The 56,646-nt window shown below is 69.2% G+C and carries 49 protein-coding genes (1 of these 49 running past the window's edge); 23 read left to right on the forward strand and 26 right to left on the reverse strand.

Annotated elements, in window-relative coordinates; translation table 11 throughout:
• Window positions 1-338: 338 nt before the first annotated feature.
• From BMZ45_RS11430 to purB, 3 genes are read right to left on the reverse strand one after another with little or no spacing between them, the layout of a single operon-like run.
• Complete coding sequence (locus BMZ45_RS11430) at window positions 339-749, reverse strand: VOC family protein (protein WP_254776615.1); 411 nt, start codon at window positions 747-749, stop codon at window positions 339-341.
• Between the two features lie 48 nt (window positions 750-797).
• On the reverse strand, window positions 798-1,226 hold the full coding sequence (locus BMZ45_RS11435) for a DUF695 domain-containing protein (protein ID WP_091636503.1): 429 nt from the start codon (window positions 1,224-1,226) through the stop codon (window positions 798-800).
• A 17-nt stretch (window positions 1,227-1,243) separates the two neighbouring features.
• Window positions 1,244-2,620: an adenylosuccinate lyase gene (gene purB / locus BMZ45_RS11440; protein WP_091636505.1), complete on the reverse strand. Its 1,377-nt coding sequence runs from the start codon at window positions 2,618-2,620 to the stop codon at window positions 1,244-1,246.
• A 276-nt stretch (window positions 2,621-2,896) separates the two neighbouring features.
• Between purB and BMZ45_RS11445 the strand changes: the two genes are divergently transcribed.
• Window positions 2,897-4,378: a class II fumarate hydratase gene (locus tag BMZ45_RS11445; protein WP_091636508.1), complete on the forward strand. Its 1,482-nt coding sequence runs from the start codon at window positions 2,897-2,899 to the stop codon at window positions 4,376-4,378.
• 12 nt (window positions 4,379-4,390) lie between these two features.
• On the opposite strand, the gene BMZ45_RS11450 is transcribed toward BMZ45_RS11445, so the two are convergent.
• The 7 genes from BMZ45_RS11450 to BMZ45_RS11480 all read right to left on the reverse strand — a co-directional run bounded on the left by BMZ45_RS11450 (window position 4,391) and on the right by BMZ45_RS11480 (window position 9,975).
• Window positions 4,391-5,641 (reverse strand): serine hydrolase domain-containing protein, encoded by a 1,251-nt coding sequence (locus tag BMZ45_RS11450; protein ID WP_091636511.1) that lies wholly within the window; start codon window positions 5,639-5,641, stop codon window positions 4,391-4,393.
• 119 nt (window positions 5,642-5,760) lie between these two features.
• The gene (locus tag BMZ45_RS11455; RefSeq protein ID WP_091636514.1) at window positions 5,761-6,291 is read right to left on the reverse strand and encodes a hypothetical protein; all 531 of its coding nucleotides are present in this window, start codon (window positions 6,289-6,291) and stop codon (window positions 5,761-5,763) included.
• Window positions 6,292-6,328: 37 nt separating this feature from the next.
• Window positions 6,329-7,093: a GIN domain-containing protein gene (locus BMZ45_RS21675; protein ID WP_091636516.1), complete on the reverse strand. Its 765-nt coding sequence runs from the start codon at window positions 7,091-7,093 to the stop codon at window positions 6,329-6,331.
• A gap of 151 nt (window positions 7,094-7,244) precedes the next feature.
• Window positions 7,245-8,312 carry a hypothetical protein gene (locus BMZ45_RS11465; protein ID WP_254776616.1) on the reverse strand — a complete coding sequence of 356 codons (1,068 nt, stop codon included), beginning with the start codon at window positions 8,310-8,312 and terminating at the stop codon, window positions 7,245-7,247.
• The gene (locus tag BMZ45_RS11470; RefSeq protein ID WP_091636519.1) at window positions 8,309-9,193 is read right to left on the reverse strand and encodes an ABC transporter ATP-binding protein; all 885 of its coding nucleotides are present in this window, start codon (window positions 9,191-9,193) and stop codon (window positions 8,309-8,311) included. Before BMZ45_RS11470 ends, BMZ45_RS11465 begins: the two co-directional genes overlap by 4 nt.
• Window positions 9,190-9,561 carry a GntR family transcriptional regulator gene (locus tag BMZ45_RS11475; protein ID WP_091636521.1) on the reverse strand — a complete coding sequence of 124 codons (372 nt, stop codon included), beginning with the start codon at window positions 9,559-9,561 and terminating at the stop codon, window positions 9,190-9,192. The genes BMZ45_RS11470 and BMZ45_RS11475 overlap by 4 nt, the downstream gene beginning before the upstream one ends.
• 3 nt (window positions 9,562-9,564) lie before the next feature.
• Window positions 9,565-9,975 (reverse strand): hypothetical protein, encoded by a 411-nt coding sequence (locus BMZ45_RS11480; protein ID WP_091636524.1) that lies wholly within the window; start codon window positions 9,973-9,975, stop codon window positions 9,565-9,567.
• 136 nt (window positions 9,976-10,111) lie between these two features.
• On the opposite strand from BMZ45_RS11480, the gene BMZ45_RS11485 reads away from it, so the two are divergent.
• The 7 genes from BMZ45_RS11485 to BMZ45_RS11515 all read left to right on the forward strand — a co-directional run bounded on the left by BMZ45_RS11485 (window position 10,112) and on the right by BMZ45_RS11515 (window position 17,399).
• Complete coding sequence (locus BMZ45_RS11485; protein ID WP_091636527.1) at window positions 10,112-10,699, forward strand: glutathione peroxidase; 588 nt, start codon at window positions 10,112-10,114, stop codon at window positions 10,697-10,699.
• A gap of 153 nt (window positions 10,700-10,852) precedes the next feature.
• Window positions 10,853-11,809 carry an FKBP-type peptidyl-prolyl cis-trans isomerase gene (locus tag BMZ45_RS11490; protein ID WP_091636529.1) on the forward strand — a complete coding sequence of 319 codons (957 nt, stop codon included), beginning with the start codon at window positions 10,853-10,855 and terminating at the stop codon, window positions 11,807-11,809.
• A gap of 118 nt (window positions 11,810-11,927) precedes the next feature.
• Entirely contained in the window at window positions 11,928-12,758 is an 831-nt protein-coding gene (locus BMZ45_RS11495; RefSeq protein ID WP_217643192.1) for an FKBP-type peptidyl-prolyl cis-trans isomerase, read from the forward strand.
• A 78-nt stretch (window positions 12,759-12,836) separates the two neighbouring features.
• Complete coding sequence (locus tag BMZ45_RS11500; protein WP_091636532.1) at window positions 12,837-14,183, forward strand: UDP-glucose dehydrogenase family protein; 1,347 nt, start codon at window positions 12,837-12,839, stop codon at window positions 14,181-14,183.
• Window positions 14,180-14,428 carry a SlyX family protein gene (locus tag BMZ45_RS11505; protein WP_091636535.1) on the forward strand — a complete coding sequence of 83 codons (249 nt, stop codon included), beginning with the start codon at window positions 14,180-14,182 and terminating at the stop codon, window positions 14,426-14,428. Before BMZ45_RS11500 ends, BMZ45_RS11505 begins: the two co-directional genes overlap by 4 nt.
• Before the next feature lie 81 nt (window positions 14,429-14,509).
• On the forward strand, window positions 14,510-15,211 hold the full coding sequence (locus BMZ45_RS11510; protein WP_091636537.1) for a DUF2058 domain-containing protein: 702 nt from the start codon (window positions 14,510-14,512) through the stop codon (window positions 15,209-15,211).
• A gap of 67 nt (window positions 15,212-15,278) precedes the next feature.
• A complete protein-coding gene (locus BMZ45_RS11515; protein WP_091636540.1) occupies window positions 15,279-17,399 on the forward strand; it encodes an acyltransferase family protein in 2,121 nt (706 codons plus the stop codon).
• Between the two features lie 15 nt (window positions 17,400-17,414).
• Here BMZ45_RS11515 and BMZ45_RS11520 read toward each other — a convergent pair whose 3' ends face one another.
• The gene (locus BMZ45_RS11520; RefSeq protein WP_091636543.1) at window positions 17,415-18,272 is read right to left on the reverse strand and encodes an alpha/beta fold hydrolase; all 858 of its coding nucleotides are present in this window, start codon (window positions 18,270-18,272) and stop codon (window positions 17,415-17,417) included.
• A 309-nt stretch (window positions 18,273-18,581) separates the two neighbouring features.
• Here BMZ45_RS11520 and BMZ45_RS11525 point away from each other — a divergent pair, with 309 nt between their 5' ends.
• Window positions 18,582-19,403 carry a right-handed parallel beta-helix repeat-containing protein gene (locus tag BMZ45_RS11525; protein ID WP_091636545.1) on the forward strand — a complete coding sequence of 274 codons (822 nt, stop codon included), beginning with the start codon at window positions 18,582-18,584 and terminating at the stop codon, window positions 19,401-19,403.
• 228 nt (window positions 19,404-19,631) lie between these two features.
• On the opposite strand, the gene BMZ45_RS11530 is transcribed toward BMZ45_RS11525, so the two are convergent.
• The 4 genes from BMZ45_RS11530 to BMZ45_RS11545 form a co-directional block, all read right to left on the reverse strand.
• Window positions 19,632-20,333: a hypothetical protein gene (locus BMZ45_RS11530; RefSeq protein WP_091636548.1), complete on the reverse strand. Its 702-nt coding sequence runs from the start codon at window positions 20,331-20,333 to the stop codon at window positions 19,632-19,634.
• A 56-nt stretch (window positions 20,334-20,389) separates the two neighbouring features.
• On the reverse strand, window positions 20,390-23,077 hold the full coding sequence (gene metH, locus BMZ45_RS11535; protein ID WP_091636550.1) for a methionine synthase: 2,688 nt from the start codon (window positions 23,075-23,077) through the stop codon (window positions 20,390-20,392).
• A 142-nt stretch (window positions 23,078-23,219) separates the two neighbouring features.
• A complete protein-coding gene (locus BMZ45_RS11540) occupies window positions 23,220-24,329 on the reverse strand; it encodes a homocysteine S-methyltransferase family protein (protein ID WP_091636553.1) in 1,110 nt (369 codons plus the stop codon).
• Window positions 24,330-24,331: 2 nt separating this feature from the next.
• Complete coding sequence (locus tag BMZ45_RS11545) at window positions 24,332-25,300, reverse strand: ArsR/SmtB family transcription factor (protein WP_091636556.1); 969 nt, start codon at window positions 25,298-25,300, stop codon at window positions 24,332-24,334.
• 294 nt (window positions 25,301-25,594) lie between these two features.
• Here BMZ45_RS11545 and BMZ45_RS11550 point away from each other — a divergent pair, with 294 nt between their 5' ends.
• From BMZ45_RS11550 to BMZ45_RS11565, 4 genes are all read left to right on the forward strand, one after another.
• Window positions 25,595-26,815, forward strand: a complete 1,221-nt coding sequence (locus BMZ45_RS11550; RefSeq protein WP_343124209.1) for an acyl-CoA dehydrogenase family protein — start codon at window positions 25,595-25,597, stop codon at window positions 26,813-26,815.
• Between the two features lie 215 nt (window positions 26,816-27,030).
• On the forward strand, window positions 27,031-32,058 hold the full coding sequence (locus BMZ45_RS11555; RefSeq protein WP_091636561.1) for an NAD-glutamate dehydrogenase: 5,028 nt from the start codon (window positions 27,031-27,033) through the stop codon (window positions 32,056-32,058).
• Between the two features lie 144 nt (window positions 32,059-32,202).
• Window positions 32,203-32,973: an NAD kinase gene (locus BMZ45_RS11560; RefSeq protein WP_091636564.1), complete on the forward strand. Its 771-nt coding sequence runs from the start codon at window positions 32,203-32,205 to the stop codon at window positions 32,971-32,973.
• 209 nt (window positions 32,974-33,182) lie between these two features.
• On the forward strand, window positions 33,183-34,088 hold the full coding sequence (locus BMZ45_RS11565; protein ID WP_091636566.1) for a 5'-nucleotidase: 906 nt from the start codon (window positions 33,183-33,185) through the stop codon (window positions 34,086-34,088).
• A 13-nt stretch (window positions 34,089-34,101) separates the two neighbouring features.
• Here BMZ45_RS11565 and BMZ45_RS11570 read toward each other — a convergent pair whose 3' ends face one another.
• Window positions 34,102-34,662 carry a DUF2939 domain-containing protein gene (locus tag BMZ45_RS11570; RefSeq protein WP_091636569.1) on the reverse strand — a complete coding sequence of 187 codons (561 nt, stop codon included), beginning with the start codon at window positions 34,660-34,662 and terminating at the stop codon, window positions 34,102-34,104.
• A gap of 186 nt (window positions 34,663-34,848) precedes the next feature.
• Here BMZ45_RS11570 and BMZ45_RS11575 point away from each other — a divergent pair, with 186 nt between their 5' ends.
• Window positions 34,849-35,070 carry a hypothetical protein gene (locus BMZ45_RS11575; protein WP_139215474.1) on the forward strand — a complete coding sequence of 74 codons (222 nt, stop codon included), beginning with the start codon at window positions 34,849-34,851 and terminating at the stop codon, window positions 35,068-35,070.
• Between the two features lie 75 nt (window positions 35,071-35,145).
• Here the strand turns inward: BMZ45_RS11575 and BMZ45_RS11580 are convergent, their stop codons facing one another.
• From BMZ45_RS11580 to BMZ45_RS11625, 10 genes are all read right to left on the reverse strand, one after another.
• On the reverse strand, window positions 35,146-35,832 hold the full coding sequence (locus tag BMZ45_RS11580; RefSeq protein WP_091636574.1) for a DUF2461 domain-containing protein: 687 nt from the start codon (window positions 35,830-35,832) through the stop codon (window positions 35,146-35,148).
• 161 nt (window positions 35,833-35,993) lie between these two features.
• On the reverse strand, window positions 35,994-37,436 hold the full coding sequence (gene sbcB, locus BMZ45_RS11585; protein ID WP_091636576.1) for an exodeoxyribonuclease I: 1,443 nt from the start codon (window positions 37,434-37,436) through the stop codon (window positions 35,994-35,996).
• 4 nt (window positions 37,437-37,440) lie between these two features.
• Window positions 37,441-38,811 (reverse strand): FAD-dependent oxidoreductase, encoded by a 1,371-nt coding sequence (locus BMZ45_RS11590; protein ID WP_254776617.1) that lies wholly within the window; start codon window positions 38,809-38,811, stop codon window positions 37,441-37,443.
• A gap of 91 nt (window positions 38,812-38,902) precedes the next feature.
• Window positions 38,903-40,189, reverse strand: a complete 1,287-nt coding sequence (gene kynU, locus BMZ45_RS11595) for a kynureninase (protein ID WP_091636579.1) — start codon at window positions 40,187-40,189, stop codon at window positions 38,903-38,905.
• A 4-nt stretch (window positions 40,190-40,193) separates the two neighbouring features.
• Window positions 40,194-40,562: a 5-carboxymethyl-2-hydroxymuconate Delta-isomerase gene (locus BMZ45_RS11600; RefSeq protein WP_091636582.1), complete on the reverse strand. Its 369-nt coding sequence runs from the start codon at window positions 40,560-40,562 to the stop codon at window positions 40,194-40,196.
• A gap of 9 nt (window positions 40,563-40,571) precedes the next feature.
• A complete protein-coding gene (locus tag BMZ45_RS11605) occupies window positions 40,572-41,582 on the reverse strand; it encodes an amidohydrolase family protein (RefSeq protein WP_091636585.1) in 1,011 nt (336 codons plus the stop codon).
• 6 nt (window positions 41,583-41,588) lie between these two features.
• Window positions 41,589-42,119 (reverse strand): 3-hydroxyanthranilate 3,4-dioxygenase, encoded by a 531-nt coding sequence (locus tag BMZ45_RS11610; RefSeq protein WP_091636588.1) that lies wholly within the window; start codon window positions 42,117-42,119, stop codon window positions 41,589-41,591.
• Between the two features lie 3 nt (window positions 42,120-42,122).
• Window positions 42,123-42,566 (reverse strand): RidA family protein, encoded by a 444-nt coding sequence (locus BMZ45_RS11615; protein WP_091636590.1) that lies wholly within the window; start codon window positions 42,564-42,566, stop codon window positions 42,123-42,125.
• Window positions 42,563-43,228, reverse strand: a complete 666-nt coding sequence (gene can, locus BMZ45_RS11620) for a carbonate dehydratase (RefSeq protein WP_091636593.1) — start codon at window positions 43,226-43,228, stop codon at window positions 42,563-42,565. The genes BMZ45_RS11615 and can overlap by 4 nt, the downstream gene beginning before the upstream one ends.
• Before the next feature lie 3 nt (window positions 43,229-43,231).
• Window positions 43,232-44,659 (reverse strand): aldehyde dehydrogenase, encoded by a 1,428-nt coding sequence (locus BMZ45_RS11625; RefSeq protein WP_091636596.1) that lies wholly within the window; start codon window positions 44,657-44,659, stop codon window positions 43,232-43,234.
• 273 nt (window positions 44,660-44,932) lie between these two features.
• On the opposite strand from BMZ45_RS11625, the gene BMZ45_RS11630 reads away from it, so the two are divergent.
• The 9 genes from BMZ45_RS11630 to BMZ45_RS11670 form a co-directional block, all read left to right on the forward strand.
• A complete protein-coding gene (locus tag BMZ45_RS11630; protein WP_175489048.1) occupies window positions 44,933-46,561 on the forward strand; it encodes a TldD/PmbA family protein in 1,629 nt (542 codons plus the stop codon).
• 21 nt (window positions 46,562-46,582) lie between these two features.
• Window positions 46,583-47,917, forward strand: a complete 1,335-nt coding sequence (locus tag BMZ45_RS11635) for a TldD/PmbA family protein (RefSeq protein ID WP_091636599.1) — start codon at window positions 46,583-46,585, stop codon at window positions 47,915-47,917.
• 96 nt (window positions 47,918-48,013) lie between these two features.
• Entirely contained in the window at window positions 48,014-49,639 is a 1,626-nt protein-coding gene (locus BMZ45_RS11640) for a TldD/PmbA family protein (RefSeq protein ID WP_175489049.1), read from the forward strand.
• A gap of 62 nt (window positions 49,640-49,701) precedes the next feature.
• Entirely contained in the window at window positions 49,702-50,406 is a 705-nt protein-coding gene (locus BMZ45_RS11645; RefSeq protein WP_091636601.1) for a DUF4159 domain-containing protein, read from the forward strand.
• A 22-nt stretch (window positions 50,407-50,428) separates the two neighbouring features.
• The gene (locus BMZ45_RS11650) at window positions 50,429-51,427 is read left to right on the forward strand and encodes an AAA family ATPase (protein WP_091636604.1); all 999 of its coding nucleotides are present in this window, start codon (window positions 50,429-50,431) and stop codon (window positions 51,425-51,427) included.
• Between the two features lie 25 nt (window positions 51,428-51,452).
• On the forward strand, window positions 51,453-52,349 hold the full coding sequence (locus tag BMZ45_RS11655) for a DUF58 domain-containing protein (RefSeq protein ID WP_091636607.1): 897 nt from the start codon (window positions 51,453-51,455) through the stop codon (window positions 52,347-52,349).
• Window positions 52,346-53,500 (forward strand): BatA domain-containing protein, encoded by a 1,155-nt coding sequence (locus BMZ45_RS11660; RefSeq protein ID WP_091636610.1) that lies wholly within the window; start codon window positions 52,346-52,348, stop codon window positions 53,498-53,500. The genes BMZ45_RS11655 and BMZ45_RS11660 overlap by 4 nt, the downstream gene beginning before the upstream one ends.
• Window positions 53,497-55,671 carry a hypothetical protein gene (locus BMZ45_RS11665; protein ID WP_091636612.1) on the forward strand — a complete coding sequence of 725 codons (2,175 nt, stop codon included), beginning with the start codon at window positions 53,497-53,499 and terminating at the stop codon, window positions 55,669-55,671. Before BMZ45_RS11660 ends, BMZ45_RS11665 begins: the two co-directional genes overlap by 4 nt.
• A protein-coding gene (locus BMZ45_RS11670) for a carboxypeptidase regulatory-like domain-containing protein (RefSeq protein ID WP_217643193.1) crosses the window boundary here: on the forward strand, window positions 55,668-56,646 show its 5' portion. The gene runs 875 nt beyond the window's last position; the window shows 979 of its 1,854 coding nt (coding positions 1-979); it begins with the start codon at window positions 55,668-55,670; its stop codon lies beyond the right edge, outside the window. Before BMZ45_RS11665 ends, BMZ45_RS11670 begins: the two co-directional genes overlap by 4 nt.

Consider the following 56,646-nt stretch of genomic DNA (forward strand, 5'->3'; position numbering starts at 1 on the left):
GGGGCGCCCGCCCCCTTTTGCAAAGGGGGCGATGGAGTGAGAGCGGCTGGGGCTCACCACCGAATGCCTGCTGGGCTGCGACAGCCACAGTCATCGTAGCGCCGAGTAGCGCCCGCCCATCCGTTCCCCCCTTTGAAAAAGGGGGGCTAGGGGGGATTTGCTTTTGCTTGCGCACAGCCAAAGCAAATCCCCTGCCGCGAGTGAAGAATCCACATCGATTCGCAAGGGGCGCCCGCCCCCTTTTGCAAAGGGGGCGACGGAGAGGGATCGATGGAGAGGGGGCGATGGAGAGGGGGCGATGGAGAGGGATCGATGGAGAAGCCGGCGACAAGGCGTCGTCAGCTTGCGATCTCGTCGTAGCCGCGTCCCAGGAATTGCAGCAGGCACCAACCGTGCCCGAACGGGTCGGCCAGTTGCACGATGCGGCCCCAGTTGGCCTCGCGCACCGCGCCTTCCTGGATCGCGCCGGCGGCGAGCGCGCGCGTCAGGGCCGCGTCCAGGTCCTCGACCACGACATCCACGTGCGCGGGCGTCCAGTGGCGCGCATAGTCGCGCACCGAGCCGCCGGCGACGACGCTACCCGCGGGCTTTTGCAGCAGATAGATCGGCACCTGCGCGCCGTCCAGTTCGAGCACGCTGTCGCCGAGCCGGCGCGCGGGGCGAAGGCCGAAGGCGGCGATGTAGAAGGTTTCCGCCGCCCCCAGATCGGGGACGTCGAGATTGAGCAGCAAACGCATCGTCGTTGTCATGGCGTGGCCTCACTCGGCGTGAGCGGCCGGCTACGAGGCGAGCCCGCTTCAGCGCAGCCCTATCGCGGCCGCGAAGGAACGATAGAACTCGCCATCCGGATCGCTCTCGCGATCGATCTCGATCGGGTAGGGCGTGGCTTCCTGCGGCATCGCATTGAGCACGCCGATGAAGGCTTCGACGTCGCGGGTGTGGAACACGTACTCGCGGTGATCGGGCTCGGTGAACACGATCGCCAGCAGGCTGTGGCCGGCCGCTTCGATGCGCTCGCATACGCGGTCCTCGAAGCGCTGCATGGCTTCGAGTTCGTCCGGCGAGGCGGTATCGACGCTGCGGTCGTCCTGGTAGGCCCAGATCAGGTTCAGGCGTTCCGGGTAGGCGCGGAAATCGAAACCGCGCTCGAAACGCTTGAGCCGCATCAGCGACAGGCCGTCGTCGGCGCGGTGTTCGGCCAGGGTCCAGCCGCGATTGTCTTCCATGGCGCGTGCCCTCGCTGTCAGATCTCGCGCGCCAGGCGCTCGGCCAGGCCGCTGTAGCTGCCCGGCGTCATCGCCAGCAGGCGCTGCTTGTCGGCCGGCGGCAGTTCCAGACCGGCGATGAACTCGCGCATCGAGGCCTCGTTGATGCCGTGGCCGCGGGTCAGCGCCTTGAGTTGTTCGTAGGGATTGGGCAGGCCGTGGCGGCGCATCACCGTCTGCACGGCTTCGGCCAGCACTTCCCAGGCCGCATCCAGATCGGCGGCCAGGCGCTCGGGGTTCACGCTGAGCTTGCCCAGGCCGCGCAGCAGAGCGTCGTAGCCGATCAGGGCGTGGCCGAAGGCGGTGCCCAGGGCGCGCAGCACGGTGGAGTCGGTGAGGTCGCGCTGCCAGCGGCTGATCGGCAGCTTGGCGGCGAAATGCTCGAACAGCGCGTTGGCGATGCCGAAGTTGCCCTCGGCGTTCTCGAAGTCGATCGGGTTGACCTTGTGCGGCATGGTCGAGCTGCCGACTTCGCCGGCCTTGACCGCCTGCTTGAAGTAACCCAGCGAGATATAGCCCCAGATGTCCCGGCACAGGTCCACGCAGATGGTGTCGATGCGGCGCTGGGCGTCGCAGATCTCGGCGATGCCGTCGTGCGGTTCGATCTGGGTGGTGTAGGGCTGCCAGTCCAGGCCCAGCGAGCTGACGAAGCGCTGCGAGAACGCCGGCCAGTCGATGTCCGGGTAGGCGGCGACGTGGGCGTTGTAGTTGCCGACCGCGCCGTTGATCTTGCCCGGCATCGGCGCCGCGGCCAGGGTCTCGCCCTGGCGCAGCAGGCGCGCGACCACGTTGGCGATTTCCTTGCCGACCGTGGTCGGCGAGGCGGTCTGGCCGTGGGTGCGCGACAGCATCGGCAGCGCGGCGTGCTCGTGGGCCATCGCGCGCAGGACCTGGATCAGCTGGTCCAGTCGCGGCAGCAGCACGTGCTGGCGCGCTTCGTTGAGCATCAGCGCGTAGCTGAGGTTGTTGATGTCCTCGCTGGTGCAGGCGAAGTGCACGAACTCCAGCGCGGGGCCCAGCTCGGCGTCGTCCTTGAGGCGTTCCTTGATCAGGTACTCGACCGCCTTGACGTCGTGGTTGGTGGTGCGCTCGATCTCCTTGACCCGGGCCGCGTCGGCCACCGACAGCCCGTCGGCGAGCGCGCGCAGGCGCGCGGCGGCGGCGGGCGAGAACGGCGCCAGTTCGGCGATGCCGGGCTCCTCGGCCAGCGCCAGCAGCCATTCCACCTCGACCTTGACCCGGGCCTTGATCAGGCCGAATTCGGAGAAGATCGGGCGCAGCGCGTCGACCTTGGCGGCGTAGCGGCCGTCGAGCGGGGAAAGGGCGAGCAGCTGGGCGTTGGGGTCGGCGGACATGGGCAGAGGCGGCGGGAAACAGTCGAACATTCTAACAGCCCGCCGGTTTTTCCCGTCCGGACCCCGCGGTACGGCGCCGGCCGCGGCGGCCCGCACTCGACGCCCCGCGCCGCGGCGGCCATCATGACGGTCGCCAGCGCTGTCCGATGCCAGCCTGCCGCGCCGCCCTTGCAAGCGGGCGCGGCGCCCCCGACCTCATCGACGTGGCCCGCACGCGCGCCCGCCCGGCGCGCGCGCCGCCACGCTCTCAAACCCCACGACGCAATGGAGTTGGCAATGGCGACCCGACGCAAGACCCCGGCCCAGGCCGCGAACAGCAAGCCTGCGAAGTACGTGCCCGGCCAGGGCCGGACCCCGGCCGCGGCGTTCCGCCTCGAACACGACAGCATGGGCGAACTGCGGGTGCCTGCGGCCGCGCTGTGGGGCGCGCAGACCCAGCGGGCGGTGCAGAACTTCCCGATTTCCGGCCGGCCCATGCCGCGCGAATTCATCCGCGCCCTGGCCTACGTGAAGGCCGCGGCGGCCGAGGTCAACGGCGATCTGGAATTGCTGGACGAGGGCCAGTGGTTGGCGATCCGCGACGCCGCGCTGGCGGTGGCCGATGGCCGCCACGATGACCAGTTCCCGATCGACGTGTTCCAGACCGGCTCGGGCACCTCCAGCAACATGAACGCCAACGAGGTCATCGCGACCCTGGCCACTCGCGCTAGCAAGCTCGCCATCCATCCCAACGATCACGTCAACCTGGGCCAGAGCTCCAACGACGTGATCCCGACCGCGATCCGGGTCTCGGCCAAGCTGGCCGCGACCGAATCGCTGCTGCCCGCACTCAAGCACCTGCGCAAGACCATCGAGCGCCGCGCCAAGTCGCTGGCCAAGGTCACCAAGACCGGCCGCACTCATCTGATGGACGCCATGCCGCTGACCTTCGGCCAGGAGTTCGGGGCCTGGGCCTCGCAGCTGGGCTCGGCGCAGGAACGTATCGAGGACAGTCTCAAGCGCGTGCGCCGCCTGCCGATCGGCGGCACCGCGATCGGCACCGGCATCAACGCCGATCCGCGCTTCGGCAAGGCCATGGCGCGCGCCCTGTCGACGCTGGCCGGAACCAAATTCGAATCGGCCACCGACAAGTTCGAAGGCCTGGCCGCGCAGGACGACGCGGTCGAGCTGTCGGGCCAGTTGCTGACCCTGGCGGTGGCGCTGAGCAAGATCGCCAACGACCTGCGTTGGATGAATTCCGGCCCGCTCGCCGGCCTGGGCGAGATCGAACTGCCGGCGCTGCAGCCGGGCAGCTCGATCATGCCGGGCAAGGTCAATCCGGTGATCCCCGAGGCCGTGGCCATGGTCTGCGCCCAGGTCATCGGCCACCACGGCGCGATCACCGTGGCCGGCCAGAGCGGCAATTTCCAGCTCAATGTGATGCTGCCGCTGATCGCCTACGACCTGCTGGATTCGATCCGCTTGCTCGCCAACGTCATGCGCCTGCTCGCCGACAGCGCGATCGCCGGGCTCAAGGTGCGCGAGGACCGCGTGCGCGAAGCGCTGGACCGCAACCCGATCCTGGTCACCGCGCTCAATCCCATCATCGGCTACGAAAAGGCCGCGGCGATCGCCAAGCGCGCCTACAAGGAAGGCCGGCCGGTATTGGAGATCGCGATCGCCGAAACCGGCATGGCCGAGAAAGAGCTGCGCCGGTTGCTGGATCCGACTGCGCTGACCCGCGGCGGCATCCATGCCGGCGGCGGTGGCGGCGGCTGATTCCGCGCGCGGCTAGGGCCGCGGCAAGGGCGCGCAGGCCGGATGCGGCTGCGCGCGCGCGGCCGGTTCGCGCCACTCCGGGTGGTCGTAGGGGATGTAGCCGTTCCAGAACCAGGGCAGGCAGGTCGGCCCCAGGGTGGCGTCGGCGAGGTATTTGAACAGGCCTTCGGCGTTGGAGCTGTTGCTCAGGATCACCATGCAGCGGCGGCCGTCGGCCACGCACAGGGCGAGGTTGTTGGTGCCGTCGTCGTGGCCGCCCTTGGCCCAGGCCTGGCCCTGCGGCTCGCGATAGGTGAGCCAGCCCAGGGCGGCGGACAACGCGATGCCGCGGTTGTCCTGGGTCGCATCCGTCAACAAGGTCGGGAACTGCTGCACCGAATCGATCGCGATCTGCGGGCGCAGCAGTTCGGCCTTGCTGGCCGCGCTCAGCCCCTCGCCACGGGCCAGCCCGGCCAGGAAGGCGGCCTGGTCGGCGATGCTGGTGTCCATCGATCCGGCTGCGCGCACGGCGCCGCGTTTCTTATGGCCCAGCGGTTTGTTCTGCGGGTCGTAGCCGATCGCCAGATTGGCTGCGAAATCCTCGCGCCACACCAGGCTGGTGCGTGTCATGCCGAAGCGGTCGTAGACCTGGCGCTGCATCAGTTCGGCGACGTCGATGCCCAGGCCGACCTCGATCACGAACTGCATCAGGTTGATGCCTTCGCCGGAGTAGGCGTAGCGCGTGCCCGGTTCGAAGTGGAACCGCAGCTTGCCGTTGGGGTCGTAACCGCCTTCCGGGGTGAAGAAGCGGAAATTCGCGAAGCCCGGGGTATGCGACAGCAGCATGCGCGGGGTCAGCTTGCGCCAACGCTCGTCGCCGGCCAGGTCGGCGTACTTCTCGTATTCGGGCAGCGGCTTGGGCAGGTACTGCGCGATCGGGCGGTCCAGATCGAGCCGGCCCGACTCGACCAGCGACATCACCGCGTAGGCGAACTGGCCTTTGGTGATCGAGGCGCCGTACATGACGGTGTCGGTGGTCAGCGGCAGCCGCTGCTCGAGATCGCGCGCACCGTAGGCCTTCAGATGCACGACGCGGCCGTCTTCGATCACCGCCAGCGCCAGGCCGGGCACATGCGCGGCCTGCATCAGGCGTTCGACTTCGCGGTCCAGCGCCGCGCCGCGCAGGGGCGCGGGCTCGCGCACGGCCTGACCGGCGCAGCCGGCGAGCAGCAGGATCGCGAAACAAGCGGGCAGCAAGCGGGCGAACGGGCGACGTGCGGGCATGACGAGTCCTCCGATGGAGATTCGGACGGCGACCCGCGTGGCGGGCGTCAGGTGGGGTTTACATCAGGTCGAGCAGGTGCCCGTCGCAGCACCGGAGAAGCGACGGGCACCGCACTCGGTTAAGCGTTGCAGTCGGTCACGCTGCCCTGGTCGAGGGTGGCGAAGGGCTTGAACGCGGGCAGGCTTTCGACCAGCGCGTCCTGGGCGGCGCGCATTTCGACCACGCGCTTGCACAGGCGCTGCGCCTGCTGGGCGATGTTGTTGGCTTCGGCGTCCATCTTGTCGCCGACCGCGCCGGGGTCGCCCTTGACCATGCCCTCGATGGTTTCGCTGACGGCCTTGCCGGCGATCGCGGCGCCGGCCTTGCCGATCGCGATGCCGTCGTCGCGCACGCCCACCGCGTTGGTGTACAGGCGCTGGGCCTGGCTGCGCTGGGCCGGATTCAAGGCCACGGCCTTGCCGTCGATGCTCAGATCGCCTTGCTTGGTGATGACCGCGACTTCGCGTCCGCCGTGCAGGCTGATGCGGTCGTCGCCGAGTTCGATGTGCTTGAGGACGCTGTTGCCGACCGTCACCCGGTCGTGGCTGCCGCAGCCGACCAGGGCGACGGCGAGCAGGGTGCTGGCGAAAGCGGCGGTGGCGAGTTTCATGGCGGAGTCCTGAGGACGTAAGAGGTGGGGGACGCGATCATTCGTCGTCGCGCGGCACGGCGACCGTGCCGGCGACGTCGCGGTGGTCGACCGAGCCGCTGCCGACCGAGCGCACGTGCAGGTTGCCGCGCACGCCGATGACGTCGATATCGCCGGAGCCGATCTCGTCGACGTCGACGTTGCCGCCGACCTCGCGCAACTCGACGTCGCCCGAACCGATATCGCCGACTTTGACGTTCTGGGCGATACGGCGCGCCGTGAGGTCGCCGGAACCGACCGAGACCACGTGCAGCGAGCCGATGTTGTCCAGCTCGATGTCGCCGGAGCCGACATCGGCGGTGACCTGGCCGCGCACGTTCTGGGCGCGCACGTCGCCGGAACCGACATCGGCGCTGAGCGCGGCCACGCCGTTGGCGCGCACGTCGCCGGAACCGACGTTGAGCTGGACCATCAGGTCGGCTGGCACCGTCGCCTCCAGGCGCAGATAGGCGTACTGGTTGCCGAGGCTGAGCCAGTTGCGTTGGTCGCGGCGGGCCACCACCACCAGCTTGTCGCCGACGCGGTGCTGGCTGAGGGTGAGTTCGGGGAGGTACTTGGCGTCGGAGGCGCAGGCGCGGCCGTGGACGGCGTGGTCGGTACCGGTGACCACGTTCAGATCGTGCTGGCCGATATCGAAGACCACCGCCTTGGCGCCGGCCAGGTCCAGCTTCAGATCGCGGGCCTGGGAATGCTGGCAGTGCGGCTCCTGCGCCATCGCCGCCAGCGGCAGCAGGGTTAGGGCGGCGAGCATGGACTTGCGCATCACGTACTCCTGTCGGGTCTGACCCGCCGCAGCGGCGGGCGTCGCGTACTCGGATGCAGTGGGGGCGATCAGGGTTGCAATCGGGTGTCGCCGAGGTGTCGCTTGGGGTGCGCCGGGCGGTGCCGCTGTGCGGTCCGCCCGGCGCCGTGGATCAACCCTCGTCGCGCCAGCGGCGCAGACGGACCGAGGCGAAGATCATGGCTGCGCCGGCCGCCGCACCGATCCACAGCTGGGCGCTGCCCAGGACCGAGTACATGGTGCGCAGGTTGATCACTTCGTGGATCACCGAGGGGCCGTCGCCGTGGATTTCGCCGATGTTGGCCGCGTCGATCCAGCCGCCGGGGAACACGCTGACCAGCGAGCGGGCCACCACGTTCTTCCAGAACCAGCCGCTTTCCAGGTTGAACAGCTGCATCAGGTCGAACCAGGAGACGAAGATGCCGGCGAACAGCGGGATCATGATCGCCCACAGGAAGGGCTTGCTACGGGCCCAGGACGAGCAGAGCATCAGCCAGCCGACGGTCGGCAGCGCCCACAGTGCGTAGATCGGGATGCCCGCCAGCATGTTCAGCGCGACCTTGAGCGGGCTGCCCGGACCCCACAGCAGGGTGATCGGATTGCCGCCGTGGATCAGCACCACCACGCTCAGGATCACCAGGAAGCCGAGCATGGTCGCCAGCGAGGCGGCCACCGCCAGGATCGGCGCGGTCAGGGTGGCGCTGGCGACCTTGGACAGCACGGTCTGACCGTCGGACACCGGCAGCGATTTCCAGAACAGCACGCTGCGGTCCTTGCGCTCGTCGTACAGGCTGCCCAGGCAGTAGAAGAACACCACGAAGGCCAACACGATCAGGGGCCAACTGCCGGCCATGAACAGCAGGCCGTCGACCGCGCCGCCGAGTTCGCGCACGTCTTCGCTGCTCAACTTCTCGGTCAGCTTGGACAGGTCCAGGCCGTTGAGCCGGAAGTTGCCGCCATCGGTGCTGATCATGGCGTTGTTGTTGGAGTCCATGACCCGGCGTGCGGCCAGTTCGCCGACGCCGATGCCCATGGTCGCCAGCAGCAGGAAGATCGCGCCGGCCAGCAGCGGGGCCCACAGGAAACCGCCGCGGTGTTCCCAGAACTCGCGCCGCAGCAACAGCCGGAAGGTGTGGGTGGGATGGACCGCGGCAACGGCGCGCGGGGCGGGGCGGTCGGCGTTGAGGTCGAGCGCGTTCATGCGTAGGTCCCCTTCATGGTGGCGACGAACAGATCGGCCAGGCCCGGCGTGCGGGTTTCGCCGAGCTCCGCCAGGCGTTCGTGCGGCGCGCCGTCGAACAGCATCACGGTCTTGCCGAACGGCAGTGCGCGTTCGTCCAGCGGCTTCAGGCTGCGCGCCTGTTCGAGCTTGTCGGCGTTGACCAGCACTTCGACGAAACGCTCGCCCAGTACTTCCATATCGCTGTTGAGCACGACCTTGCCGTCGCGGATGAACATCACGTCGGTGAGGATGTGTTCGATCTCCTCGACCTGGTGGGTGGTGACGATGATGGTCTTGTCCTCGTCGAAGTAGTCCTCCAGCAGGCGCTGGTAGAACTGCTTGCGGTAGAGGATGTCCAGGCCCAGGGTGGGCTCGTCCAGCACCAGCAGGCGGGCGTCGATCGCCATCACCAGGGCCAGGTGCAGCTGCACGATCATGCCCTTGGACAGTTCGCGCACGCGCAGGTTGGGCTTGAGCTGGGTGCCGGCCAGGAAGCGTTCGCACTTGGCGCGGTCGAAGCGCGGGTGCACGCCGGCGACGAACTCGATCGCCTCCTTGACCCGGATCCAGCGCGGCAGCACCGCCACGTCGGCGATGAAGCACACGTCGCGCATCAGCTCGTCGCGTTGGGTGCGCGGGTCGCGGCCCAGCACCTTGAGCTCGCCTTCGAACGGGATCAGGCCGAGGATGGCCTTGAGCGCGGTGGTCTTGCCGGCGCCGTTGGGGCCGATCAGGCCGACGATGCGTCCGGCCGGGATCTCGAAAGCGGTGTTGTCCAGCGCGACCTTGTTCTTATAGGCCTTGCGCAGACTGCGCGCGCTTACGACGTTGGCGACGCTGGCGAGGGAGTCGGCGTTCATTGAGCACCTGCCTTGTTGCCCGCGGACAGCAGCTCTTCCGTGCTCAGGCCCAACCGCAGGATGCGCTCCAGCACCAGCGGCCACTCCTCGCGCAGGAACCGCTCGCGCTCGTTCAGCAGCAGTTTTTTGGCGGCCTCTTCGGTGACGTACATGCCCAGTCCTCGGCGTTTTTCGACTAGTGCCTCGTCCGCCAGTTCTTGGTAGGCGCGCGAGACGGTGATGGGGTTGAGCTGATACTCGGCCGCCACCTGCCGCACGGAGGGCAGGGCGTCGCCGGGCTTGAGCACGCCGTCGAGCATCATGGCGACGACGCGTTCCTTCAGCTGGCGATAGATGGGAGCGCCGTCGCTCCATTGGATAGCGGTCATGGTTCAGCCCCGCGGTGCGAATGAGAAGTAAGGCATGACTAAGGCCTGGCGATTGCGCCGCGTGGCCTTCCGGGCCTTGCGGTGCGGTACTGCGTCGTCGGCCGGCTCCGCGGCAGAGGCGTTTTCGAGCGCGTTCGCCAGAGCGACCGCGGTGGCGACCTCGGCGGTCAGGGCGGCGACGTCGGCCAGGTTCTCGACCTGCTGGGCGCGGGCCTCGATGCGCTGGGCCTGGGCCTCGGCGCGACGCACGATGGCGGCGGCGTCCAAGGGCAGGGGGGCGACGACGGCCGCGACCCGGGGCGGGGCGACGGAGGAGGCATCCGGCAGGGCCGGATTCGCCGCAACCAGGGCCAGCACCAAAGTGGCGCCGCTGACCAGGAGGGCTGAAATCGAATTATGGAGCTTGCTGTTCATGGCGAACGTCCTGCTCGTTGGTAGACCGGTGTTGTATGCAACTATAACACCAAAACACGCCCGGTCAAGTCCGGCGTACCCAACTGAAGTCATACTTGGCTCACCGGCCCTCCGGCCCCCCGTTCAGAGCCTCGCCATGCCTGCCACCGCCTCCCGCCTCCGCCGTACGGCCGCCACGGCCGCCGTTTCCCTGCTCCTGGTCGCCGGCCTGGCCTCGGCCGCCGGCGGCCTGCTGGACCGCAGCTTCCGCCCGCTGGCGGGCAAGCAGGCGGTCAACCTGCGCAGCCAGTACGGCGGCGAGGTGCTGCTGGTGGTCAATACCGCGAGCAAATGCGGCTTCACCCCGCAATTCGAGGCTCTGGAAGGCCTGCACACCAAGTACAAGGGCAAGGGTTTCGCCGTGCTCGGCTTCCCCTCGGGCGACTTCAAGGCCCAGGAATTCGAGGACGAGAAGCAGATCCAGGAGTTCTGCACGCTCACCTACGGGGTCAAGTTCCCGATGTTCGAGAAGGTGCACGTGGTCGGCGAGCAGGCCACGCCGCTGTACCAGGACCTGGCGCGCAGCGCCGGCGAGGCGCCGAAATGGAACTTCCACAAGTACCTGATCGGCCGCGACGGCAAGCTGATCGCCAGCTACGGCAGCAAGATCAAGCCCGACGATCCGACCGTGGTGGCCGCGATCGAGGCCGCCTTGAAGGCGCCGCGCCCCAAGAAGGCCGGTTGAGTCCTGGCGACGCCCGCCGGCGCGCGGACCGCGCCGGCGCAATTTTCGTGAATTTCGGCGCGATTGCCGATAGCCGCGCAGCCCGCGACAATGTCGGGCTTGCGCCAGCATCCGCAGCGTCAATCATTCCCAATACCAAGGAGTAGGGACCCGATGAAGGCTTTCGTGCGCGGCGCCGCCGCGCTGATCACCACTGCGGTCGCGCTGAGCAGCGCGGCGGCCATTGCCCAGGACAAGACCGTGCTGACTACCGAACGCGAAAAGATCAGTTATGCGATCGGCCTGGACGTAGGCAAGTCGATCAAGCCGGTGGGTCCGGATCTGGATATGGCCGCGTTCGAGAAGGCGGTGCGCAACAGTTTCGACGGCGGCAAGCCGCTGATCACCGAAGACGAAGCGCGCGCCACCGATCAGGCCCTGCGCGCGCGCGTGGCCGCACGCGACGGCAAGCCGGCGCCGGGCAGCGCGCCGGGCACGCCGCCGCCGGCGCCGCCGGCCGTGGCCAAGGAAAAGGTCAGCCAACTGGTCGGCGGCTACATGGTCGGCCCCTCGCTGGCGCCGATCAAAGCCGAAATCGAAGTGCCGCTGCTGATGCAGGCCGTGCGCACCGTGCTGGGCGACGCCAAGCCGCTGCTGGACGAGACCGAGGAGAAGGCCGTGCTGACCGCTTTCAGCGATCGCATGCGCAAGAAGATGGAAGCCGACGCGGCCGCCGCGGGCGAGAAGAACCGCGTCGCCGGCGCCGATTTCCTGGCCAAGAACAAGGCGGTCAAGGGCGTGTTCACCACCGCGTCGGGCCTGCAGTACATGGTGCTGCGCGCCGGTTCCGGCGCGCGTCCCAAGCCCAGCGACCGCGTGCGCGTGAACTACAAGGGCTCGCTGCTGGACGGCACCGTGTTCGACAGCTCCTACGACCGCGGCCAGCCGGCCGACTTCGGTTTGAACCAAGTCATCCAGGGCTGGTCCGAAGGCGTGGCGATGATGAACGTGGGCGCGAAGTTCCGCTTCTGGATCCCGGCCGAACTGGCCTACGGCCCCAAGGGCGCGCCGCCGAGCATCGGGCCGAACGCGACCCTGACCTTCGACGTCGAGCTGGTCGAGATCCTGTAAGGACTAGGTGTCCGGCGTCACGGCGTCGGACACGCGTGGCATGCGATAAGCGATACGTTCAGCTGGCCGCTGGCACTTTGGCGGCTCCCCCGATGCTAGACGGCATGACCGAGCAGGCATGCCCACCCACCAGGAGTTCCGTTTGATGAAGCCCTTCCTGCGCCACACCGCCCTCGCGCTCGCCGTGGGCTCGTTGGTTCTGTTCGCCGCCGGCTGCGACAAGAAGCCCGGCGAAAAAGCCGACGCGACCAAATCCGAAACCGCTAAGGACGAGGGCAAGGGCGACGTCAAGAACATCCCCGGCCTGGCCACCGAGAAGGAGCAGGTCAGCTACATGATCGGCATGGACATCGCCAAGTCGCTGGAGATGGCCAAGGACGAAGTCGACCTGGACACCATCAACAAGGCCATGAAGACCGTGCTGGCCGGCGAAAAGCCGCTGATGGACGAAAAGCAGGCCGCCGAGGTGCGCGACAGCTTCGCCCAGAAGATCCAGGCCAAGCAGATCGCCAAGATGATGGCCGACGCCAAGAAGAACCTCGCCGACGGCGAGGCCTTCCTGGCCGGCAACGGCAAGAAGCCGGGCGTGGTCACCACCGCGTCGGGCCTGCAGTACCAGGTGCTGACCGAAGGCAAGGGCGCCAAGCCCAAGCCCACCGACATGGTGCGCGTGCACTACAAGGGCACCTTGCTGGACGGCAAGCAGTTCGACAGCTCCTACGAGCGCAACCAGCCGGTCGAGTTCCCGCTGCAGCAGGTGGTGCCGGGCTGGCAGGAAGGCATCGCGCTGATGCCGGTCGGCAGCAAGTACAAGCTGTGGATCCCGAGCAAGCTCGGCTACGGCGAGAAGGGCACCCCGGGCGGCCCGATTCCGCCGAACTCGGTGCTGGTGTTCGAGGTCGAGCTGCTCGACGTGCTCGGCGCCGGCGGTCCCAAGCCCGGCAAGTAAGCCGCCGCGCCTCGCGCGCACGCGTGCCCGGCGGCGGAGTTCGCCGGGCACGAACGCAACAGAACCAGAGAGCCCGACATGCGCGTTACGATTTTCGGCACCGGTTACGTGGGCTTGGTCACCGGTACCTGTCTGGCCGACGTCGGCCATGACGTGGTCTGCGTCGACATCGACGCGGCCAAGGTCGAAGGCCTGAACCAGGGCGTGATTCCGATCTACGAGCCCGGACTGGAGCCGATGGTCAAGGCCAATCACGCCGCCGGCCGCCTGCATTTCACCACCGACGCCGCCGCCGCGATCGCGCACGGCGACATGATCTTCATCGCGGTAGGCACGCCGCCGGACGAGGACGGCAGCGCCGACCTGCAGTACGTGCTGGCGGTGGCCGGCACCATCGGCCGGCATATCGAGCGCGCGGTGGTGGTGGTCAACAAGTCGACCGTGCCGGTGGGCACCGCCGACAAGGTCCAGGCCGCGATCGCCGCCGAGCTCGCCCGGCGCGGGGTCGACGTGGCTTTCGACGTCGCCTCCAATCCCGAATTCCTGAAAGAGGGCGATGCGGTCAACGACTGCATGCGTCCGGATCGCATCGTGGTGGGTTCGTCCAATCCGGCCGCGGTGGAGAAACTCAAGCGCCTGTACGCGCCGTTCAATCGCAATCACGAGCGCATCGTGACGATGGACGTGCGCTCGGCCGAGCTGACCAAGTACGCCGCCAACGCGATGCTGGCGACCAAGATCAGCTTCATGAACGAGATCGCCAACATCGCCGAGAAGGTCGGCGCCGATATCGAGATGGTGCGCCAGGGCATCGGTTCGGACCCGCGCATCGGCTGGCACTTCATCTACCCCGGCGCCGGCTACGGCGGCTCCTGCTTCCCCAAGGACGTGCAGGCGCTGGCGCGCACCGCGCAGCACAGCGGTTACAGCGCGCGCCTGCTGGACGCGGTGGAGGCGGTCAACGACAGCCAGAAGGGCCATCTGTTCGAGCTGATCCAGCGCCACTACGGCGGCGACATCGCCGGCAAGACCTTCGCGGTTTGGGGCCTGGCCTTCAAGCCCAACACCGACGACATGCGCGAAGCCTCGAGCCGGCGTCTGCTGGCGCAGCTGTGGGAAGCCGGCGCGAAAGTGCGCGCCTACGATCCGGAGGCCACCGAGGAAGCGCAGCGCATCTTCGGCGACCGCGACGACCTGGTCCTGTGCGATTCCTCGCGCGCGGCCCTGGCCGACGCCGACGCCCTGGTCGTGGTCACCGAATGGAAGCAGTTCCGCAGCCCCGATTTCGCGCGCGTGCGCAACGCGCTCACCGACGCGGTGATCTTCGACGGGCGCAACCTCTACCATCCCGATGAAGTCGAGTCGGCGGGCCTGGCCTATTACGGCATCGGCCGCGGCCGCTCGATCCGGCTGGACACGCCGTGAGCGCCGACACCGGCAATGCCGAGGTCGAGCGGCGGCTGATCGACCTGGAAACGCGGCTCGCGTTCCAGGAACACGCCCTGCTCGAACTCAGCGACGCGCTCGCCGCTTCGCGCGACGAGGAAACGCGCACCACGCTGCTGCTGCACCGCGCCCTGGAGGAACTGCGCCAGCTGCGCATGGCCATGTCCAGCGGCGGTCCGGTCGGCAACGACGCCGCCAGCGAACCGCCGCCGCCGCACTACTGATCGCGGCGGCGCGTTCACCGCGCGCGCCCGCACTCGTTAGACCTCTTATCCACGCAAGCCCCCAGCCGAAGATCCAAGCCGATGAGCGACACTCTCCGCGACCAACTGTTAGGCCTGGGCTTCAAGCCCGCGCCCAAGCCCGAGCGGCCCGAACGCGGCAACGATCCCAAGCGCGGCGGCGGTCGCCGCGACGGCAAGCCCGCGCAGGGCGCGCGCGCCGATGCGCGCGGCCCGGGCGGCAAGCCCGCGCAGCCGGGCCAGCCGCGCAACGAACCGCGCCGCGGTGCCGGCGCCAAGCCGGGCGGAAGGCCGGCCGGAAAGCCCGGTCAGCCGGGGCAGGGCAAGCCGCGCTCGCGCGAGGACATCGACCTGGCCAAGGCCTACGCCATCCGCGCCCAGCGCGAGAAGGACGAACGCATCGCCGCCGAGCAGGCCAAGCAGGAAGAAGCGCGGCTGCGCCGCGAGGCGCGTGCGCGCCTGGCCGAACTGGTCAAGGATCAGGCCCTCAACGTGCCCGACGCCGAGATCGCGCGCCATTTCCCTTATGGCGGCAAGATCAAGCGCATCTACGTCACCGCCGATCAGCTCAAGGCGCTCAACGCCGGCGAGCTGGGCGTGCTGCAGATGGACGGCCGCTACGTGCTGGTGAGCGCGCAGATGCTGGCCCAGGCCGAGGCGGTGTTCCCGCCCGCGGTCGCGCTCAAGGTCGATCCGAACGCGCCCGCGCAGGACGACCCCTACGCCGATCCGCAATACCAGGTGCCCGACGACCTGGTCTGGTAAGGTCGCGCCGTTCCGATCACCCCGCGCCGCGCCACGGCGCCCGCGGCTCGTCCGCGAATGGATACCGATGCGCGTAGACGAGCGTCAGTCAGACTATTTTCCGTATATCGACGGCCTGCGCGCCGTCGCCGTGCTCGCGGTGGTGGCCTACCACCTCAACGCGGCGTGGCTGCCGGGCGGTTTCACCGGCGTCGACATCTTCTTCGTCATCTCCGGCTTCGTGGTCAGCGCCTCGGTCGCGCGCTTCCCGCGCGCCGGCTTCTTCGAATCGCTGCTGCGTTTCTATGCGCGCCGCCTGCGCCGGATCGCGCCGGCGCTGATCGTCTGCCTGCTCGCGACCGTGGTCGCCAGCGCCTTGTTCATCCCCGAAGCCTGGCTCAGCGAGACCAGTCGCAACACCGGGCGCATGGCCTTCTTCGGGCTCAGCAACTTCGTGCTGGCCGCGACCGGCAACGACTACTTCTCGCCCAAGGTCGAGTTCAACCCCTACACCCACACCTGGTCGCTGGGCGTGGAGGAACAGTTCTATGTGGTGTTCCCGCTGCTGTTCCTGGCCTGGAGCTATGGCGCGCGCAAGCGCTGGATCTCGCTGGGGCTGTTCGCGGTGGGCGCGTTGGTGTCGCTGTGGTACGCGCGTTTGCTGGCAGGGGCCGGCGATCGCGCGGTCGAAGCCTTCTATCTCAGCACCAGCCGCTTCTGGCAGCTGGGCGCGGGCGTGTTGCTGTATCAGGCGCTGAGCCTGGCCGGCGTGTCGGGACGCACGGACGGGGGCGGCGCGCGCGCCGCGGCCTGGCTGCGCTCGGCCGGACTGGCGCTGGCGCTGCTGCTGATCGCGGCCGGCTTCGTGTACGCGCGGCCCGGCCATTCGCCCTGGCCCGACGGCGTGTGGCCGGTGCTGGGCACGCTGTTGCTGCTGGGGCTGCTGTACGCCGGCGGCGCGGGCGGCTGGGTCGGACGCGTGCTGTCGACCGCGCCGGCGGTCGGCATCGGACGCATCTCGTATTCGCTGTACCTGTGGCATTGGCCGGTGTTCGTGCTGTTCCGCTGGACCCTGGGCTTGGAGTCGGCCGGCGCGCGCGCGCTCGCGCTGGGCCTGACGTTCGCGCTCGCGACGGCGTCCTATCTGTGGGTCGAGCGCCCGCTGCGGCATGCCGCGCCGCTGGTGCGCATGCGCAATTGGGGCTTCGTGACCGCGGCGGTGCTGGTGGTGTTCTCCTCCAGCGCGATCTACCGGCATGTCGCGCGGCATGCGCAGGACTATTCGCTGAGCGTGGTCAGCCGCAACGCCGGCGACTGGTATCCGTACGGGCCGGAAACCGATCCGGCCTATCCGGGCTGCAAGCTGGTGTCGCGCACCGAGCAGATCGAGGGCGGCGCGGCCTGGGTCTACGAGCGCAGCGGCTGCGCGTCGGCGCCGGTGGATGCGCGGCGCGTGTTCGTGGCCGGCGATTCGCATGCCGGCGCCTATTCGGAACTGCTGCAACGCTCGGTGCTGGCCAGCGGCCGCACGGTGCGGCTCTACTTCGCCGGCGGCTGCGGCGTGGCCGGCCTGGTCGATCGCCGCGAGTTCGACAATCCGCAATGCCGCGGCTACGTCGATGCCGTGCTCGCCGACGTGACGCGCCAGGCGCGCAGCGGCGACGTGCTGTTCCTGCCGGCGCTGCGCCTGCCGCGGCTGTCCGAGCAATGGATGCTGTTCGACGAGCAGGCCGCGGTGACCGCGATGTTCAGCGCCGAGGCCGACGCTTCGCGGCGCCAGGGCGTGGCCGGCGCGATCGAACGCCTGCGTCCGCTCGCGCAACGCGGCGTACGCATCGTGTTCGAGGCGCCCAAGCCCCTGCTGCGCGCGCCGCCGTACCGCTGCTCGGACTGGTTCAACCACGACAATCCGATCTGCGCGCGCGGGCTGAGCGTCGAGCGCGATTTCCTGCAGCGCTACCGCGCCCCGGCGGTGACGGCCTTGCAGCAGATCGTCGCGCAAGTCCCCGGCGCCAGCGTCTGGGATCCGTTTCCGCTGCTGTGCCCGGGCGCCAGTTGCACGGCGCAGCGCGACGGCCGTCCGCTGTATTTCGACGGCGACCACCTCAGCGGCCACGGCAATCGCGTGCTGTTGCCGGGCTTCGCCGCGCACCTGGACGGTTTGAAGGCGGGCGCGCCGGCGCCGGCGGTGGCCGCGCACGCGCAGTGAGTCGACGCGCCTGGCTCAGGCGGCTCGCATCGCCTGGCTGGCGGCGTCGTGGCTGTCGGCCGGGCGCATGCGCGCGATCATCGCCGCGATCGCCTGCGCGGTCTCCAGCGGCCGTTCCATCGGGAACAGATGGCTGCCTTCGATCCAGGTCCAGCGCCCGTCGACCAGCCTGCGCGTGGCCGCGCTGCCGGCATGGCGCAGTTCGCGCGAGCGTGCGCCGGCCAGGAAGGCCACCGGCACGCGCAACTGGGCGGCCAGATCGCTGAGGGCGGTGGTCGGCAGGCTGCGGTAGATCGCGTATTCGGTCTCGCGCACGAACGCGAGCTCGCGGCCGCCGTCGTCGGCGAGGCGGGTGCCGTGTTCGACATAGTCCTGCAGCACGCGCGGATGCCAGCGCGCGAACGCGGGCTTGGCCTGGAAGTGGGCGAGCACCGCTTCGCGGTCGGGCCAGTGCTTGCGCCGTTGCAGGGTCGCGCGGATCGGCATCAACAGATTGTCCAGGCCGGTGCGCCGGCCGATCGCGACCAGGTGCGCGCGCCAGCCCGCGATCAGCGGCGAGTCCAGCATCACCACGCCGGCCACGCGCGCGCCCAATACGCTGTCAGTCAGGCGATGCGCGGCGAGCAGGCTGAGATAGCCGCCCAGCGAATGCCCGACCAGCCAGATGCGGCGCGCGTCGCCGGCGGCGGCGTGCACGCGCGCGATCAGTTCCTCGACCAGGTGCGGCCAGTCCGGCGTGACCGGATAGCGCGGGTCGTGGCCGATGCGCTCCGGCCGCACGATCCGGTAGTCGGCCGCCAGCGCATCCAGCATCAGCCCGTAGACCGGCGCCGGAAAGCCGTTGGCGTGCGAGAACAGCAGCAGATCGGACATGGCGGGGCGGGGCGGGACGAACGGAAGGCTAACCATACCATTGAGTACGGTCACAGGGCATCCGCTGAGGACGCGGCGTTGCGGGACGGAACTCTTGCCGACCTCCGACCACGCACCGCGTTCGCAGTGACGGGACGATCGAGCGTCGCGCGATGGCGCGACGCCGCGAACGGACTATCGCAAGACGCGCACGCCTGGGCGCAGCCGCGGCCGCAAGTCGCGGGCTATGCGACAGCGGACGCCTAGGATGATCCAGGGTCGACGAGCGGCCCCGCGCCGACCGGCGCGACATCGATCGAGAGGGATTTCATGCGCGTCGTACCGATTCTCGGCCTGGCTTTGTCCGGCCTGTTGTGTTCCACCTCCGTGCTGGCCTGCGACACCGTGCTGGCCGCCGATGTTTACGTCATCGACGCGCCCGGCAAGTACTGCCTCAACGCCAATCGCGATCACCCGCTGACCATCGACGCCTCCGATGTGGAGCTCGACTGCAAGACCCGCACGATTTCGCGCGGCGATCAGCAAAGTAGACACATCGGCATCGAAGTACGGCGCCACGACAACGTGACCGTGCGCAATTGCCGCGTCGACGGCTATCCGGTGGGCATCGAAATGCTGATCCAGCGCAACGGCCAGCTCATCAACAACACCGTGAGCAACGCCGGGCAGCCGATTTTTGTCTCCGGCAGCCGCGATCCGCAGGGCTCGCGCCTGACCGGCAACCGGGTCGTGGGCTACGAGCGCCAAGGCCACGAGGTTCCGGCCTGGACGCCCGCGATCGAAGTGTGGGATCTGCCCAAGTCGCAGCTGATCAACAACGTGGTCGTGGGCTACCGCGGTAACCGCGGCATCCTGATGATGCGTTCGCCCGAGTCGCAGCTCACCGGCAACCAGATGCTGGATTTCCTGGCCGAGACCGACGGTGTGATCTCGATGCAGGAATCGCCGCGTACCCGCCTGGTGCACAACACCATCGCCCTGCAGACCGTGCGCGGGCGTTCGGCGGTCAGCAGCGACACCAACGACCACACCTGCGTGGAGAACATCGTGGTCAACGCCATGGGCGGCGGTTTCGAGATCTGCGGGGTGTCGCGCTTCAACGTGGTGCAGCCCTGGATCGAGCCGCACTGAGGCAGGGTCGGGTCGCGGATCGCGCGCGTAGCGGCGATCCGCGGCCGGCTTGCACGGCCAGGCCGTGCTTGCCGCGAAGGCGGGGATCCAGTGACTGCAAAGTCATGCCTGGCGAGGCCCCTGGATCCCCGCCTTCGCGGGAGTCACGGCAGGCCGCCTGCGGCGGTCGGGGCAGCGGCGAGGCGGCGGCAGGGCCGATACAAAACCACGGTGTTCGGGCGACGGCGCTCAACTGAAGCGCGACAAGGCCTCGTGGCTCAGCTCGCGCACCGTCGACACGCCCAGGTCGCGCAGGATGCGGTGGGTGCGGTGCGGCAGCGGCGATTCGTCGATGTCGTGCGGGGCGATGTTCTTGCCGGGCACGCCGGGCAGGAACTCGATGCCGGCGGCGGCATAGCAGTGCTGGACCAGCGCCGAGCAATACAGCGCGCCCTCCTTGGCCAGCAGGTTGCTGCGTCGGCGCAGGCGCCGGCTGTGCATGGCCATCAGGGTGCCGACCAGCTCGCTGATCGAATAGCTGGACAGGCCCGACAGCAGGTCCAGGCCGGCGATCTGGATCTGGCGGATCTGCGCCTCGTCCAGGCCGAAGTCGAGGATGGCGATGTTCGGGAAGGCCTCGGCGTCGTAATAGCGCTCGACCCGGTTCTCCTGCACGCCCAGGCGGATCTGGCGGTAGCGCAGGTCCAGATCGGACTCGATCACCCACCATTGGCCGTCGACGCGGCGTTCGCTGAAGACGAAGGCGTGCGACCACAGGCTGCGGTGGCCGTCGTGGGTCAGCGGCGCCTGCGCCTTGCGGATCAGCTTGTTGATGAAGTCGCGGCCGCCGCACAGGCCGATCCGGCCGGGGCCGGCGTACTTCTCGATGAAGGCGGCGTTGCCGAGGTTTTCATCGTCGGCGTCATGGTCGGACGGCTGGGTTTCGCTCATCGGTCGTGCTCGGCAAGGGCGGCGGGTGGGGCGGTCGACGAGCGCCCCGCACCGTGTCACTCCGGATCGTAATCCAGATTCGAGGCCAGCCAACGCTCGGCCTGGATCACGCTCACGCCCTTGCGGCGCGCGTAGTCCTCGACCTGTTCCTTGTTGACCCGCCCGACCACGAAGTACTGGCTGCCCGGATGACTGAAGTAGTAGCCCGAGACCGCCGCGGCCGGGTACATGGCGTAGCTCTCGGTGAGCTGCAGGCCGGCCTTGTTCTCGGCGTCGAGCAAGCGGAACAGGGTGACCTTCTCGCTGTGCTCGGGGCAGGCAGGGTAGCCCGGGGCCGGACGGATGCCGCGGTAGCCTTCGTCGATCAGGGCGTCGTTGCTCAGGGTCTCGTCGTCGGCGTAACCCCAGAACTCCTTGCGCACGCGCTCGTGCAGGCGCTCGGCCAGGGCCTCGGCGAAGCGGTCGGCCAGGGCCTTGAGCATGATCGCGTTGTAGTCGTCGTGGTCGGCCTCGAAGCGCGCCACGTGCGGCTCGATCCCCAGGCCGGCGGTCACGGCGAAGCCGCCGATCCAGTCCTGGCGCCCGGAGTCCTTGGGCGCGATGAAATCGGCCAGGCAGAAGTCGGGGCGGTCGACCGGCTTGTCGGCCTGCTGGCGCAGGAAGTGCAGCACCGTGCCGGCCTCGTCGCCCAGCACCACGTCGTCGCCGACGCTGTTGGCCGGCCACAGGCCGAACACGGCCTTGGCGCTGATCCACTTCTCTTCGACGATGCGCTTGAGCATCGCGCGCGCGTCGCGGTAGAGCTCGCTGGCCTGGGCGCCGACGACCTCGTCGGTGAGGATGGCGGGGTAACGTCCGGCCAGTTCCCAGGTGTTGAAGAACGGCGTCCAGTCGATGTAGTCGACCAGTTCGGCCAGCGGATAGTCGTCGAACACGTGCAGCCCGGGCTGGCGCGGCGCCGGCGGCGCGTAGTCGGCCCAGCCGCCGTCGTAGCGCTGGCCGCGCGCCTTCTCCAGCGGCACCAGGCGCTTGCCGTCGCCGCGGTTCTTGTGACGCTCGCGGATCTCGGCGTAGTCGGAGGCGTTGGCGGCTACGAAGGGTTCGCGCAGCTCGATCGAGATCAGCGACTGGGCCACGCCGACCGCGCGCGAGGCGTCCTTGACCCAGATCGTCGGCGACTTGTAGTGCGGATCGATCTTGAGCGCGGTGTGCGCGCGCGAGGTGGTGGCGCCGCCGATCAGCAGCGGCATGGTGAAGCCCTGGCGCTGCATCTCGCGCGCGACGTGGCTCATCTCCTCCAGCGAGGGCGTGATCAGGCCGGACAGGCCGATCAGGTCCGCGTTCTCCGCCTTGGCGCGATCCAGGATGGTCTGCGCCGGCACCATCACGCCCAGGTCGACCACGTCGAAGTTGTTGCAGGCCAGGACCACGCCGACGATGTTCTTGCCGATGTCGTGCACGTCGCCCTTGACGGTGGCCATCACGATCTTGCCGTTGGACTTGCCGACATCGCCGGTGCGCAGCTTCTCGGCCTCGATGTAGGGCAGCAGATAGGCCACCGCCTTCTTCATCACCCGCGCCGACTTGACCACCTGCGGCAGGAACATCTTGCCGGCGCCGAACAGGTCGCCGACCACGTTCATGCCGGCCATCAGCGGGCCTTCGATCACGTCCAGCGGGCGCGTGGATTCGGCGCGCGCGGCTTCGGTGTCCTCCTCGATCCACTGGTCGATGCCATGCACCAGCGAGTGGCTGAGGCGGTCGCGCACCGGGCGCTCGCGCCAGGCCAGGTCCTCGACCCGCTTCTCGCCCTTCTTGCCCTTGTAGCGGTCGGCGATCTCGAGCAGGCGCTCGGTGCCGTCGGCGCGACGGTTCAGGACCACGTCCTCGACCCGCTCGCGCAGGTCGGCGTCGAGATCGTCGTACAGCGGCAGGGCGCCGGCGTTGACGATGCCCATGTCCATGCCGGCGCGGATCGCGTGGTACAGGAACACCACGTGGATGGCCTGGCGCACCACCTCGTTGCCGCGGAACGAGAACGAGACGTTGGAGACGCCGCCGGAGATGTGGCTGTAGGGGAAGCGGCGCTTGAGTTCGCGCGTGGCTTCGATGAAGTCGACCGCGTAGTTGTTGTGCTCCTCGATGCCGGTGGCGATCGCGAACACGTTGGGGTCGAAGATGATGTCCTCGGGCGGGAACCCGATTTCCTCGGTCAGCAGCTTGTAGGCGCGCGAGCAGATGTCGACCTTGCGATCGATGGTGTCGGCCTGGCCGACCTCGTCGAAGGCCATCACCACCACCGCCGCGCCGTAGCGGCGCACCAGGCGGGCCTGGCGCAGGAATTCGGCCTCGCCTTCCTTCATCGAGATCGAGTTGACGATGCCCTTGCCCTGCAGGCACTTCAGTCCGGCTTCGATCACGCTCCACTTGGAGCTGTCCACCATCACCGGCACGCGCGCGATGTCCGGCTCGGCCGCGATCAGGTTGAGGTAGTCGACCATCGCCTTTTCGGAGTCCAGCAGGCCCTCGTCCATGTTGACGTCGATGACCTGGGCGCCGTTCTCGACCTGCTGGCGCGCGACCACGACCGCCTCGTCCAGGCGGCCTTCCATGATCAGCTTCTTGAACTGCGCGCTGCCGGTGACGTTGGTGCGTTCGCCGACGTTGATGAAGTTGCTTTCGGGCGTGATCTGCAGCGGCTCGAGGCCGCTGAGACGGGTCTGGCGGGGGAGGGCGGTGGTCATCGGGTGTGCGATTCGAAAATGCTCTTGAGGCTTGAAGCTGAGGAGTGGTAGCGAGAATCGAGTAACCGCTAACGAGCTGGGTGCTTCCGCTCGTTGCCGGTTTGTCTCTCTACTCGTTACCGACTGATTACTCGTTACCGACTCATGCCGCTGCGCTGACCAGCGTCGGCAGTCGCCGCGGCTCCATGTCCTTGATCGCCGCGGCGATCGCGGCGATATGCGCCGGGGTGCTGCCGCAGCAGCCGCCGACCAGGTTCAGCAGGCCGGCTTCGGCGAACTCGGACAGCACCGCCGCCATGTCCTCGGGGGTCTCGTCGTAGCCGCCGAAGGCGTTGGGCAGGCCGGCGTTGGGGTGGGCGCTGACGTAGGCGTCGGCGACCTGGGCCAGCACGTCGACGTGGGCGCGCAGGTCCTTGGCGCCGAGCGCGCAATTCAGGCCGATCGCCATCGGCTGGACGTGGCGCAGCGAGTACCAGAACGCTTCCGCGGTCTGGCCCGACAGGGTGCGGCCGGAGGCGTCGGTGATGGTGCCGGAGATCATCAGCGGCAGGCGCGCGCCGCGCGCGTCGAAGGCTTCCTCGACCGCGAACACCGCCGCCTTGGCGTTGAGGGTGTCGAAGATGGTCTCGACCATGATCACGTCGGCGCCGCCGTCGATCAGGCCGTCGGTGGCCTCGCGGTAGGCGATGCGCAGCTCGTCGAAGGTCACCGCGCGATAGCCGGGGCGGTTCACGTCCGGGCTCAGCGAGGCGGTGCGGCTGGTCGGGCCGAGCACGCCGATCACGAAGCGCGGGCGCGACGGGTCCAGCGCCTCGGCGGCGTCGCAGGCCGCGCGCGCCAGGCGCGCGCCGGTGGCGTTGAGCTCGTAGGCCAGATGCTCCAGGCCGTAGTCGGCCAGCGAGATCGTGGTCGAGTTGAAGGTGTTGGTCTCGATCAGGTCGGCACCGGCGGCCAGGTACTCGGCGTGGATGCCGGAGATCACTTCGGGCCGGGTCAGGCTGAGCAGGTCGTTGTTGCCGCGCTGGTCGCGCGCGCAGCCGCAGCCTTCGCCGTGGGCGTGGCCGGCCTCGGCCTCGGGCGCGCGCAGGCCGTCGTAGCCCAGGGCGAAGCGTTCGCCGCGATAGGCGGCCTCGTCCAGCTCGTGGCGCTGGATCATGGTGCCCATCGCGCCGTCCATCAGCAGGATGCGTGCGGCGAGCGCGTCTTGCAGGGCGTGCGCGCGGGTCGGGTTGAGCCAGGGCAGAGTCTTCATGTTCAGGCCTTCTTGGACGGCTTGCGCGCCGACGTTTCGGCGGGGGGTTTGCGCGCGATCAGGGCGATGACTTCGAAATGCGGCGGCCGGCGCTCGCGGGTCACGGTTTCGCAGCTGACGATCTCGAAGCCGGCCTTGGTCGAGAACTTCTGCAGGTCCTTCTCCGAGAACCCCAGGTTGACGTGGCCGTAGGCCGCCACCACGCCGCGATGTTCGTGCCGGGCCAGGCTGGTCAACAGCAGGCGGCCGCCCGGGCGCAGCACGCGCTCGGCCTCGGCCACCGCCTGCGCCGGGTGCTCGGCATAGGTGAGGGCGTGCATCAGCACCACCAGGTCGAAGCTGGCGTCGGGGAAGGGCAGCGCGTGCATGTCGCCTTCGCGCACTTCGACGTTGCTGAGACGGCGCAGGCGGTCGGAGGCCGCGGCCACGACCTTGGTGCTCGCGTCCAGGCACAGATAGCGGTTGGAGTGCGGCGCCAGCAGTTCGGCCAGCACGCCGTCGCCGGAGGCGATGTCGAGCACGTCGCCGGGCTGCAGCAGAGGCACCGCCGAGCGCGCCAGCGCCTCCCAGGTGCGGCCCGGGGAGTAGTGGCGTTCCATGTCGCCGGCGACCGAGTCGGCCCAGTTCTGATCGGCCGCGCGCATCGACAGCACCCCGGCCACGCGCTCGGCGTCCTGGCGCAGCAGCGGGTCGTCGCTGCCGGTGCTCAGGGTCTGCCAGAGCGCGCGTTGGGCCTGGTCCAGCGCGGCTTCGTCGAAACGGTAGTAGGACGACACGCCGGCGCGGCGGTCGCGCACCAGGCCGGCCTCCTTGAGCTTGGACAGGTGGGTGGAGACGCGCGGCTGGGCCAGGCGGGTGATCGCCGACAGCTCGGCCACGGTCAGCTCCTCGCCTTCCAGCAGGGTCAGCAGGCGCACGCGGGTGGCGTCTGCGAACACCTTGAGTCGGGACGACCAGCCTTCGAGATCCATGGTTCAAGCCTTAGGTATGCGGGATTCGGGACTAGGGATGGCGGCAAAGGGCGCTCGGGCGCCGCCGCGGGACGGTGCCGATCCGGGTTCGCCGGCGCCCAGCTTCCATCAACCTATCGCGATACAGAGATAAGTGTCCTCCGCGCGCCCGAAAGGGTCAAGTCTTGCGCCGCGCGCGATGCAGCTGGCGTTGTGGCGGGAGGTGGGGTTATTCGGCGGGCGCGGCTACAATTCGCATAGCGGCCGCGGAACGAAGGCCGCGGCTCGATCCGCGCGCGGGTTTGCGCGGCGCGGATCCCTGTCCCGGGAGCGGTTTCAGGCCGCTGCCACTCCAGAACCAGCAGAGGTGCCGACGTGGATTTTGGCTTTACCGAAGAGCAGTTGATGATCCAGGACGTGGCGCGCCGTATCGCCCAGGAAAAGATTGCTCCCAGCGCCGAGCACCACGACAGTACCGGCGAATTTCCGCTCGAGAACATCCGCACCCTGGGCGAGAACGGCCTGATGGGCATCGAAGTGCCGGCCGAGTACGGCGGCGCCGGCATGGACCCGATCAGCTACGTACTGGCCATGGTCGAGATCGCGGCCGGCGACGCCGCCCACTCGACCATCGTGTCGGTGAACAATTCGCTGTTCTGCAACGGCATTCTCAAGTTCGGCACCGAGGAGCAGAAGCAGCTCTACGTGCGCGCGATCGCCGAGGGCCGCGAGATCGGCGCCTTCGCCCTGACCGAACCGCAGTCGGGCTCCGACGCCACCGCGATGCGCTGCAAGGCGGTCAAGCAGGCCGACGGCAGCTTCGTGATCAACGGCAAGAAAAGCTGGATCACCTCCGGCCCGGTCGCCAAGTACATCGTCTTGTTCGCCATGACCGATCCGGACAAGGGCGCGCGCGGCATCACCGCCTTCATGGTCGACACCGCACGCCCGGGCTTCCACCGCGGCAAGACCGAGCCCAAGCTCGGCATCCGCGCCTCGGCCACCTGCGAGATCGAGTTCGAGGACTACGTCGCCCGTCCCGAGGACGTGCTCGGCGACGAGGGCCACGGCTTCAAGATCGCCATGGGCGTGCTCGACGCCGGCCGCATCGGCATCGCCAGCCAGGCCATCGGCATCGCCCGCGCCGCCTACGAGGCCACCTTGACCTACGTGCGCGAGCGCAAGGCCTTCGGCCAGCCGATCGGCGCCTTCCAGATGACCCAGGCCAAGATCGCCGACATGAAGTGCAAGCTGGACGCGGCGCTGCTGCTGACCTTGCGCGCGGCCTGGCAGAAGGGCCAGACCGAGCAGCACGGCGGCCGTTTCAGCAACGAAGCCGCGATCGCCAAGCTGACCGCCTCCGAGGCGGCGATGTGGATCGCCCACCAGGCCGTACAGATCCACGGCGGCATGGGCTATTCCAAGGAAATGCCGCTGGAGCGCTACTTCCGCGACGCCAAGATCACCGAGATCTACGAAGGCACCAGCGAGATCCAGCGCCTGGTGATCGCCCGCAACGAAACCGGTTTGCGCTGATCGCCACGGCATGAAACGCATCGGCTCGTATCGAGTCACCGCCTCACCCGGGGATCGCGGCCGCGGTCTCCGGGTATCAAAGACCGTCAAACGCGACGTGGGCCGACCGGCCCGCGGACGCGTCGCCCTGCATCCCATCGTCACGCCAGCGATCTGAATCTCTTCACGGCCCATGCGCGAGCGTGGGCCTCATTCCATCGGACCTCCAAGTTCCCATGAGCAGCAAACCCAAAGCCGCGAAACCGACCGTCGCCTCGAAATCGGCATCCGCCAAGGCCGCGCCCTCCAAGGCCGCAGCCGCCAAGCCGGTCGCCAAGCGAGCCGTCAGCCAGCCCGCCGCGCCCAAGAGCGACGCCGTGTCCCTCGAGCCCATCATCGCCGCGATGCGCAAGCGCCTGCCCAAGGCGCGCCACGCCGAGGCCGAGGCCTTCGCCCAGGCCTTCTACCGCCGCATGAGCGGCGACGAGCTGCCGCAGCACAGCGCCGACGGCTGGGCCGCGCTGGCCAGCGACTTCCTCGAATTCGCGCGCGCGCGCAAGACCGGCAAGGCGCTGGTGCGCCTGTTCAACCCGACCATCAAGACCCACGGTTGGGAATCGGCGCACACCGTGCTGCAGATCGCCAACGACGACATGCCCTTCCTGGTCGACTCGGTCACCATGACCCTGGCCGAGCAGGGCATCGGCGTGCACGTGCTGGGCCACCCGGTGGTGACCTTCCGCCGCGACAAGAGCGGCAAGATCGTCGCCGTCGGCGAGGGCGTGGCCGAGTCGCTGATGCACCTGGAAATCGACCGCCAGTCGGTCGAGGCCATGCCGCGCGTGCAGAAGGCGCTGGAAGCCGTGCTCGAGGACGTGCGCGCGATTGTGCGCGACTGGGCGCAGATGCGCGACAAGATGGGCGAAGTCGCCGACGCCCTGGGCGGTCGCAAGCTGCCGGTCAGCGACGACGGCCGCCGCGAGGCGCAGGAGTTCCTGCGCTGGGCCGCCGACAACCATTTCACCTTCCTGGGCTATCGCGAATACGAAGTCACCAGGAAGGGCGGCCAGGAAGTGCTGTGCGCGGTGCCGGACAGCGGCCTGGGCCTGCTGCGCGGCCAGGACGCGGGCAAGCCGCGTCCGCTGACCTCGCTGGCCGCGCATTACATGCCGCAGTCGGGCTCGGTCGACGCTCTCATCCTGACCAAGACCAACGCGCGTTCGTCGGTGCACCGTCCGGGCTACATGGACTACATCGGCGTGCTCAGCTTCGACGCCGACGGCAAGCCGGTGCGCGAGGAGCGCTTCATCGGCCTGTACACCTCCAGCGCCTACAACCGCCGCCCCTGGGACATCCCGCTGGTGCGTCAGCGCCACGCCTATGTGATGGAGAAGTCCGGCCTGTCCTCCGACAGTCACAGCGGCAAGGCCCTGCGCCACATCCTCGAGACCCTGCCGCGCGACGAGCTGTTCCAGTCCGGCGAAGAGGAGCTGCTGCGCACCTCCACCGGCATCCTCGGCCTGCAGGAGCGCGTGCGCAGCAAGCTGTTCCTGCGCCGCGACCGTTACGGCCGCTTCTTCTCCGGCCTGGTCTACATCCCGCGCGACCGCTTCAACACCGACGTGCGCCTGCGCATCGAGGCCATGCTCAAGCGCATGCTGCACGGCGAGCAGGTCGACACCACGGTGCTGATCGGCGAATCGCCGCTGGCCCAGCTGCACCTGATCGTGCGTCCGAAGTCGGGCGAGGCGATCCAGATCGACAACGCCGCGATCGAGGCCGAGCTGGCCCAGATCGTGCGCGACCGTCGCGACGAGCTGCGCGAGGCCCTGGTCGCCCGCCACGGCGAGGAACGCGGCCTGGCCCTGATCAACCAGTACGGTCGCGCGCTGCCGACCGGTTACGTCGATGAAGTCTCCGCGGCGGTCGCTGCCAACGACATCGAGCACCTGGACGCGCTCAGCGGCCCGGACGACCTGCGCCTCAACCTGCGCCGCATCGGCAGCGGCGAGGGTGGTCTGCGCTTCAAGTTTTACCGACAGCACGACGACATCCCGCTGTCGGACGCGCTGCCGATGATGGAGAACATGGGCCTGCGGGTGATCTCCGAGCATCCCTACCGCCTGGTCGCCGGCGACACCCCGCTGTACATCCAGGACTTCGAGGTCGAAACCGTCGGCGCCGACGTCGACGTATCGCGCCTGGACGAGACCTTCGAAGACGCCTTCGGCCAGATCTGGCGCGGCAACGCCGAGAACGACGGCTTCAACCGCCTGATCCTGGCCGCCAACCTGTCCTGGCGCCAGGTCGCGATGCTGCGCGCCTACTGCAAGTACCTGCTGCAGGTCGGCGTGCCGTTCTCGCAGAGCTACGTCGAGGAAACCTTCTTCCGCTATCCGCTGCTGGCGCGTCTGCTGGTCGAGCTGTTCGAGGCCCGCTTCGATCCCTGCACCGGCAAGGAAAGCAAGGCCGAGATCAAGGCCGGCATCGAGCGCCTGAGCCAGCAGCTGCAAGTGCTGGCCGGCGGCGACGCGGCCGTGCTGGCGGCGTTGCAGCCGGTGATCGAAGCCCGCAACGGCAAGCGCGAGCAGCAGGTCGACGTGACCCGCGCGACCCTCAAGGGCCTGCTCGACCGCGTCGCCAGCCTCGACGAGGACCGCATCCTGCGCAGCTTCATCGGCGTGATCGATGCCACCCTGCGCACCAGCTACTACCAGCGCCCGGCCAACGGCGGCGAGCGCGGCTACGTCAGCTACAAGTTCGATTCGGCGCAGGTGCCGGACCTGCCCAAGCCGCGTCCGTACCGCGAGATCTTCGTCTACGGGCCGCGCGTGGAAGGCGTGCACCTGCGCTTCGGCCCGGTCGCGCGCGGCGGCCTGCGCTGGTCGGACCGTCGCGAGGACTTCCGCACCGAAGTGCTGGGCCTGGTCAAGGCGCAGATGGTCAAGAACACCGTGATCGTGCCGGTCGGCTCCAAGGGCGGCTTCTTCGCCAAGCGTCCGCCGGTCGGCGGCGACCGCGACGCCGTGCTCGCCGAAGGCATCGCCTGCTACAAGATGTTCATCAACGGCCTGCTCGACATCACCGACAACATCGTCGACGGCAAGATCGTGCCGCCGCGCGATGTGGTCCGCCACGACAACGACGATCCCTACTTGGTGGTGGCCGCCGACAAGGGCACCGCGACCTTCTCCGACATCGCCAACGGCATCGCCGCCGAGCACGGCTTCTGGCTCGACGACGCCTTCGCCTCGGGCGGCTCGGTGGGTTACGACCACAAGGGCATGGGCATCACCGCCAAGGGCGCCTGGGAGTCGGTCAAGCGCCACTTCCGCAGCCTCGGCCGCGACAGCCAGACCCAGGACTTCACCACGGTCGGCATCGGCGACATGTCCGGCGACGTGTTCGGCAACGGCATGCTGCTGAGCCAGCACATCCGCCTGCTGGCGGCGTTCGACCACCGCCACATCTTCCTCGACCCGAACCCGGACGCGGCCAGGACGTTCAAGGAACGCGAGCGCATGTTCAAGCTGCCGCGTTCGAGCTGGGACGATTACGACAAGAAGCTGATCAGCAAGGGCGGCGGCGTGTACCCGCGTTCGGCCAAGTCGATCCCGCTGTCGCCGGAGATCAAGGCCGCGCTGGGCATCGACGCCGGCGTCGCCGCGCTGAGCCCGACCGAGCTGATGAGCGCGATCCTGAAGGCGCCGGTGGACCTGCTGTGGAACGGCGGTATCGGCACCTACGTCAAGTCCAGCAGCGAATCCAACCTGGATGTCGGCGACCGCGCCAACAACGGCCTGCGCGTCAACGGCAACGAGCTGCGCTGCAAGATGGTGGGCGAGGGCGGCAACCTGGGCCTGACCCAGCTCGGCCGCATCGAGGCCGCGCTGCACGGCGTGCTGCTCAACACCGACTTCATCGACAACTCGGCCGGTGTGGACACCTCGGACCACGAGGTCAACATCAAGATCCTGCTCAACGGCCAGGTCCAGACCAAGAAACTGACCCTGCCCGAGCGCAACAAGCTGCTGGCCTCGATGACCGACGAGGTCGCCGAGCTGGTGCTCAACGACAACTACCGCCAGAACCAGGCGATCAGCCTGATGGAGCGGATGAGCCTGTCGCGCCTGGGCTCCAAGCAGCACTTCATCCGTACCCTGGAATCGCAGGGGCTGCTCGATCGCCAGATCGAGTTCCTGCCGTCCGACGCCGAGATCGCCGAGCGCAAGGCGCGCGGCCTGGGCCTGACCCGTCCGGAACTGTCGGTGCTGCTGTCCTACTCCAAGCTGGTCGCGTTCCAGCAGCTGCTGGATTCGGACGTGCCGGAGGATCCGTACCTGTCCAAGGAACTGGTGCGCTACTTCCCCGAGCCGTTGCAGAAGAAGTACGCCAAGGCGATGGAGAACCACCGCCTGAAGCGCGAGATCATCGCCACCGCGGTCACCAACTCGACCATCAACCGCATGGGCGCGACCTTCCTGCTGCGCATGCAGGAAGACAGCGGCCGCACCCCGGGCGAAGTCGCCAAAGCCTTCACCATCACCCGCGAAACGCTGGACGCGCGCGAGCTGTGGGCGCAGATCGACGCGCTCGACGGCAAGGTCGCCGAGTCCACCCAGATCGACGCCCTGCAGGTGATCTGGAACCTGCAGCGTTCGTTCACGCGCTGGTTGCTGTCGCGTCCGGGCGCGATTCCCGACATCGCCACCGCGGTCGCGCGCTACCACGACGGCTTCAAGGACATCCGCGCCGGCAAGGGCATCCTCGGCGACGGTCAGCGGCCGGCCTACGAGGCCAGCTTCGCCGACTGGAAGGCCAAGGGCGTGCCGGTGGCATTGGCCGATCAGCTCGCGGCGCTGCCTTACCTGGAGCCCAGCTGCGACGTGATCGAAGTCGCGCGCGAGCGCAAGCTCAAGCCGGTCGACGTGGCCAAGGTCCACTTCCGTCTCGGCGAGGCGCTGCGCCTGCCGTGGCTGCTGGAGCAGATCGACGCGCTCACCGTCGACGGCCGCTGGCACGCGGTCGCACGCGGCGTGCTGCGTGAAGAGCTGGGCACCCAGCAGCGCATCCTGGTCGGCCAGGTCCTGGCCATGCCGGGCGCCAGCGCCGAAGCCAAGGTCAAGCAGTGGCTGGAACGCGACGACGTCTCGCTGCGTTTCACCCTGGCCATGCTCAACGAGCTGGCCGCGCAGAAGACCCTGGACTACCCGACCGCCTCGGTCGCGGTGCAGCGTCTGTCGCAGCTGGCCTCGCGCGGCTGATCCACGCGCCCCTCTCCCGATGGGGGAGGGGCGCGGTTTTCCCGCCGATGCCTTGACTGCCTCCGCCTGCCTGCGGAATCCGCCGTCATCGGCATTTCCGCTGGCGCGGGTTATGCTGCGGTCGCCATCCGTTCGGAGCCGCCGATGACCGCGACGCCTCGCATCGCCTTCCTCGCCAGTCCTATCGACGAAGCGCAACGCGCGCTCGCCGAGCTGATCGCATCGCACGGACAGCACGAGCCGGCCGATGCCGACATCCTGGTCGCGCTGGGCGGCGACGGCTTCATGCTGCAAACCCTGCATCGCTACGGCAGCCTCGGCAAGCCGGTGTACGGCATGAAACTGGGCACGGTCGGTTTTCTGATGAACCAGCACGGCGAAGGCCTGCTCGAACGCCTGGCCGCGGCCGAGCCCGCGGTGCTGCGCCCGCTGGAGATGGTCGCGCTGACCGAATCCGGCGCCACCGTCGGTTCGCTGGCCTACAACGAGGTCTCGCTGCTGCGCCAGACCCGCCAGGCCGCGCACCTGCGCATCGACCTCAACGGCCAGACCCGGCTGGACGAGCTGATCTGCGACGGCGTGCTGGTGGCGACGCCGGCCGGCAGCACCGCCTACAACTTCTCCGCCCACGGCCCGATCCTGCCGCTGGGCTCCAGCGTGATCGCGCTGACCCCGATCGCCGCGTTCCGCCCGCGCCGCTGGCGCGGCGCGCTGCTCAAGGCCGACACCGAAGTGCGCTTCCGCGTACTCGATCCCTACAAGCGTCCGGTCAGCGCCACCGCCGATTCGCACGAGGTGCGCGACGTGGTCGAGGTGATGATCCGCGAGTCGATGGATCGCACCGTGACCCTGCTGTTCGACCCCGAACACAACCTCGAAGAGCGCATGCTGATCGAGCAGTTCACCAGCGGTTGAGGTGGCGCCGCTGGCTTCCTGTGGGAGCGGCGTGAGCCGCGTTCGTCTCTTCATGGAGCTGTGCGATCGCGGCTCACGCCGCTCCCACAGAGGGAGGTGGCTGCGTCGGCACGCGGAGGGCCGACTCGGATCGCGGCTCAGGCCGCTGCTCGGTCGTGCAGTCGCCCCCGTCGCAAGCGTTGAGACGCCGCAGGAGGCACAATAGCCGCATGCCCGACCGCGACGCCGACCCCCTGATCGTAGCGATCTCCTCGCGAACCCTGTTCGACATGGAGGAGAGCCACTTGCTGTTCGAACGCGAAGGCCTCGACGCCTACGCCAGCTTCCAGCGCGAGCACGAGGACGACCTGCTCGCGCCCGGCATCGCCTTCCCGTTGGTGCGCAAGCTGCTGGCGCTCAACGAGGGCGCGCCGCCGGAGGCGCCGCGGGTGGAGGTGATCCTGATCTCGCGCAACTCCGCCGACAGCGGCCTGCGCATCTTCAATTCGATCGCCCACCACGGCCTGTCGATCAAGCGCGCCGCCTTCAGCAACGGCGCGCCGCCGTTTCCCTACATCAAGCCCTTCGGCGCCGACCTGTTCCTGTCGGCCAACGCCGAGGACGTGCGCAACGCGCTCAGCGCCGGGGTCGCCGCCGCCACCTTGCTGCCGGCCAAGGCGCCGCAGCAGCGCCACGATCAGCTGCGCATCGCCTTCGACGGCGACGCGGTGATCTTCGACGACGAAGGCGAGCGCGTGTCGCGCGAGGGCGGCCTGGCCGCGTTCGCCAAGCACGAGCGCGAACACGCCGGCGAACCGTTGTCGGGCGGGCCGTTCCGCGGCTTCCTGGATGCCCTGCATCGCCTGCAGGCGGCGTTCCCGATCGGCCCGGACGCGCCGATCCGCACCGCCCTGGTCACCGCGCGCTCGGTGCCGGCGCACGAGCGCGTGATCCGCACCCTGCGCGAATGGGGCATCCGCCTGGACGAGGCGCTGTTCCTCGGCGGCCGCGCCAAGGGACCGTTCCTGGAAGCCTTCGGCGCCGATATCTTCTTCGACGATTCCGAGCACAACATCGTCTCGGCGCGCGACCACGTCGCCGCCGGCCACGTACCGCACGGCGTGGCCAACCGCTGAGGCGTGCGCCGCCTCAGCGCGGCTTCGGTGGGGCGTCGCCGAAGGGCAGGCGGATGTCGCTGAGTTTCCAGCTCAGGCCGGAACGGGTCAGCACGAACACCACCGGTTCGCCGTCGGCGTTGGCGACCGTGGCGGTGAAGCGCGACGGCGACTCGAATCCGTACTTGGCGTCCTTGAGCGGATCGGCAGGCACGTTCGGCGCATAGCTGTCCTGGCCGCGCCCGCCGCCGCCCAGGCGGTTGAACAGGTTGCGACCTTCCAGCACCGCGCCGATGCCGACCGGCGTGGCCAGCGCATCGACCGCGCCGCCGGCGACGCCGCTGGCGATGCGCACCGCGATCGCGCCGAAGGGGTTGGCCTGCACATCCTCGCCGGCCTCGCGCACCAGATAGTCCTCGAGCTGGGCCTTCAGGCTCAGGCGCAGCGCCGGGAAATCGATGTGCTTGGACAGCGCGGCGGTGTCCTGCTCCTGCACCGCCTTGCGGATCGCGTTGACGGTCAGATACGGGCCGGCGGCGACGTAGCCGACCAGCAACAGCAGCACCAGGACGACGAGGGCGATCCACTTCTTCATACGGGCCTACCGGGCGCGGGAAGGGCCCAGCTTAGCGCCGTGGCGGCCGCGCGTGCTGAATGCCGGCCGTGCGCGGTCTTGCGTCGAAGCGGGTGCGCGCTGCGCCAGGGCGTGCGCGCGATCGCCGCGCGAGCGGCTAAGGTCCCATCGTCGGCAATGAGGCCGACGCACGGAAAGGAGCGAACGATGCGTAACAAGAAACCGATGTGGGCGCTGGGATTGGTGCTGCTCGCAGTAGCGACCGCGGCCTGGGCGATTCCGCCCGTGTACGTGGGCGAGGTGCACGAGTACTACCAGGACGGTCAGCACGTGGGCTGGGCGCAACGCGACTGCAAGGGACGTTTGACCAGCGGCGGCATCGCCACCGAAGACGTGCAGATCAGCTACCTGGTCTGTCCTTTCTCGTAAACGCGGCAAGGCCGGCGTCAGCGGTGGCGGCCAGGCCCGCCGCTGTCGCCTGCGGGCCGCGCCCAGGGCCCGTTCTCAGAACTCCAGATCCAGCGCCGCGCACAGGTAGTCGGTGAACGGCGCCAGCCCGCTCAAGTCGGTTTCCAGTGTCTTGAGCAGGCGCGGGCCGGTCATCACCTCGTCGTCGATCGCGCGCAGGGCCACGAAATTCTTGCGGCGCAGGTCGTGGGCGAACTCGAAGTCGTCGGGAAAACCGCGCGGCATGCGCACCAGCATCTCGTCCTCGTCCAGGTCGAAACGGCGGCGGAACCTGGGCTCGTGCGCCGCGGCCTTCCAACTGCCCGGATTGTCGAGGATGAAATGGCGGATCCGGCGCAGCGAGTCCGGCTCCGGGTGCCACAGACCGGCGGCGATGAAGCAGTTGCCGGGCTGCAGGTGCAGGTAGAACGAGGGCGCCTCGACCTGACGGCCGCGCTCGTGGAACAGGCGCGCACCCTGCCAGGTCTTGTACGGGGTCTTGTCGTTGGCGAAGCGGGTGTCGCGCTGGATCCGGAACAGCGAGCCGCCGACGGTCTTGGGTTCGGCGCGGTAGTGCTCGCTGACCCCGGCCAGCACCGGCTGCAGGTCGGTGAGCAGGCGCTGGAACGGCGCGCGCACCTGCTCGTCGTACTCGGCCTTGTGGGCCTGGAACCATTCACGTTCGTTGTGGCGCGCCAGGCCGCGCAGGAACTTGAAGCTGGCGTCGGAAAAATAGCGGCTCATGAGCGAGGAGTGAGCGGGGAGAAGTGAGAAGTAAGCCCGAGATTACCCCGCTTTGGCTCGCCGCTCACCCCTATGCGCTTCAAGACAAGAAATGAGCCGCGAGCAACGAGCTGCTGACCGCTTTCGCTCACTCCTCACTTCTCCCCGCTCACTCCTGGCTTTCACGCCAAGCCGGCGTCGATGTCGCGGCCCCAGGCCTCGAGTCGGTCGAGCAGGGCCAGGCGCGTGCCGTCCTCGGCATGGGTGTGGCGCAGCGCGGCCAGTTCGGCGTGGAAGCGCTCGAAGTTGTATTCGGCCAGGCCGGCATCCTGGTACAGGCGCCGACGCCGGTAGTCGTTCCAGCGCTCGTGCTCGGCCGGCGACAGGGTGTCGGGCCAGTTGCGCGCACGGTAGCGGAACAGCAGTTCGGGCAGGCGCGCGTCGCGGAAGCCGAAGTTGGCGGCGCCCAAATCGGCCGGCGCGGTGGTGCGCACCTGCGCGAACAAACGCTTGTCGCCGTCGCCGATGAAGCCGTCGTAGAGCGAGGCGTCGGCGTCGGCGGCCGTGCGTTCGCGTTCGGCGCCGTAGACCCGGCGCACCTTGTCGGCCAGGGCCGGGCCGACCGCGCGCAGCACTGCGGCGCGGCGCTCGATCACCGCCGGATCGATCTTCAGGCGCTCGAAGTCGGGCTCGCGCAGATGGTCCCAGGCGATCAGCGCCGGACAGCGGTTGGTCTGCACTTCCTTCAGCGCGACCCGGGTTTCGCCCTCGGGCAGATCGGCCAGGGGCGTGTACAAACGATCGGCGATCGCGTCGGCGTCCAGGCCGAGCAGGGCATCGGGTTCCTGATCCAGGTCGAACACGATCACCCGGCTGTCGATGCGCGGATGGCGCGCGATCGGCAGCACCGCCGCCGCGCACAGGCGGCTGGCCGGGAAACGCTGCGAGACGTGCAGCACCGGTTTCATGCCGACCACGTCGAGCAGACTGGCGGCGTAGCGCTTGTCGCGCAGGCGCAGGGCGTAGTCCCACAAACGCGGCTGCGCGGCCTTGAACTTGCGGGCCAGGCCGATCAGGGCGCGCACGTCCGACAGCGCCTCGTGGGCGTCGCCGATGCGCACGTCGTTGGCCAGGGCGAGGTGTTCCAGCTTGAACGAGGTCAGGCCGTCCTCACGCCGCGGCCAGATCAGGCCGTCGGGGCGCAGGGCGTGGGCCAGTCGCAGCACATCGAGCAGGTCCCAGCGCGAATTGCCGCCGCGCCACTCGCGCTCGTAGGGGTCGTAGAAGTTGCGGAACAGGCTGTAGCGCACGAACTCATCGTCGAAGCGCAGCGAGTTGTAGCCCAGGCTGCAGGTCTCCGGGCGCGCCATCTCGTCGTAGATGAGGGCGCAGGCTTCGGCCTCGCTCATGCCCTCGCGCAGGGCATCCTGCGGCGCGATGCCGGTGATCAGGGTGGCGGTGGGCGAGGGCAGCAGATCGTCGGCGGGTTTGACGAAGACGCTGATCGGATCCTCGATCTCGTTGAGATCGGCATCGGTGCGCATCGCCGCGAACTGGGCGATGCGGGTCGTGCGCGGATCGGCGCCGTAGGTCTCCAGGTCGTAGAACAGGAAGCTCGCGGGCATGCGTTCAGTCGTCCACGGGCAGGGGCGAGAGCCGCGCGCGTACCGCGGCGTCGACGTGGTCCCAGTCCAGGGTGTCCAGGCTGTCGTGGCCGCGGGTCAGCTCCACCAGCAGCTCGCGCTGCAGGTTGCCGCGCTCGAACGCGACCGCGTAGGGCATGCGGTGGAAGGTGACCATGGCGTAGCGCGGCATAAAGCGGTCGGGATGGCGCTCGGCCAGGCGCCGCTCCAGGGCGCGCTGCAGCAGATAGTCGTCGTCGTCGACGCGGTCGCGCATCTCCAGGTAATTCTCCAGCGCCATGGCCTGGATCGCGCGCGCGTTCGGCAGGCGCTGGGCCTGGAAGGCGGCGAACGCGGCGGCGCGGTCGGCGCCGTCCTCCAGTTGCTGGGCCAGGGCCACGCAGTCCTCGAAGGCGCAGTTCATGCCCTGGCCGTGGAACGGCACCATCGCGTGCGCGGCATCGCCCAGCAGCACCGCACGCTCGTCCAGGTGCCAGCGCTCCAGGTAGAGGGTGGCGAGCAGGCCGGCCGGGTTGCGTTCGAAATCCTGCTTCAGATTCGGGATCAGCGGCAGGGCATCGGCGAAGTCGCGTTCGAACAAGGCGCGCGCCTGGGCGCCGTCGCGGATGCTGGCGAAGCTGGGCTCGCCCTCGTTGGGCAGGAACAGGGTGACGGTGAAGGTGCGCTCGTCGTTGGGCAGGGCGATGCACATGTAGCGACCGCGCGGCCAGATGTGCAGCGCATTGGGTTCGATGCTGAAGCCGCCGTCGGGCGCGGGCGGAATCTCCAGTTCCTTGTAGGAGTGGCCGAGGAATTCGGTGCGTTCGCCCAGGTCGGTGGCGCGGTTCATCGCCGCGCGCAGCGCCGAGCCGGCGCCGTCGGCGCCGACCAGGCTGCCGAAGCCGGTCTCGTGCAGGCTGCCGTCGCGTTCGTCGAGGAAGCGCGCGATCCGCGCATCGAAGTCCACCGACTGCAGGCCGCGATGGAAATGCAGGCGCGCGCCGGCGTCCTGGGCGATCTGCAGCAGGATCAGATTGAGTTCGCCGCGGTGCACCGACCAGATCACCTCGCTGTCGTCGCGGCCGTAGCGCTGCAGGTCGGTGCGCCCGTCGAGGAAATGCACCATGCGCCCGCGCATCATCACCGCCTGCGCCATCACCGCCGCATCGGCGCCGGCCAGGCGCAGCGCGTGCAGGCCGCGCTCGGCCAGGGCCAGATTGATCGAGCGGCCGCCCTGGTATCCCTTCAGGCGCGGATCGCCGCGCTTCTCGTACACATCCACGTCCCAGCCGCGCCGCGCCAGCAGGGTGGCCAGCAGCGCGCCGGCCAGGCCGGCGCCGATGATGGTGAGGTGCTTGTCGGTTGCGGGTGTGTTCAAGGAAGAGTCCCTTGGTTGCGATTCATCGGTCAGCGGAATAGTTGAGAAACCGATTCGTCCTTCCCGCGTTCGCGGGGACGACGAATCGAAGTTACGCGCTCCTCCAGGCTTCCACCGCCCGCACGAATCGCAGCACATCCGCATGCGTGTTGTACAACGGCGCCGGGGAGATCCGGATCACGTCGGGTTCGCGCCAGTCGCCGAGCACGCCGTTCGCGGCCAGGTGGTCGAACAGTGCGCGGCCGGCGTCTCGGCCGCTGAGACCGCGGCCGCCGATCACGCGCAGCGACAATTGGCAGCCGCGCTGGGCCGGATCGGCCGGCGTGGCGATCTGCAACGTCTCGGACAGTCGGTCGCGGATCAGCGCTTCCAGGTAGCCGGTCAGGCGCAGCGATTTCGCGCGCAAGGCCGGCATGCCGACGCGGTCGAACAGGTCCAGCGAGGCGCGCAGCGGGGCCAGGCCCAGGATCGGCGGATTGCTGAGCTGCCAGCCCTCGGCGCCGGGCGTGGGCACGAACTGCGGGCCCATGCGGAAACGCGTGGCCGCTTCGTGGCCCCACCAGCCGGCGAAGCGCGGGCGCTCGCTGAGGGCGTGACGCTCGTGCACGAAGCAGCCGGCGACCGCGCCCGGACCTGCGTTCAAATATTTGTAATGGCACCACACCGCGAAATCGACGCCGCTGTCGTGCAGGGCGAGTTCGAGGTTGCCGACGGCGTGGGCGAGATCGAAGCCGCAGACCGCGCCCTGCGCGCGCGCCAGTCGCGCGATCGCGGCCAGATCGAAGGCCTGCCCCGTGCGGTACTGGACGCCGGGCCACAGCACCAGGGCCAGGCGCTGCCCGTGCTCGACGATCGCGCGTTCGATCGCGGCCATCGAATAGGTGCCGCCGGGCTGATCGGGTTCCAGTTCGATCAGGTCGACCGCCGAGTCGTAGCCGTGGAAGCCGATCTGCGAGGCGACCGCATGCCGGTCGGACGGAAACGCGCCGGCTTCGATCAGGATCGCCGGGCGCTCGCGCGTGGGCCGGTAGAAGCTGACCATCATCAGGTGCAGGTTGGCGGTGAGCGAGTTCATCGCCACCACTTCCGAGGGCTTGGCGCCGACCAGGCGCGCCAGCGGCTCGCGCACCAGCTCGTGGTAGGGCATCCACTGGGCCTGACCGGTGAAGTGGCCTTCGACCGCTTCGTGCGCCCACTTGTCCAGCACTTCCTCCACGTGCGCGCGCGCACCGCGCGGCTGCAGGCCCAGCGAGTTGCCGCAGAAGTAGGCCTGCTCGGATCCGCCGTGGCGCGGCAGCAGGAACTGTTCGCGCAGGGTCGGCAAGGGGTCGGCGGCATCCAGCGCCAGCGCGTGCGATTCGGAATACAGGTCGGTCATGGACTCAGGGCAGGTTCGCGTCTAGGACGGTCTTGGCGTAGGCGGGCGCGTACAGCTCGTCGACTTCGACGCACAGCTGCACGGACGGATGATGCGGCGGCAGGCCGCGGCGCAGGGCGTCGAGCACGATCGCCGACAGGTCGCCGCGCACGGCCTCGCTGCGGCCGGGCAGGATCTTGAGTTGCGCGTGCACGAAGGCGCGGCCGCGGTCGGCGGTGCCGATACGGTAGTGGTCGAGCACCCAGGCGCGGCTCTTGATCGCGAGCTCGTCGAAATGGCCGCAGGCGGCGAGCGCGCGGTTGAGCGCGGCCAGGGCCGCGTCGGCGTCGTAGCCGTCGAGATTGGCGGTGTACTGCACGGTCAGGTGCGGCATCGCCGGGGCTCAGGCGAAGCGCGCCAGGGGCAGGCCCAGCCATTCCAGGGCGGTGCCGTGGTACAGGCGCGCCTGATCCGCGTCCGGCAGCGCCAGCGAGGCGATGCCGGCGCCGGGCTCCTGTTCGCCCAGCGGGAACGGATAGTCGGTGCCCAGCATCACCCGCGACACGCCGCAGGTGTCGAGCAAGTATTGCAGGGCGCGCGGATCGGCGACCCAGGAATCGAAATACATGCGGCCCAGGTACTCGCGCGGGTTGCGCGGGTTGTCGGTGGCGACCAGGTCGGGGCGCATGTTGAAGCCGTGTTCGATGCGGCCGATGGTGTAGGGGAAGCTGCCGCCGCCGTGGGCCATGCAGATCTTCAGCTTGGGCAGGCGTTCGAGCACGCCGCCGAACACCAGGCAGCAGGCCGCGCGCGACTGTTCCGCCGGCATGCCGACCAGCCAGGGCAGCCAGTACTTGGGCATGCTGGCCGCGCCCATCATGTCCCAGGGGTGCACCAGCACCGCCGCGCCCAGGTCGCTGGCGGCCTGGAAGAACTCGAACAGCTCCGGCGCGTCCAGGTTCCAGTCGTTGACGTGGCTGCCGATCTGCACGCCCTGCAGGCCGAGCTGGTCCATGCAGCGCTCCAGCTCCTGCACCGCCAGCCGCGGCGATTGCAGCGGCACCGTGCCGATGCCTGCGTAGTGGCGCGGATGCGCGCGGCAGGTCTCGGCCATGTGGTCGTTGAGCGCCTGGTGCAGCTCCAGCGCGTGGTGCGGCTTGGCCCAATAGCTGAACATCACCGGCACGGTGCTGATCACCTGCACCTGCACGCCGAAACGCGCGTAGTCGTCGATGCGTTCCTGCGGGTCCCAGGTCTTGGACCAGATCTCGCGGAAGAACTTGCCGTCCTTGTAGATGCGGTGGCGGCCGTCGTCGGTGTGGTGGATCACCGGGAAACGGTCGTCGCCGAACTTGCGCGCCAGGTCGGGCCAGTCGCGCGGCAGGTAATGGGCGTGGGTGTCGATCTTGAGCATGCGGCCTCAGGTATCCGGCATGACGTACTTGGCGGGCGCCGGGTTCAGATGTCCGCACTGCTTGCAGGTGCGGTGCTCGCGCGAGGCGTAGAAACGCTCGAACACCGGCGGGAAATCGGTCTCGATGTTGCGCAGGTGGAAGTACTCTTCGTACAGCATGTGGTTGCAGCGTTCGCAGAACCACATCAGGCCGTCGTCCTCGTCGGGGCGGCGGCGGCGTTCGATCACCAGGCCGATCGAATCGGGCATGCGCTGCGGCGAGTGCGGCACGCGCGGCGGCAGCAGGAAGGTCTCGCCGGCGCGGATCGGGATGTCGCGCACCGCGCCGTCCTCCTGGATGCGCAGCACCATCTCGCCCTCGAGCTGGTAGAACCACTCCGCGCCCTCGTCCCAGTGGTAGTCGGTGCGCTGGTTGGGGCCGCCGACGATCATGACGATGAAATCGTCGACGTAGATGGTCTTGTTGCCGACCGGCGGCTTGAGCAGGTGGCGGTGTTCCTCGATCCAGGCCTGCAGGTTGAGCGGTCCAGGCAGCATGGCTTACTCCGCGGCGCGCGTCAGGCGCGCGATGCATTTGAGTTCGATCGCGATCGGGGTCGGCAGCGCGGTGATGCCCAGGGTGGTGCGGCAGGGCGCGCGGTCGATGTCGGGAAAGGCTTCGGCCCAGGCCGCGTTGTAGGCGGCGAAATCGCGGGCCATGTCGGTGAGGTAGACGGTGACGTCGACTAGGTCGTCCCAGCCCGCGCCGCTGGCCTCCAGCACCGCGCGCACATTGGCGAATACCGCGCGGCACTGCAGGCCGATGTCGTAGGCGATCAGGCGGCCGTCGGCGTCGTGGACGTTGCCGGGTATGCCGTTGCCGGCCGGGTCGCGCGGGCCGATGCCGGACAGGAACAGCAGTTCGCCGACCCGGCGCGCATGCGGATACAGGCCCACCGGGCGCGGCGCGGCGTCGGTGCGGATGCTGTCGCCGGCCGCGCTCATCGCGGCGAACCGCCGTGGGTGGAATGCACGCGCGCGATCGCCGAGGCGTAGGCCGATTGCAGTTCCTCGTGCGATTCGATGTCCATGCCCAGGTCGTTGACGCGGCCGTTGCGCAGGCTGTAGACCCAGCCGTGCACGGTCAGCGGCTGGCCGCGCGACCAGGCGTCGCGCACGATCGTGGTCAGGCACACGTTCTGCACCTGTTCGATCACGTTGAGCTCGCACAGGCGGTCGTGGCGCTCGTCCTGATGGGCGTGGCTGATGCAGGACACGTGCTTGTCGGCGACGTCGGTGACGTGGCGCAGCCAGTTGTCGACCAGGCCGTAGCGGTGGCCGTGCAGGGCGGCGTGCACGCCGCCGCAGCCGTAGTGGCCGACCACCAGGATGTGCTTGACCTTGAGCACGTCGACCGCGAACTGGATCACCGACAGGCAGTTCAGGTCGGTGTGCACGACCACGTTGGCGATGTTGCGGTGGACGAAGACTTCGCCGGGGGCGAGATCGATGATCTGGTTGGCCGGCACGCGCGAATCGGAGCAGCCGATCCACAGGTACTCCGGCGCCTGCTGGCGCGACAGCTTGGCGAAGAACTCGGGGTCCTCGGCGCTGATCCGTTGGGACCATTCGCGGTTTTTCTGCAGCAGGTCGTCGAGTTGCGTCATCGCTTATCCCAGGTGAAGACCGACGTTCTTGGCGTCGGTGAAGAAACGCATGGCCTCGACGCCGCCTTCGCGGCCGAGGCCGGACGCGCCGACGCCGCCGAACGGCGTGCGCAGGTCGCGTTGCAGCCAGGTGTTGATCCAGACCATGCCCACGCGCAGCTGCGCGGCCAGGCGGTGGGCGCGGTTGAGGTCGCGGGTCCAGATCGAGGCCGACAAGCCGTAGTCGCCGGCGTTGGCCAGGGCCAGGGCGTGACTGTCGTCGTCGAAGGGTTGCAGGGTGACCACGGGACCGAAGATCTCCTCGCGGTTGCTGATGCTGTCCGGGCCCAGGCCTTCGATCACGGTCGGGGCCACGTACCAGCCCGCGCGCTCCAGGGCCTGGCCGCCGCACAAGACCTGGCCGCCTTCCTCGCGCGCGCGCTCCAGCGCGCGCAGGACCTTGTCGTAGTGCGCCTGCGACACCAGCGGCCCCAGCGTGGTGGTCTCGTCCGCCGGCGCGCCCGCGCGCAGCGCCTGCGCGCGCTCGACCATGGCCTCGCGCACGTCGGCGTAGATCGAACGCTCCACCAGCAGGCGCGAGCCGCACAGGCAGATCTGGCCCGAGTTCTGGAACGCCGAGCGCGCCAGGGTGTCGAGCTGGGCGCGCCAGTCGCTGTCGGCGAACACCAGGGTCGGGTTCTTGCCGCCCAGTTCCAGCGAGACCTTCTTCAGGCGCGGCGCGGCCAGCGCGGCGATGCGCTGGCCGACCGCGGTGCTGCCGGTGAACGAGACCGCGCGCACCGCGTCGTGATTCACCAGCGGCTCGCCGACCTCCGGCCCCAGGCCGTGGACGATGTTGAGCACGCCGGCCGGAAATCCGATCTCGATCGCGAGTTCGCCCAGCAGGGTCGCCGTGGCCGGGGTGACCTCGGAGGGCTTGGCCACCACCGCGTTGCCGGCGGCCAGGGCCGGGGCGATCTTCCAGGTGAACAGGTACAGCGGCAGGTTCCAGGGCGAGATCGTCGCGACCACGCCCAGCGGCGCCCGCAGGGTGTAATTGAGTCCGGCCTGACCGTGGTGGGATTCGCTGGCGAACTGGGTCGCGGCGTGGGCGAAGAAGCGCAGGTTGGCGACCGCGCGCGGAATCTCGGCCTCGCGCGCCAGCCGGATCGGCTTGCCGGCGTCTTCGGATTCGGCCTGCGCGAACGCTTCCAGGCGCGCTTCCAGCGCATCGGCCAGCTTCTCCAGCCAGCGTGCGCGCTCGCTATGGGGCAGGGCGGCCCAGGCCGGTTGCGCCCGCACGGCGGCTGCGATCGCGGCCTCGACATCGGCGGCGTCGCCGGCGGCGACTTTTGCATACGCCTGCGCATTGGCGGGATCGTAGACATCGATCCAGCGGCCGCTGGCAGGGTCGCGGGACTGTCCGTCGATGCAGTGCCGGAAATATCGCATCCGGCTAGCTTAGCGCGTGGGCCGTCGCGCGCCCATCGGCAACGCGCGAGCCCGGGGTAAGGCGGCGCGCTCGATGTCCATGGCGCTACGGCCAAGTTACGCAAAGCCCGTGCGTATGCGTGTCCCAGCTTGGCGCCGCGCATGCATGACCCGGGCCTCTCGGCACTTGACGCGCCGGTTAGCGGCTCTGCACATTCGGACGGACCCTTCTCATCCACGCCCGATGGCGGACGGCGACGTCGACATGCGGGCCTCAACGGCGGAAGAATCAACGTGGACAGACGAGATTTCCTGACGATGTCGGGCCTGGGATTGGCCGGGCTGATGGTTCCCTACGGCAACCTCATCGCCGCCGAGGCGCTGCTTTCGCCGATGGACGTGGCCAAGAAGAAAGCGCTGGCCGACGCCGCGCTGGGCGCGGCCACCCAGGCCGGCGCCTCCTACTGCGACGTGCGCATCGGGCGCTACCTGCGCCAGTTCGTGATCACGCGCGAGGACAAGGTCCAGAACGTGGTCAACACCGAGTCCACCGGCATCGGCGTGCGCGTGCTGGTCAACGGCGCCTGGGGCTTCGCCGCCACCAACCGCCTCACCAACGAGGGCGTGGTCAAGGCCGCGCAGCAGGCCGCCGCGATCGCGCGCGCCAACGCCAAGAGCCAGACCGCGCCGGTGCAGCTGGCCAAGGCGCCGGGCGTGGGCGAGGTGTCGTGGAAGACGCCGATCAAGAAGAACTCGATGGAAGTTCCGCTCAAGGACAAGGTCGACCTGCTGCTGGGCGTGAACGCCGCGGCGGTCAAGGCCGGCGCCGACTTCGTCAACTCGATGCTGTTCCTGGTCAACGAGCAGAAATACTTCGCGTCCACCGACGGCTCCTACATCGATCAGGACGTGCACCGGATCTGGGCGCCGATGACGGTGACCGCGATCGACAAGGCCAGCGGCAAGTTCCGCACCCGCGACGGCCTGTCCTCGCCGATGGGCATGGGCTTCGAGTACCTCGACGGCGCCGCCTCGGGCAAGGTGGTCTCGCCCAACGGCGTGGTCAACTACAGCGACTCCTACGACATGCTCGAGGACGCCGTGGCCTCGGCCAAGCAGGCGCGCGAGAAGCTGACCGCGCCCTCGGTGAAGCCGGGCAAGTACGACCTGGTGCTGGACCCCTCGCACACCTGGCTGACCATCCACGAGTCGGTCGGCCACCCGCTGGAACTGGACCGCGTGCTCGGCTACGAAGCCAACTACGCCGGCACCAGCTTCGCCACCCTGGACAAGCTCAAGGACAAGTTCCGCTACGGCAGCGACAACGTCACCCTGTTCGCCGACAAGACCCAGGTCGGCAGCCTCGGCGCGGTCGGCTACGACGACGAGGGCGTCAAGACCAAGCGTTGGAACCTGGTCAAGGACGGCACCCTGGTCGACTACCAGACCATCCGCGACCAGGCCCATATCGTCGGCAAGACCGAGTCCGACGGCTGCTGCTATGCCGACAGCTGGTCCAGCGTGCAGTTCCAGCGCATGGCCAACGTCTCGCTGGCGCCGGGCAAGAACAAGCTCAGCGTCGCCGACATGATCAAGGACGTCGAGAACGGCATCTACATCATCGGCGACGGTTCGTTCTCGATCGACCAGCAGCGCTACAACGCCCAGTTCGGCGGCCAGCTGTTCTACGAGATCAAGAACGGCAAGATCACCGGCATGCTCGAGGACGTGGCCTACCAGATCCGCACGCCGGAGTTCTGGAACGCCTGCACCGCCGTCTGCGACGACAGCGACTACCGCCTCGGCGGCTCGTTCTTCGACGGCAAGGGCCAGCCGGGCCAGGTGTCGGCGGTCTCGCACGGTTCGAGCACGGCGCGCTTCAACGGCATCAACGTCATCAACACCGCCCGCAAGCTCGGCTAAGCGACGCCAGGAGAATCCACGATGAGTATCTTTACCGAAGCCGAAGCCCGGACCCTGCTGGAGAAGGTCGTCAAGCTGTCCAAGGCCGACGAATGCACGGCCACGCTGAGCGGCTCGATCAACGGCAACATCCGTTTCGCGCTCAATAACGTCTCCACCAGCGGCATCGTCGACGACGCCGATCTGGCGGTCCAGGTCGCATTCGGCAACCGCGTCGGCGTGGCCACGATCAACGAGTTCGACGACGCCGCGCTCGAGCGCGTGGTGCGCCGCGCCGAGGATCTGGCGCGCCTGGCCCCGGAGAACCCCGAGTTCATGCCGGCGATCGAGAAACAAACCTACAAGCCCAGCAACACCTTCAGCGAAGCCACCGCCGCGATCACGCCCGAGTACCGCGCCAAGGTCGCCTCCGATTCGATCGCGCCCTGCCGCGCCGACAAGCTGACCGCCGCCGGTTTCCTCGAGGACGGTCAGAGCTTCGTCGCCTTCGCCAACAGCAAGGGCAATTTCGGCTATCAGCGCGCCACCAACTTCGACTACACCTGCACCGTGCGCACCGACGACGGCCGCGGCTCGGGCTGGGTCGGCCGCAACCTCAAGAGCGCCGACGACTTCAAGGTCGACAGCGACGTGCGCACCGCGATGCGCAAGGCCACCGAATCGGCCGAGGCCAAGGCGCTGGAGCCGGGCAAGTACACGGTGATCCTGGAACCGGCCGCGGCCGCCGGCCTGATCTCGTTCATGATGAATTTCTTCGACGCCCGCCAGGCCGACGAAGGCCGCAGCTTCCTGTCCAAGAAGGGCGGCGGCAACAAGCTCGGCGAACAGGTCTACGACCCGCGCGTGAACATCGTCGCCGACCCTTGGGACGATCGCGCCGCGGTCATGCCCTGGGACGGCGAGGGCCTGCCGCGCGAGAAGATGGCAGTGGTCGAGAACGGCAAGATCGCGGCGCTGCGCTACTCGCGCTACTGGGCCAAGAAGCAGGGCAAGCGCGCGGTCGGCACGCCCGGCAACCTGCTGATGGCCGGCGGCGACAAGTCCACCGCGGACCTGATCAAGGGCACCCAGAAGGGCATCCTGGTCACCCGCACCTGGTACATCCGCCTGGTCGATCCGCAGACCGTGCTGCTGACCGGCCTGACCCGCGACGGCACCTTCTACATCGAGAACGGCGTGATCAAGCACCCGGTGAAGAATTTCCGCTTCAACGAATCGCCGGTGATCATGCTCAACAACATCGAAGAACTCGGCAAGCCGGTGCGCGTGGCCGGCGACGAGTCCTCGTTCGTGATGATGATTCCGCCGATGAAGCTGCGCGATTTCACCTTCACTTCGTTGTCGGACGCGGTCTGACGCCACTGGGCGCGGGCGGCGCCGCCGGTTTCCGGCGCGCCGCCCGTCGCCGACGCGCCAGCCGCGCGTTCCCCGCTACAGCCGAGCCTGCGACCCGTGCAACGACGCGACTTTCTGAGTTTCACCGGCCTCGGTCTGGCCGGTCTCATGCTTCCCTACGGCCGCAGCATCGCCGCCGAGGCCCTGCTGGAACCGACCGACACCGCGCGCCGCCGCGCCCTGGCCGATACCGCCTTGAACGCCGCGCGCGAGGGCGGGGCTTCCTACTGCGACGTGCGCATCGGACGTTACCTGCGCCAGTCGGTGATCACCCGCGAGGCCCAGGTCCGCAACGTCGTCAACGGCGAATCCGCCGGCGTCGGCATCCGCGTGCTCTGCGACGGCGCCTGGGGCTTCGCGGCCACCGGCCGCTCCACGCCCGAGGCGATGGCCGCCGCGGCGCGTCAGGCCCTGGCGATCGCGCGCGCCAACGCCAAGGCCCAGACCCGCAAGGTCGAACTGGCGCCGGTGCGTGGCGTGGGCGAGGTGCGCTGGGCCACGCCGGTGCGCAAGAACGCGATGGCGGTGCCGATCAAGGACAAGGTCGAGCTGTTGCTGGGCGTCAACGCCGCGGCGATGAAGGCCGGCGCCGATTTCGTCAATTCGACCCTGTTCGTGATCAATGAGCAGAAGTACTTCGCTTCCACCGACGGCAGCTACATCGATCAGGACGTGCACCGCATCTGGCTGCCGCTGACCGCGACCGCGGTGGACAAGGCCAGCGGCAAATTCCGCACCCGCGACGGTCTGTCGGCGCCGATGGGCATGGGCTACGAGTATCTGGACGCCGATCCGGCCGGCAAGCACGCGTTGCCTGGCGGCATGACCGGCTACGGCAGTTCCTACGACGTGATGGAGGACGCGGTCGCGGCGGCCAAACACGCGCGCGCCAAGCTCAAGGCGCCTTCGGTCAAGCCCGGCAAGTACGACCTGGTGCTGGACCCGTCCAATATGTTCCTGACCATCCACGAAAACGTCGGCCACCCGCTGGAACTGGACCGCGTGCTCGGTTACGAGGCCAACTACGCCGGCACCAGCTTCGCCACCCTCGACAAGCGCGAGCAGGGCTATCGCTACGGCAGCGAGTTGGTCAACTTCGTCGCCGACAAGACCCGCCCCGGCAGCCTGGGCGCGGTCGGCTACGACGACGAGGGCGTGAAGACGCGCGAGTGGGACCTGGTCCGCGACGGCATCCTGGTCGACTACCAGGCCACCCGCGACGAGGCGCATATCCTCGGCCACAAGGAGTCGCACGGCTGCAGCTACGCCGACAGCTGGTCCAGCGTGCAGTTCCAGCGCATGGCCAACGTTTCGCTGAAGCCGGGCAAGAAGCCCCTGAGCGTGGCGGAGATGGTCAAGGGCGTGGAGCGCGGTCTGTACGTGCACGGGCGTGGTTCCTATTCGATCGACCAGCAGCGCTACAACGCCCAGTTCGGCGGCCAGCTGTTCTTCGAGATCAAGAACGGCCAGGTCGTCGGCCTGGTCGAGGACGCGGCCTACCAGATCCGCACACCGGAGTTCTGGAACGCCTGCGTGGCGGTCTGCGACCAGCGCGATTTCCGTCTCGGCGGTTCGTTCTTCGACGGCAAGGGCCAGCCCAGCCAGGTCTCGGCGGTGTCGCACGGATCGAGCACGGCGCGCTTCAATGGCGTCAACATCATCAACACCGCGCGTTCGCTGTAGGCGCCGATGCCCAGTGTCGTCGCCCGCAGCCCTCAGGCGCTTCCGAGCGCGGGCGCGTACGCATGAACCGCGCGCAGTTCCTGCGCCTGATGCTGGGCGGCCTGGCCGGCGCGGCCTTGGCCCGGCCTTGGCAGGCGGCCCTGGCCGCGGCCGAGTACGACTTCTGGTTCACCCGTTTGAAGTACGACTCCGGCGACTGGGACGTGGACCAGCGCATGCCGGCCAACCTGATCACCTCGCTGATCGACTACACCAACCTGCGCGTGGATCCCAAGGAGCACGTGCTGGCGCTGGCCGATCCCAAGATGCTGACCGCGCCGTTCTGCTACCTGGCCGGGCACAAGCTGGTCGAGTTCAATCCCGACGAGCGCCGCAACTTCGAGCGCTACGTGCGCAACGGCGGCTTCGTCTTCGTCGACGACTGCAATCACGACATCGACGGCCTGTTCGCGCGCTCGTTCGAGTCGCAGATGGCGTCGATCTTCGGCCGCAAGGCGATGAAGAAGCTGCCCAAGAACCATCCCCTCTACCGCAGCTTCTTCGTCTTCGACGGCCCGCCCGCGACCGGTTTCGAACTCAACGGCTGGGGCGACGACCTGGTCCACGAGTACCTGCAGGGCATCGAGATCGACGGCCGTCTGGGCGTGCTCTACAGCAACAAGGACTACGGCTGCGAGTGGGATTACGACTGGCGCAACAAGCGCTTCCTGGCCGAGGACAACACCAAGTTCGCGGTCAACATCGTCATGTACGCGCTGACCGCGTGAACGAACCAGCAAGGGCACACCCATGAGCCAGACCCCCAGCGAATCCGACATCCAGGCCGAACTGGCCCAGCTGAGCACGCTGCGCAGCGCGATCGCCCAGGCCATCGTCGGCCAGGACGACGTGGTCGAACAGCTGCTGATCGGCCTGCTGGCCGGCGGCCACTGCCTGCTCGAAGGCGTGCCCGGCCTGGGCAAGACCCTGCTGGTGCGTTCGCTGGGGCAGGCGCTGGAACTGCAGTTCCGGCGCGTGCAGTTCACCCCCGACCTGATGCCCAGCGACATCCTCGGCACCGAGCTGCTGGAGGAGGACCACGGCACCGGCCATCGTCACTTCCGGTTCCAGCCCGGTCCGATCTTCACCAACCTGCTGCTGGCCGACGAGCTCAACCGCACCCCGCCCAAGACCCAGGCCGCGCTGCTGGAGGCGATGCAGGAACGCACGGTCAGCTACGCCGGCGTCACCCACACGCTGCCGTCGCCGTTCTTCGTGCTCGCCACCCAGAACCCGCTGGAACAGGCCGGCACCTATCCCTTGCCGGAAGCGCAGCTGGACCGTTTCCTGCTGCATATCCGCGTCGACTATCCCAGCGAGCGCGAGGAGCACGACATCCTGCAGCAGACCACCGGCGCGCACAGCGCGCAGGTGCCGCGAGTGATGCACGGCGAGCAGGTGCTGGCCCTGCAGGCGCGCGTGCGCGAGGTGCATCTGGGCGACGATCTGCTGCTGTGGATCACCCGCCTGGTGCGTGCGAGCCGGCCACGCGACAGTGCCCTGGCCGAGGTGCGGCAGTGGGTGAAGTGGGGCGCCGGCCCTCGCGCGGGCCAGTCACTGGTGCTCGCGGCCAAGGCGCGCGCGCTGCTGCATGGGCGCCTGGCGGCGACCCGCGACGACGTGCTGGCGCTGGCGGCGCCGGTGATGCGCCACCGCCTGCTGCTGTCGTTCGCGGCCGAGGCCGAACAGAAGAGCGCCGACGACGTGATCGCGGCGCTGCTGCGCGGCGTGCCGTACGCCGGCGCCTGAGCATCGGGGCAGGGCGGATAGCGCGATGAGCGGCGATCTGATTCCGGCGGCGGTGCGGGCGCGCTTGCGCACTCTGCGCCTGACCTCGCGGCGCGCGGTCGGCGCGCACGGGCTGGGCCTGCACCGCAGCCGCAGCCGCGGCGCCGGCCTGGAGTTCGCCCAGTACCGCGCCTACGAGCCCGGCGACGAACTGCGCCAGATCGACTGGAAACTGTATGCGCGCTCGGACCGCTTCTTCGTGCGCGAAGCCGAGCGCGAAAGCCCGCTCGCGGTGTGGCTGCTGGTCGACGCCAGCGCCTCGATGAATCAGACCGACGCCGCGCGTCCGAACTGGAGCCGACTGGATGCGGCCAAGGGCCTGGCCGCCTGCGTGGCCGAACTGGCCTTGCGCCAGGGCGACCGCTTCGGATTGATCGGCCTGCGCGGCGACGGCCTGCGCCTGCTCGCGCCCGCCAGCGGCCCGCGCCAGCGCGACCGCCTGCTGCTGGAGCTGCAGGCGCTGTCGGCGCAAGGCGCCTGGCCCGGCAGCGAGCAACTGCGCCCGCTGTGGGAACGCATCGGCGCCGACGACCTGGTGCTGATGCTCGGCGACGGCTTCGACGAAAGCGGCATCGCGGTGGCCGAGCGCCTCGCATCGGCGCGGCGCGAGGTCTTGAGCGTGCGCATCCTGACCGCCGAGGAGCGCGATTTCCCGTATCAGGGCGGGCACCGCTTCCGCGACCCCGAGACCGGCGAGGAACTGCTGGGCGACGGCGTCGCGTTGCGCAACGAGTTCCTGGCGCGTTTCGGCGCGGCCCGCGCGGAGGTCGATGCGCGGCTGGACGCCTGCGGCATTCGCCACGCCGAGTACGTGCTCGATCAGGAGCTCGACCTGCCGCTGCGCCGTTTGTTCGGCGCGCGCGACGCCGCGGAGTACGCGTGAACTTCGCGCTGTTGCTGCCCGCCGCCCTGGCCGCGCTCGCGGCCCTGCTGCTGCCGCTGCTGATCCATCTGGCCCGGCGCAGCGAGCAGCGTCCCACCGATTTCGCGGCGCTGCGTTGGTTGCGCCACAAGCCGCGGCCGCGCCATCGCATTCGCTTCGACGAGCGCTGGCTGCTGCTGCTGCGTCTGTTGTTGCTGGCCTTGCTGGCGCTGTGGCTGGCGCGCCCGGTGATGTACGGGGCGGCGACCGCGCGGCCCTGGGTCGCGGTCGCGCCGGGGCTGGATCCGCGCACGCTGCGGCTCCCGCCCGACGCGCGCGCGCATTGGCTGGCGCCCGGCTTCCCGAAGATCGACACGCCATCGCCGACGCAGCCGGTCGCGCTGGCCAGCCTGCTGCGCGAGCTGGATGCGACCTTGCCGACGGATGTGCCGCTGCGCGTGCTGGTGCCGGCGCAACTGACCGGCGCCGATGGCGAGCGCCCGCTGCTGTCGCGCAAGATCGAATGGCAGGTGGTGGCCGCTGCGGCGCCGGTCACGCCGGTCGCGCGCGCGCCCGCGGTGCCGAAGCTCGCGATCCGCTATGCGACCGAGCGCGCGCCCTCGCTGCCTTACCTGCGAGCGGCGGTGTCGTCGTGGTCGCCGCAAGGCGCCGCGCTCGACGTCGCGGCCACAACGTCGGTCGCGCCCGGCGATCCCGGTACGCGCAGCCTGCTATGGCTGGCGCCGGGCGCCTTGCCTGCACCCTTGCTGGAGTGGGTGGGGGCGGGCGGTAGCGTTCTGCTCGATGCGGGCGCGCCGCTGCCGGCGGGCGCCTCGCCCGCGCCGCTGTGGCGCGACGCCGACGGCGCGGTGCTGGTCGAAGGCGGTCGCTACCGGGACGGGCGCGTGCTGCGCTTCACTCGCGCGCTTACGCCGCAGGCGATGCCGGTGCTGTTGGAGCCCGAGTTTCCGCGCCGTCTGCGCGAGCTGCTGAGCGCGCCGACGCCCGCGCCCACGCTCGCGCTGGCCAGCGACTACGCGCCGCGCAGCGGCGGCCCGGCCTATCCCGCGCCCGCCCGCGATCTGCAACCCTGGCTGGCCTTGCTGATCGGCCTGCTGTTCGCGCTGGAACGCTGGCTGGCCTGCCGGCCCGGCCGCGGGACGACGCCATGAGCGCAACCGGCGAACTGCAGCGCCTATTGCGCGCGGCGCGCTGGCGGCGCGGGCTCGATGCCGTTCGGGTGGCCGCGCCCTGGGCGATCGTCGCGGCGGTCGCCGCCTGGCGATGGGGCGGGGAATGGGTCGCGGCCGCGGCCGCGCTGCTGGCGATCGTCGCCGTCGCGCTGCTGGCCTGGCGCCTAGCGCTGCGCCTGGACACGGCCTGGCTCACGCGCCAGCTCAATGCACGCCGCCGCGACATGGACGACAGCGCCGATCTGCTGTTCGCCGATGCGGCGACGCTGGGCACCCTGCAGCGGCTGCAGCGCACGCGCCTGCAAGGGCGCCTCGAGAGCGCGGCGACGCCCGCGCTGGGACCGGTCGGATCGTCGCGTCGCGCCTGGCTGTCGGCGGTGCTGGCCGGGCTCGCCTTGCTCGGGCTCCTGCTGTGGCCGCGCCCGAACGATGCGCCCTTGAGCGAGCGCCTGGCCGATGCGGTCGGCCTGGCGCCGTCGCCCACGCATACACGGCTGAGCGAGACCTCGTTGGCGATCGCGCCGCCCGCCTACACGCGTCTGCCGGCGCGCGAGGAAGCGCAACTGGAGGCCAAGAGCGTGCAAGGCGCGCGTTTGCGCTGGCGCCTGCGCTTCCAGCCGCAGCCGGGCTCGGCCGAGCTGGTGTTCCACGACGGCCGCCGCCTGGCCTTGCAGCGCCAGGGCGAGGACTGGTCGGCGAGCGCGGTGCTGGAGAAGTCGACGCTGTACCGCATCGTGCTGGATGCGCAGGCGCTGCCCTTGCAGCAGCGGCGCCTTTATCGTCTCGATCTCACCCCCGACCGTGCGCCGCAGCTGCGCGTGATCGAACCCGACCGCGGCCTGAGCCTGCTCACGCCGGGGCAGCGCGTGTGGCCGCTGGTGTTCGACGCCAGCGACGACTACGGCCTGGCCGCGACCGCGAGCCTGCGCATCACCCTGGCCCAGGGCTCCGGCGAGAGCATTACCTTCCGCGAGCAGCGCATCGGCCTGCGCGGCAGCGGCGGCGCCACCGCCAAGCGTTATGCGCATCGTCTGGACCTGGCCGCGCTGGGTTTCGCGGTCGGCGACGATCTGATCGTGCAACTCAGCGTCGACGACAACCGCGCGCCGCAGCCGCAGAGCGCGCGCAGCCCCAGCCTGATCCTGCGCTGGCCGGCGGACCTGGGCCAGGAGGCGACCGGCATCGAAGGCCTGGTCAAGACCACCTTGCCGGCGTACTTCCGCAGCCAGCGCCAGATCATCATCGACGCCGAAGCCTTGTACGCGCAGCGGCGCAAGCTCGCGGCCGCGCAGTACGAACAGCGCTCGGACGCGATCGGCGTGGACCAACGCATCCTGCGCATGCGCTATGGCCAGTTCCTGGGCGAGGAAGCCGAGGGCGAGCCCAAGCCGCCGCCGACCAACGATGCCGAAGACCAGACGCATGCGGACGGCGAGCACGACGCGCAAGCCAAGTCCGAGGCCCACGACGATCACGACCACGCGCCGGCGCAGACGCCCTCGCGTTTCGGCGATGCAGGCTCGGTACTGGAGGAGTACGGCCACACCCACGACCACGCCGAGGCCGCGACCTTGCTGGATCCCGAGACCCGCAAGCTGCTCAAGGCCGCGCTGGACGAGATGTGGCAGTCGGAGCTGCATTTGCGCCAGGCGCATCCGGAGACCGCCTTGCCCTACGCCTATCGCGCCCTGCGCTACATCAAGCAGGTGCAGCAGGCCAGTCGCATCTATCTGGCGCGGGTCGGCCCGGAGCTGCCGCCGATCGACGAGAGCCGGCGCATGAGCGGCGAGCGCGCAGGCTTGGCGCGGCGCGGCGATGCGCTGAGCGCGGCCAGCACGCCCGATGCCAGCCTCGAAAGTCTGTGGCGCAGCCTGGAAACCGCACCGAGCGCGGCGAACGCGACCGTCGACACTGCGGCGCTGGAGCGCTGGCTGGGCGAGCACGAGGCGCGCGTGGCCGATCCGCTCGCGTTCGTGGCCGCGATCGATGCCCTACGCGAGCGTCCCGACTGCCTGGCGTGCCGCGCGCGTCTGCGCGGTTTGCTCTGGCCGCTGTTGAGTCGCCCGCCGGCGGCGCTGCCGCGGCGCGAGGACGGCGGCGAAGAAGGGCGGCGCTATCTCGACGCCCTGCGCAAGGAGTCGGCGCCGTGAATCCCGCCTATGTCACGCCGGAATTCGCCTTGGCCGCACTGCTCGCGCTGGCGGTGTTGGCGGCCTGGACCGGACTGATCCTGCGCCAGGCGCGTGCGCCCGCGGGCGCACGCGCGCGAGGTTGGCGACTGGGCTTGCTGCTGATCGCGCAACCGCTGGGCGCGATCCTGCTCTATCTGGCGCTGTTGCCGCCGCGCTTGCCGGGCGAAGCCGGCACGATGGTGGTCGCGACCCAAGGCGTCGCGGATTTCGCCGAGGGCATCGCCGGCGACGTGCGCGTGGTTCTGCCGGAAGCGCCCACCACGCTGGAAGGCGAGCGCGTACCCGACCTGGCCACCGCCTTGCGCCGGCATCCCGGCACGCGGCGCTTGCGCGTGATCGGCGCCGGCCTGGAGGCGCGCGATCTGGATGCCGCACGCGGCCTGGCGATCGAATTCCGGCCGACGCCTTTGCCGCGCGGCCTCACCGGACTGTGGCTGCCGCGTCGGATCGCCGCCGGCGACGATTTCGTCGTGCATGCGCGCGCCCATGGCCTGGCCGGCGGCAGCGCCGAGCTGCTGGATCCGGCCGGGCAGCGCGTCGATCGCATGGCTGTGGACGCGAACGGCGCCCTGGCCCTGAGCGGCAGTGCGCGCGGCCCCGGCCTCGCCCCGTTCCGCCTGCGTCTGCTCGATGCCCAACGCAAAGCCGTGCAGGACGTCGAGCTGCCGTTGAGCGTCGCCGCCCAGACCGCGCCGCGCATCCTGATCCTGGCCGGCGCGCCCAGTCCCGAACTCAAGTACCTGCGGCGTTGGGCGCTGGACAGCGGCGCCGATCTGCACACCCAGATCAGCGTCGGCGGCGGCCTGCAGTTGGGCGATGCGCCGATCGCGCTGAACGCCGCCAGCCTCGCCGACTTCGATCTGGCCGTGCTGGACGATCGCAGTTGGGAGGGCCTGGGCGCGGCCCAGCGCGCCGCCCTGATCGAGGCCATGC

This window comes from Lysobacter sp. cf310 (assembly GCF_900114355.1).
In the GTDB taxonomy this organism is placed as follows: Bacteria; Pseudomonadota; Gammaproteobacteria; order Xanthomonadales; family Xanthomonadaceae; genus Lysobacter.

Excerpts from the sequence above, each read along its gene's own strand:
- BMZ45_RS11565 (WP_091636566.1), top strand. The coding sequence starts at position 33,183 with ATGCCCGACCGCGACGCCGACCCCCTGATCGTAGCGATCTCCTCGCGA.
- BMZ45_RS11600 (WP_091636582.1), bottom strand. The coding sequence starts at position 40,562 with ATGCCGCACCTGACCGTGCAGTACACCGCCAATCTCGACGGCTACGAC.
- BMZ45_RS11495 (WP_217643192.1), top strand. The coding sequence starts at position 11,928 with ATGCCCACCCACCAGGAGTTCCGTTTGATGAAGCCCTTCCTGCGCCAC.
- BMZ45_RS11615 (WP_091636590.1), bottom strand. The coding sequence starts at position 42,566 with ATGAGCGCGGCCGGCGACAGCATCCGCACCGACGCCGCGCCGCGCCCG.
- BMZ45_RS11470 (WP_091636519.1), bottom strand. The coding sequence starts at position 9,193 with ATGAACGCCGACTCCCTCGCCAGCGTCGCCAACGTCGTAAGCGCGCGC.
- BMZ45_RS11625 (WP_091636596.1), bottom strand. The coding sequence starts at position 44,659 with ATGCGATATTTCCGGCACTGCATCGACGGACAGTCCCGCGACCCTGCC.
- BMZ45_RS11580 (WP_091636574.1), bottom strand. The coding sequence starts at position 35,832 with ATGAGCCGCTATTTTTCCGACGCCAGCTTCAAGTTCCTGCGCGGCCTG.
- sbcB (WP_091636576.1), bottom strand. The coding sequence starts at position 37,436 with ATGCCCGCGAGCTTCCTGTTCTACGACCTGGAGACCTACGGCGCCGAT.
- BMZ45_RS11500 (WP_091636532.1), top strand. The coding sequence starts at position 12,837 with ATGCGCGTTACGATTTTCGGCACCGGTTACGTGGGCTTGGTCACCGGT.
- BMZ45_RS11435 (WP_091636503.1), bottom strand. The coding sequence starts at position 1,226 with ATGGAAGACAATCGCGGCTGGACCCTGGCCGAACACCGCGCCGACGAC.
- BMZ45_RS11525 (WP_091636545.1), top strand. The coding sequence starts at position 18,582 with ATGCGCGTCGTACCGATTCTCGGCCTGGCTTTGTCCGGCCTGTTGTGT.
- purB (WP_091636505.1), bottom strand. The coding sequence starts at position 2,620 with ATGTCCGCCGACCCCAACGCCCAGCTGCTCGCCCTTTCCCCGCTCGAC.
- BMZ45_RS11430 (WP_254776615.1), bottom strand. The coding sequence starts at position 749 with ATGACAACGACGATGCGTTTGCTGCTCAATCTCGACGTCCCCGATCTG.
- BMZ45_RS11635 (WP_091636599.1), top strand. The coding sequence starts at position 46,583 with ATGAGTATCTTTACCGAAGCCGAAGCCCGGACCCTGCTGGAGAAGGTC.
- BMZ45_RS11545 (WP_091636556.1), bottom strand. The coding sequence starts at position 25,300 with ATGGATCTCGAAGGCTGGTCGTCCCGACTCAAGGTGTTCGCAGACGCC.
- can (WP_091636593.1), bottom strand. The coding sequence starts at position 43,228 with ATGACGCAACTCGACGACCTGCTGCAGAAAAACCGCGAATGGTCCCAA.
- BMZ45_RS11515 (WP_091636540.1), top strand. The coding sequence starts at position 15,279 with ATGCGCGTAGACGAGCGTCAGTCAGACTATTTTCCGTATATCGACGGC.
- BMZ45_RS11510 (WP_091636537.1), top strand. The coding sequence starts at position 14,510 with ATGAGCGACACTCTCCGCGACCAACTGTTAGGCCTGGGCTTCAAGCCC.
- BMZ45_RS11530 (WP_091636548.1), bottom strand. The coding sequence starts at position 20,333 with ATGAGCGAAACCCAGCCGTCCGACCATGACGCCGACGATGAAAACCTC.
- BMZ45_RS11480 (WP_091636524.1), bottom strand. The coding sequence starts at position 9,975 with ATGAACAGCAAGCTCCATAATTCGATTTCAGCCCTCCTGGTCAGCGGC.
- metH (WP_091636550.1), bottom strand. The coding sequence starts at position 23,077 with ATGACCACCGCCCTCCCCCGCCAGACCCGTCTCAGCGGCCTCGAGCCG.
- BMZ45_RS11655 (WP_091636607.1), top strand. The coding sequence starts at position 51,453 with ATGAGCGGCGATCTGATTCCGGCGGCGGTGCGGGCGCGCTTGCGCACT.
- BMZ45_RS11610 (WP_091636588.1), bottom strand. The coding sequence starts at position 42,119 with ATGCTGCCTGGACCGCTCAACCTGCAGGCCTGGATCGAGGAACACCGC.
- BMZ45_RS11570 (WP_091636569.1), bottom strand. The coding sequence starts at position 34,662 with ATGAAGAAGTGGATCGCCCTCGTCGTCCTGGTGCTGCTGTTGCTGGTC.
- BMZ45_RS11605 (WP_091636585.1), bottom strand. The coding sequence starts at position 41,582 with ATGCTCAAGATCGACACCCACGCCCATTACCTGCCGCGCGACTGGCCC.
- BMZ45_RS11445 (WP_091636508.1), top strand. The coding sequence starts at position 2,897 with ATGGCGACCCGACGCAAGACCCCGGCCCAGGCCGCGAACAGCAAGCCT.
- BMZ45_RS11490 (WP_091636529.1), top strand. The coding sequence starts at position 10,853 with ATGAAGGCTTTCGTGCGCGGCGCCGCCGCGCTGATCACCACTGCGGTC.
- BMZ45_RS21675 (WP_091636516.1), bottom strand. The coding sequence starts at position 7,093 with ATGCGCAAGTCCATGCTCGCCGCCCTAACCCTGCTGCCGCTGGCGGCG.
- kynU (WP_091636579.1), bottom strand. The coding sequence starts at position 40,189 with ATGACCGACCTGTATTCCGAATCGCACGCGCTGGCGCTGGATGCCGCC.
- BMZ45_RS11665 (WP_091636612.1), top strand. The coding sequence starts at position 53,497 with ATGAGCGCAACCGGCGAACTGCAGCGCCTATTGCGCGCGGCGCGCTGG.
- BMZ45_RS11465 (WP_254776616.1), bottom strand. The coding sequence starts at position 8,312 with ATGAACGCGCTCGACCTCAACGCCGACCGCCCCGCCCCGCGCGCCGTT.
- BMZ45_RS11485 (WP_091636527.1), top strand. The coding sequence starts at position 10,112 with ATGCCTGCCACCGCCTCCCGCCTCCGCCGTACGGCCGCCACGGCCGCC.
- BMZ45_RS11520 (WP_091636543.1), bottom strand. The coding sequence starts at position 18,272 with ATGTCCGATCTGCTGCTGTTCTCGCACGCCAACGGCTTTCCGGCGCCG.
- BMZ45_RS11560 (WP_091636564.1), top strand. The coding sequence starts at position 32,203 with ATGACCGCGACGCCTCGCATCGCCTTCCTCGCCAGTCCTATCGACGAA.
- BMZ45_RS11475 (WP_091636521.1), bottom strand. The coding sequence starts at position 9,561 with ATGACCGCTATCCAATGGAGCGACGGCGCTCCCATCTATCGCCAGCTG.
- BMZ45_RS11555 (WP_091636561.1), top strand. The coding sequence starts at position 27,031 with ATGAGCAGCAAACCCAAAGCCGCGAAACCGACCGTCGCCTCGAAATCG.
- BMZ45_RS11455 (WP_091636514.1), bottom strand. The coding sequence starts at position 6,291 with ATGAAACTCGCCACCGCCGCTTTCGCCAGCACCCTGCTCGCCGTCGCC.
- BMZ45_RS11575 (WP_139215474.1), top strand. The coding sequence starts at position 34,849 with ATGCGTAACAAGAAACCGATGTGGGCGCTGGGATTGGTGCTGCTCGCA.
- BMZ45_RS11645 (WP_091636601.1), top strand. The coding sequence starts at position 49,702 with ATGAACCGCGCGCAGTTCCTGCGCCTGATGCTGGGCGGCCTGGCCGGC.
- BMZ45_RS11450 (WP_091636511.1), bottom strand. The coding sequence starts at position 5,641 with ATGCCCGCACGTCGCCCGTTCGCCCGCTTGCTGCCCGCTTGTTTCGCG.
- BMZ45_RS11650 (WP_091636604.1), top strand. The coding sequence starts at position 50,429 with ATGAGCCAGACCCCCAGCGAATCCGACATCCAGGCCGAACTGGCCCAG.
- BMZ45_RS11540 (WP_091636553.1), bottom strand. The coding sequence starts at position 24,329 with ATGAAGACTCTGCCCTGGCTCAACCCGACCCGCGCGCACGCCCTGCAA.